The organism is Pseudomonas mandelii (genome assembly GCF_002251635.1).
GTDB classification, from domain to species: Bacteria; Pseudomonadota; Gammaproteobacteria; order Pseudomonadales; family Pseudomonadaceae; genus Aquipseudomonas; species Aquipseudomonas mandelii_B.
The window spans coordinates 1-52,750 of the sequence record NZ_NMOJ01000213.1; the positions used below are offsets into that span (position 1 = coordinate 1).

At 59.4% G+C, this 52,750-nt stretch carries 51 protein-coding genes and 1 riboswitch; of the genes, 39 read left to right on the forward strand and 12 right to left on the reverse strand.

Going from position 1 to position 52,750, the window contains the following annotated elements; translation table 11 throughout:
• Positions 1–1,007 precede the first annotated feature (1,007 nt).
• Positions 1,008–2,297 carry a citrate synthase gene (gltA, locus tag B7L09_RS26235; RefSeq protein WP_094471296.1) on the reverse strand — a complete coding sequence of 430 codons (1,290 nt, stop codon included), beginning with the start codon at positions 2,295–2,297 and terminating at the stop codon, positions 1,008–1,010.
• Between the two features lie 364 nt (positions 2,298–2,661).
• Between gltA and sdhC the strand changes: the two genes are divergently transcribed.
• The 10 genes from sdhC to brnQ all read left to right on the forward strand — a co-directional run bounded on the left by sdhC (position 2,662) and on the right by brnQ (position 15,816).
• Positions 2,662–3,036, forward strand: coding sequence for a succinate dehydrogenase, cytochrome b556 subunit (gene sdhC, locus B7L09_RS26240; protein WP_094471297.1), 375 nt, complete (start codon positions 2,662–2,664; stop codon positions 3,034–3,036).
• Positions 3,030–3,398, forward strand: a complete 369-nt coding sequence (gene sdhD / locus B7L09_RS26245; protein ID WP_094471298.1) for a succinate dehydrogenase, hydrophobic membrane anchor protein — start codon at positions 3,030–3,032, stop codon at positions 3,396–3,398. The genes sdhC and sdhD overlap by 7 nt, the downstream gene beginning before the upstream one ends.
• A gap of 3 nt (positions 3,399–3,401) precedes the next feature.
• Positions 3,402–5,174, forward strand: a complete 1,773-nt coding sequence (gene sdhA, locus B7L09_RS26250; protein WP_094471299.1) for a succinate dehydrogenase flavoprotein subunit — start codon at positions 3,402–3,404, stop codon at positions 5,172–5,174.
• A gap of 11 nt (positions 5,175–5,185) precedes the next feature.
• Positions 5,186–5,890 carry a succinate dehydrogenase iron-sulfur subunit gene (locus tag B7L09_RS26255; RefSeq protein WP_094471300.1) on the forward strand — a complete coding sequence of 235 codons (705 nt, stop codon included), beginning with the start codon at positions 5,186–5,188 and terminating at the stop codon, positions 5,888–5,890.
• 259 nt (positions 5,891–6,149) lie between these two features.
• Positions 6,150–8,981, forward strand: coding sequence for a 2-oxoglutarate dehydrogenase E1 component (locus B7L09_RS26260; RefSeq protein WP_094471301.1), 2,832 nt, complete (start codon positions 6,150–6,152; stop codon positions 8,979–8,981).
• 44 nt (positions 8,982–9,025) lie between these two features.
• The gene (odhB, locus tag B7L09_RS26265; RefSeq protein ID WP_094471302.1) at positions 9,026–10,246 is read left to right on the forward strand and encodes a 2-oxoglutarate dehydrogenase complex dihydrolipoyllysine-residue succinyltransferase; all 1,221 of its coding nucleotides are present in this window, start codon (positions 9,026–9,028) and stop codon (positions 10,244–10,246) included.
• A 111-nt stretch (positions 10,247–10,357) separates the two neighbouring features.
• Positions 10,358–11,794, forward strand: coding sequence for a dihydrolipoyl dehydrogenase (gene lpdA, locus B7L09_RS26270; protein WP_094471303.1), 1,437 nt, complete (start codon positions 10,358–10,360; stop codon positions 11,792–11,794).
• A 198-nt stretch (positions 11,795–11,992) separates the two neighbouring features.
• Positions 11,993–13,159 (forward strand): ADP-forming succinate--CoA ligase subunit beta, encoded by a 1,167-nt coding sequence (gene sucC / locus B7L09_RS26275; RefSeq protein ID WP_064451609.1) that lies wholly within the window; start codon positions 11,993–11,995, stop codon positions 13,157–13,159.
• Complete coding sequence (gene sucD / locus B7L09_RS26280; protein WP_003210566.1) at positions 13,159–14,040, forward strand: succinate--CoA ligase subunit alpha; 882 nt, start codon at positions 13,159–13,161, stop codon at positions 14,038–14,040. The genes sucC and sucD overlap by 1 nt, the downstream gene beginning before the upstream one ends.
• Positions 14,041–14,502: 462 nt before the next feature.
• Entirely contained in the window at positions 14,503–15,816 is a 1,314-nt protein-coding gene (gene brnQ, locus B7L09_RS26285; RefSeq protein ID WP_094471304.1) for a branched-chain amino acid transport system II carrier protein, read from the forward strand.
• Here the strand turns inward: brnQ and B7L09_RS26290 are convergent.
• Positions 15,813–17,180: an NHL repeat-containing protein gene (locus B7L09_RS26290; protein WP_094471305.1), complete on the reverse strand. Its 1,368-nt coding sequence runs from the start codon at positions 17,178–17,180 to the stop codon at positions 15,813–15,815. The genes brnQ and B7L09_RS26290 overlap by 4 nt on opposite strands.
• 268 nt (positions 17,181–17,448) lie before the next feature.
• Here B7L09_RS26290 and B7L09_RS26295 point away from each other — a divergent pair, with 268 nt between their 5' ends.
• Together B7L09_RS26295 and B7L09_RS26300 are read left to right on the forward strand one after the other, a co-directional pair.
• Positions 17,449–18,186, forward strand: coding sequence for a DUF599 domain-containing protein (locus tag B7L09_RS26295; RefSeq protein ID WP_094471306.1), 738 nt, complete (start codon positions 17,449–17,451; stop codon positions 18,184–18,186).
• Positions 18,186–18,587 carry an MAPEG family protein gene (locus B7L09_RS26300; RefSeq protein ID WP_094471307.1) on the forward strand — a complete coding sequence of 134 codons (402 nt, stop codon included), beginning with the start codon at positions 18,186–18,188 and terminating at the stop codon, positions 18,585–18,587. The genes B7L09_RS26295 and B7L09_RS26300 overlap by 1 nt, the downstream gene beginning before the upstream one ends.
• A gap of 67 nt (positions 18,588–18,654) precedes the next feature.
• Here B7L09_RS26300 and B7L09_RS26305 read toward each other — a convergent pair whose 3' ends face one another.
• Entirely contained in the window at positions 18,655–18,912 is a 258-nt protein-coding gene (locus B7L09_RS26305) for a hypothetical protein (RefSeq protein WP_094471308.1), read from the reverse strand.
• A 157-nt stretch (positions 18,913–19,069) separates the two neighbouring features.
• Between B7L09_RS26305 and B7L09_RS26310 the strand changes: the two genes are divergently transcribed.
• The 4 genes from B7L09_RS26310 (at position 19,070) to B7L09_RS26325 (ending at position 22,776) form a co-directional block, all read left to right on the forward strand.
• Complete coding sequence (locus B7L09_RS26310) at positions 19,070–19,546, forward strand: PaaI family thioesterase (RefSeq protein ID WP_094471309.1); 477 nt, start codon at positions 19,070–19,072, stop codon at positions 19,544–19,546.
• Positions 19,543–20,001 carry a PaaI family thioesterase gene (locus B7L09_RS26315; RefSeq protein WP_094471310.1) on the forward strand — a complete coding sequence of 153 codons (459 nt, stop codon included), beginning with the start codon at positions 19,543–19,545 and terminating at the stop codon, positions 19,999–20,001. Before B7L09_RS26310 ends, B7L09_RS26315 begins: the two co-directional genes overlap by 4 nt.
• A 75-nt stretch (positions 20,002–20,076) precedes the next feature.
• A complete protein-coding gene (htpG, locus tag B7L09_RS26320) occupies positions 20,077–21,981 on the forward strand; it encodes a molecular chaperone HtpG (RefSeq protein ID WP_094471341.1) in 1,905 nt (634 codons plus the stop codon).
• 66 nt (positions 21,982–22,047) lie between these two features.
• Positions 22,048–22,776 (forward strand): dienelactone hydrolase family protein, encoded by a 729-nt coding sequence (locus B7L09_RS26325; protein ID WP_094471311.1) that lies wholly within the window; start codon positions 22,048–22,050, stop codon positions 22,774–22,776.
• A gap of 133 nt (positions 22,777–22,909) precedes the next feature.
• On the opposite strand, the gene B7L09_RS26330 is transcribed toward B7L09_RS26325, so the two are convergent.
• Together B7L09_RS26330 and B7L09_RS26335 are read right to left on the reverse strand one after the other, a co-directional pair.
• Entirely contained in the window at positions 22,910–23,770 is an 861-nt protein-coding gene (locus B7L09_RS26330) for a pirin family protein (protein WP_094471312.1), read from the reverse strand.
• Between the two features lie 61 nt (positions 23,771–23,831).
• Positions 23,832–24,248: an OsmC family protein gene (locus tag B7L09_RS26335; protein WP_094471313.1), complete on the reverse strand. Its 417-nt coding sequence runs from the start codon at positions 24,246–24,248 to the stop codon at positions 23,832–23,834.
• A 142-nt stretch (positions 24,249–24,390) separates the two neighbouring features.
• Between B7L09_RS26335 and B7L09_RS26340 the strand changes: the two genes are divergently transcribed.
• From B7L09_RS26340 to B7L09_RS26350, 3 genes are all read left to right on the forward strand, one after another.
• Positions 24,391–25,401, forward strand: a complete 1,011-nt coding sequence (locus B7L09_RS26340; protein ID WP_438269354.1) for an amidohydrolase family protein — start codon at positions 24,391–24,393, stop codon at positions 25,399–25,401.
• A 147-nt stretch (positions 25,402–25,548) separates the two neighbouring features.
• Positions 25,549–26,925, forward strand: coding sequence for a pyridoxal-phosphate dependent enzyme (locus tag B7L09_RS26345; protein ID WP_094471315.1), 1,377 nt, complete (start codon positions 25,549–25,551; stop codon positions 26,923–26,925).
• On the forward strand, positions 26,922–28,100 hold the full coding sequence (locus tag B7L09_RS26350) for a trans-sulfuration enzyme family protein (protein ID WP_094471316.1): 1,179 nt from the start codon (positions 26,922–26,924) through the stop codon (positions 28,098–28,100). Before B7L09_RS26345 ends, B7L09_RS26350 begins: the two co-directional genes overlap by 4 nt.
• A gap of 63 nt (positions 28,101–28,163) precedes the next feature.
• Here B7L09_RS26350 and B7L09_RS26355 read toward each other — a convergent pair whose 3' ends face one another.
• Genes B7L09_RS26355 through purM form a run of 3 tightly spaced genes read right to left on the reverse strand, consistent with a single transcriptional unit; the run spans position 28,164 to position 30,594 of the window.
• Complete coding sequence (locus tag B7L09_RS26355) at positions 28,164–28,877, reverse strand: DUF3108 domain-containing protein (RefSeq protein ID WP_094471317.1); 714 nt, start codon at positions 28,875–28,877, stop codon at positions 28,164–28,166.
• Positions 28,878–28,885: 8 nt separating this feature from the next.
• Complete coding sequence (gene purN / locus B7L09_RS26360; protein WP_094471318.1) at positions 28,886–29,536, reverse strand: phosphoribosylglycinamide formyltransferase; 651 nt, start codon at positions 29,534–29,536, stop codon at positions 28,886–28,888.
• Positions 29,536–30,594 carry a phosphoribosylformylglycinamidine cyclo-ligase gene (gene purM / locus B7L09_RS26365; RefSeq protein ID WP_064453508.1) on the reverse strand — a complete coding sequence of 353 codons (1,059 nt, stop codon included), beginning with the start codon at positions 30,592–30,594 and terminating at the stop codon, positions 29,536–29,538. Before purM ends, purN begins: the two co-directional genes overlap by 1 nt.
• 383 nt (positions 30,595–30,977) lie before the next feature.
• Between purM and B7L09_RS26370 the strand changes: the two genes are divergently transcribed.
• The 6 genes from B7L09_RS26370 (at position 30,978) to B7L09_RS26395 (ending at position 36,354) form a co-directional block, all read left to right on the forward strand.
• Complete coding sequence (locus B7L09_RS26370) at positions 30,978–32,036, forward strand: DUF8605 domain-containing protein (protein WP_094471319.1); 1,059 nt, start codon at positions 30,978–30,980, stop codon at positions 32,034–32,036.
• Between the two features lie 38 nt (positions 32,037–32,074).
• A complete protein-coding gene (locus B7L09_RS26375) occupies positions 32,075–33,148 on the forward strand; it encodes an AI-2E family transporter (RefSeq protein WP_094471320.1) in 1,074 nt (357 codons plus the stop codon).
• A 230-nt stretch (positions 33,149–33,378) separates the two neighbouring features.
• Complete coding sequence (gene hda, locus B7L09_RS26380) at positions 33,379–34,083, forward strand: DnaA regulatory inactivator Hda (protein WP_094471321.1); 705 nt, start codon at positions 33,379–33,381, stop codon at positions 34,081–34,083.
• Between the two features lie 212 nt (positions 34,084–34,295).
• The gene (locus tag B7L09_RS26385; protein WP_094471322.1) at positions 34,296–34,922 is read left to right on the forward strand and encodes a C40 family peptidase; all 627 of its coding nucleotides are present in this window, start codon (positions 34,296–34,298) and stop codon (positions 34,920–34,922) included.
• A gap of 219 nt (positions 34,923–35,141) precedes the next feature.
• Positions 35,142–35,678 (forward strand): C40 family peptidase, encoded by a 537-nt coding sequence (locus B7L09_RS26390; protein ID WP_094471323.1) that lies wholly within the window; start codon positions 35,142–35,144, stop codon positions 35,676–35,678.
• Between the two features lie 22 nt (positions 35,679–35,700).
• A complete protein-coding gene (locus B7L09_RS26395; RefSeq protein ID WP_094471324.1) occupies positions 35,701–36,354 on the forward strand; it encodes an O-methyltransferase in 654 nt (217 codons plus the stop codon).
• A gap of 107 nt (positions 36,355–36,461) precedes the next feature.
• Here the strand turns inward: B7L09_RS26395 and B7L09_RS26400 are convergent, their stop codons facing one another.
• Positions 36,462–37,775 (reverse strand): PQQ-dependent sugar dehydrogenase, encoded by a 1,314-nt coding sequence (locus tag B7L09_RS26400; RefSeq protein ID WP_094471325.1) that lies wholly within the window; start codon positions 37,773–37,775, stop codon positions 36,462–36,464.
• 67 nt (positions 37,776–37,842) lie between these two features.
• Positions 37,843–38,427 carry a hypothetical protein gene (locus tag B7L09_RS26405; RefSeq protein ID WP_094471326.1) on the reverse strand — a complete coding sequence of 195 codons (585 nt, stop codon included), beginning with the start codon at positions 38,425–38,427 and terminating at the stop codon, positions 37,843–37,845.
• A 155-nt stretch (positions 38,428–38,582) separates the two neighbouring features.
• Positions 38,583–38,813, forward strand: a riboswitch (cobalamin riboswitch).
• Positions 38,814–38,894: 81 nt separating this feature from the next.
• On the opposite strand from B7L09_RS26405, the gene cobO reads away from it, so the two are divergent.
• The 14 genes from cobO to B7L09_RS26470 all read left to right on the forward strand — a co-directional run bounded on the left by cobO (position 38,895) and on the right by B7L09_RS26470 (position 50,503).
• A complete protein-coding gene (gene cobO, locus B7L09_RS26410; RefSeq protein ID WP_094471327.1) occupies positions 38,895–39,506 on the forward strand; it encodes a cob(I)yrinic acid a,c-diamide adenosyltransferase in 612 nt (203 codons plus the stop codon).
• 10 nt (positions 39,507–39,516) lie between these two features.
• Complete coding sequence (locus B7L09_RS26415) at positions 39,517–40,917, forward strand: cobyrinic acid a,c-diamide synthase CobB (RefSeq protein ID WP_094471328.1); 1,401 nt, start codon at positions 39,517–39,519, stop codon at positions 40,915–40,917.
• The gene (gene bluB / locus B7L09_RS26420; protein ID WP_094471329.1) at positions 40,914–41,564 is read left to right on the forward strand and encodes a 5,6-dimethylbenzimidazole synthase; all 651 of its coding nucleotides are present in this window, start codon (positions 40,914–40,916) and stop codon (positions 41,562–41,564) included. The genes B7L09_RS26415 and bluB overlap by 4 nt, the downstream gene beginning before the upstream one ends.
• Positions 41,561–42,469, forward strand: a complete 909-nt coding sequence (cbiB, locus tag B7L09_RS26425; RefSeq protein WP_094471330.1) for an adenosylcobinamide-phosphate synthase CbiB — start codon at positions 41,561–41,563, stop codon at positions 42,467–42,469. Before bluB ends, cbiB begins: the two co-directional genes overlap by 4 nt.
• Positions 42,462–43,454, forward strand: a complete 993-nt coding sequence (gene cobD / locus B7L09_RS26430) for a threonine-phosphate decarboxylase CobD (protein ID WP_094471331.1) — start codon at positions 42,462–42,464, stop codon at positions 43,452–43,454. The genes cbiB and cobD overlap by 8 nt, the downstream gene beginning before the upstream one ends.
• Positions 43,451–44,902: a cobyric acid synthase gene (locus tag B7L09_RS26435; protein ID WP_094471332.1), complete on the forward strand. Its 1,452-nt coding sequence runs from the start codon at positions 43,451–43,453 to the stop codon at positions 44,900–44,902. Before cobD ends, B7L09_RS26435 begins: the two co-directional genes overlap by 4 nt.
• A 127-nt stretch (positions 44,903–45,029) precedes the next feature.
• Complete coding sequence (cobU, locus tag B7L09_RS26440; RefSeq protein ID WP_094471342.1) at positions 45,030–45,551, forward strand: bifunctional adenosylcobinamide kinase/adenosylcobinamide-phosphate guanylyltransferase; 522 nt, start codon at positions 45,030–45,032, stop codon at positions 45,549–45,551.
• Positions 45,548–46,603, forward strand: a complete 1,056-nt coding sequence (gene cobT / locus B7L09_RS26445; RefSeq protein ID WP_094471333.1) for a nicotinate-nucleotide--dimethylbenzimidazole phosphoribosyltransferase — start codon at positions 45,548–45,550, stop codon at positions 46,601–46,603. Before cobU ends, cobT begins: the two co-directional genes overlap by 4 nt.
• A complete protein-coding gene (cobC, locus tag B7L09_RS26450; RefSeq protein WP_094471334.1) occupies positions 46,600–47,175 on the forward strand; it encodes an alpha-ribazole phosphatase family protein in 576 nt (191 codons plus the stop codon). The genes cobT and cobC overlap by 4 nt, the downstream gene beginning before the upstream one ends.
• Positions 47,176–47,177: 2 nt before the next feature.
• On the forward strand, positions 47,178–47,909 hold the full coding sequence (locus tag B7L09_RS26455; RefSeq protein WP_094471335.1) for an adenosylcobinamide-GDP ribazoletransferase: 732 nt from the start codon (positions 47,178–47,180) through the stop codon (positions 47,907–47,909).
• 202 nt (positions 47,910–48,111) lie between these two features.
• Positions 48,112–48,516: a MarR family winged helix-turn-helix transcriptional regulator gene (locus B7L09_RS26460; RefSeq protein WP_094471336.1), complete on the forward strand. Its 405-nt coding sequence runs from the start codon at positions 48,112–48,114 to the stop codon at positions 48,514–48,516.
• A gap of 52 nt (positions 48,517–48,568) precedes the next feature.
• Positions 48,569–49,777, forward strand: coding sequence for an MFS transporter (locus B7L09_RS26465; RefSeq protein WP_094471337.1), 1,209 nt, complete (start codon positions 48,569–48,571; stop codon positions 49,775–49,777).
• Positions 49,774–49,896 (forward strand): hypothetical protein, encoded by a 123-nt coding sequence (locus tag B7L09_RS32505; protein ID WP_255142658.1) that lies wholly within the window; start codon positions 49,774–49,776, stop codon positions 49,894–49,896. Before B7L09_RS26465 ends, B7L09_RS32505 begins: the two co-directional genes overlap by 4 nt.
• Before the next feature lie 55 nt (positions 49,897–49,951).
• Positions 49,952–50,503 carry a glutathione peroxidase gene (locus B7L09_RS26470; RefSeq protein ID WP_094471338.1) on the forward strand — a complete coding sequence of 184 codons (552 nt, stop codon included), beginning with the start codon at positions 49,952–49,954 and terminating at the stop codon, positions 50,501–50,503.
• Positions 50,504–50,592: 89 nt separating this feature from the next.
• Here the strand turns inward: B7L09_RS26470 and B7L09_RS26475 are convergent, their stop codons facing one another.
• Both B7L09_RS26475 and B7L09_RS26480 read right to left on the reverse strand, forming a co-directional pair.
• Entirely contained in the window at positions 50,593–51,864 is a 1,272-nt protein-coding gene (locus B7L09_RS26475; protein ID WP_094471339.1) for an OmpP1/FadL family transporter, read from the reverse strand.
• Between the two features lie 147 nt (positions 51,865–52,011).
• On the reverse strand, positions 52,012–52,494 hold the full coding sequence (locus tag B7L09_RS26480) for a hypothetical protein (protein ID WP_094471340.1): 483 nt from the start codon (positions 52,492–52,494) through the stop codon (positions 52,012–52,014).
• Positions 52,495–52,750: the final 256 nt, after the last annotated feature.

A 52,750-nucleotide genomic window follows, 5' to 3' on the forward strand; every position in this document is an offset into this window, starting at 1 on the left:
GGTGTACATATCCATTCCTGCGGTAACGGCGGCTGGCGGTTTCGCCCTTACGGCGAGTCCCTTTTGGCAAACGCCCGGAGTGCCGGCCCAGCCAAAAGGAACCAAAAGGTCTCGCCCCAAGCGTCCGGCCCCTCGCTAAGGCTCGGCGTACCTTCGCTCCGGTATCCATCCGGGGACACTGCCCTCCGGTCTGCTTCGCGACGACCTACATGCAGCGTGTTCGACTGCGTCGAACGGCGCTGCGCGCCACTCCCCGGATGAACACCTCCACTCAGCCTCCCGAAAGGGGCGGGTGGATCAAGATCAAGAGCTGCAGGCGAGCTAACGCTCGGCCTGATGAGTGGTGAAGAGCGAAGCGGTGTACTCCGAACCCTTGTAGGAGCTGGCTTGCCAGCGATGGCGGCCTGACAGCCGACCGATGACTTGCAGATGTACCCGAACCCTGTGGGAGCTGGCTTGCCAGCGATGGCGGCCTGACAGCCGNCGAGCTAACGCTCGGCCTGATGAGTGGTGAGAAGCGAAGCGTGTACGCCGAACTCTTGTAGGAGTGAGCCTGCTCGCGATGGCGGCCTGTCAGCCGACCTGATCTTTCGAATGTACGCAAGCTTCTCGATGGCTGCGATCCTTTTGGCTTTGGCTTTGGCTTTGGCTTTGGCTTTGGCTTTGGCTTTGGCTTTTGACGTTGATCTTGATCTTGATCTTGATCTNTCGCCCCTTCGGCAGNCCGTAGGCGATGCCCCCTGATGGACACCGTAGCGAGGGAACGCGGAGCCTCAGCGAGGCGCCGTACGCCGGGGCGAAGACTTTTTGGTTACTTTTGAGGCGTTTGTCAAAAGTGACTCGCTGTAAGAGCGAAACCATAAGTCGCCGTTACCGCAGAAACGGATATGTACGAGACTAAAAAACCCGTCGGCCCTAAGGCCGCTGAGACCGCACAAACAAAAACGGCCTCTATATAAATAGAGGCCGTTCCCGGTACAACTTAAGACGTTATCGCAAGACAGGTCTTATTTGCGGTCTTCCAGCTTGGTGATGTCACGCGACTCGTAGCCGGTGTACAGCTGGCGCGGGCGGCCAATCTTGTACGGGCTGGAGAGCATTTCTTTCCAGTGGGAGATCCAGCCTACAGTACGGGCCAGGGCGAAGATCACGGTGAACATGCTGGTTGGAATGCCGATCGCCTTGAGGATGATCCCCGAGTAGAAGTCGACGTTCGGGTACAGCGAGCGCTCGATGAAGTACGGGTCGGTCAGGGCGATCTCTTCCAGGCGCATGGCCAGTTCGAGTTGCNGNTCGTGCTTGATACCCAGTTCCTTCAGCACTTCGTCGCAAGTCTGCTTCATGACGGTAGCGCGTGGGTCGCGGTTTTTGTAAACCCGGTGACCGAAGCCCATCAGCTTGAACGGATCGTTCTTGTCCTTGGCCTTGGCGATGAACGTGTCGATGTTCGAGACATCGCCGATTTCATCCAGCATGGTCAACACGGCTTCGTTCGCACCGCCGTGGGCAGGGCCCCACAGTGCGGCGATACCGGCGGCGATACAGGCGAACGGGTTGGCACCCGAAGAGCCGGCCAGACGTACGGTAGAGGTGGAGGCGTTCTGCTCGTGGTCGGCGTGGAGGATGAAAATCCGGTCCATCGCCTTGGCCAGCACCGGGCTGATCGGTTTGATCTCGCACGGGGTGTTGAACATCATGTGCAGGAAGTTTTCCGCGTACGTCAGGTCGTTGCGCGGGTACATCATGGGCTGGCCCATGGAGTACTTGTAAACCATTGCGGCCAGGGTTGGCATCTTGGCAACCAGGCGGATCGCGGAGATTTCGCGATGCTGCGGGTTATTGATGTCCAGGGAGTCGTGATAGAAGGCCGACAGGGCGCCGACTACGCCGCACATGACGGCCATCGGGTGGGCGTCGCGACGGAAGCCGTTGAAGAAGGTCTTCAACTGCTCGTGAACCATGGTGTGGTTCTTCACGGTGCTGACGAACTGGGCTTTCTGCTCGGCTGTTGGCAATTCGCCGTTTAGCAGCAGGTAGCAGGTTTCCAGATAGTCCGACTTCTCAGCCAGTTGCTCGATCGGGTAGCCCCGGTGCAGCAGAATGCCATTGTCGCCGTCGATATAGGTGATCTTCGACTCGCAAGAGGCGGTCGACATGAAGCCTGGGTCGAAAGTGAAACGGCCCGTGGCCGTCAGGCCCCGTACGTCGATAACATCGGGACCAACGGTGCCGGTTAAAATGGGCAGCTCGACGGGGGCTGCGCCCTCGATGATCAACTGCGCTTTTTTGTCAGCCATGTGGCCTCCTATTTATGCTTCAAATCATCAGACAGACCCCCCACGCAGGGCCCGCACCACTATAGTGAGATAAATTCAGATGTCAATTTGCCTAAAGTCTTGCTCCAGAAGGCTTTAACCGTACTTTTTCGTCGAAATTGACTGCCATTTACGCCTTTTATCCCGCCAGCGCAATCAGCTATTAGGGTGAGGTGTGCGCGTTGTCATTAGTAGCCTAACTGTCTATACTCGGCCACCGACCGCCAAGGGCTTTTGGGCTTGCTTTCATTGGGGGTCGCACTCCCTGGGTGGTGCTTACCTGACCAGTGCACTCCCCAACAACTTTGCCCTGATTGTTAGGGGCTCTTCAGTGTGAAAAAAAGCCGTGAATAGCCAACGACCTGTAAACCTAGACCTAAGGACCATCAAACTCCCAGTCACTGCTTACACGTCCATTCTTCACCGAATCTCCGGAATCATCCTCTTTGTCAGCCTGGCCATCATGCTTTATGCATTGGACAAGTCGCTCGACTCGGAAGAAGGCTTCGGCCAGGTGAAAGCGTGTCTGACCAGTCCGCTAGCCAAGCTAGTGATTTGGGGCATCCTGTCCGCCTTGCTGTATCACCTGGTTGCCGGTGTGCGCCATTTGATCATGGACATGGGCATCGGCGAGTCGCTTGAAGGCGGCAAACTGGGCTCGAAAATCGTTATCGCCATTTCCGTGGTGCTGATCGTTCTGGCAGGAGTTTGGATATGGTAACCAGCGTTACGAACCTATCGCGTTCAGGCCTCTATGACTGGATGGCGCAGCGTGTGTCTGCGGTCGTTCTCGCGGCTTATTTCATTTTCCTGATCGGATACCTCGTCGCAAACCCGGGCATTGGCTACGCCCAATGGCANGAACTGTTCGCAAGCAACTGGATGCGTATTTTCAGTCTCCTGGCCCTCGTTGCCCTGGGCGCTCACGCCTGGGTCGGCATGTGGACCATCGCGACCGACTACCTGACGCCGATGGCGCTGGGCAAGTCCGCGACTGCAGTACGTTTCCTCTTCCAGGCAGTATGCGGCGTCGCGATGTTCGCTTACTTCGTCTGGGGTGTGCAGATTCTTTGGGGTATCTGAGTCATGGCTAACATTCCAACTATTTCCTTCGACGCCATCATCATTGGTGGCGGCGGTGCTGGCATGCGCGCAGCGCTGCAGCTGGCTCAGGGTGGTCACAAGACTGCCGTGATCACCAAGGTGTTCCCGACGCGTTCGCACACTGTTTCAGCCCAGGGTGGCATCACCTGCGCCATCGCCTCCGCCGATCCGAACGATGACTGGCGCTGGCACATGTACGATACCGTCAAGGGTTCCGACTACATCGGTGACCAGGACGCTATCGAATACATGTGTCAGGAAGGCCCGGCTGCCGTGTTCGAACTCGAGCACATGGGTTTGCCGTTCTCCCGTACCGAACAGGGCCGCATTTATCAGCGTCCGTTCGGCGGTCAGTCGAAAGACTTCGGTAAAGGTGGACAGGCTGCGCGTACATGCGCCGCTGCCGACCGTACCGGTCACGCACTGCTGCACACTTTGTACCAGGCCAACCTCAAGGCCGGCACCGTGTTCCTCAACGAATACTACGGTGTCGACCTGGTGAAGAACGAAGATGGTGCCTTTGTCGGCATGATTGCCATCTGCATCGAAACCGGTGAAACCACCTACATCCGCGCCAAGGCAACTGTTCTGGCGACTGGCGGTGCAGGTCGTATCTACGCTTCGACCACCAATGCCCTGATCAACACCGGTGACGGCGTCGGCATGGCACTGCGTGCGGGCGTGCCGGTACAAGACATCGAAATGTGGCAGTTCCACCCGACCGGTATCGCCGGCGCGGGCGTACTGGTTACCGAAGGTTGCCGTGGTGAAGGTGGTTACCTGATCAACAAGCACGGCGAGCGTTTCATGGAGCGTTATGCTCCGAACGCGAAAGACCTTGCCGGTCGTGACGTTGTTGCCCGTTCGATGGTTAAAGAAATCATCGCTGGCAATGGCTGTGGCCCGGATGGCGACCACGTAATGCTGAAACTCGATCACCTCGGTGAAGAAGTTCTGCACAGCCGTCTGCCAGGCATCATGGAACTGTCCAAGACCTTCGCCCACGTCGATCCAGCCGTNGCTCCGGTTCCGGTTGTTCCGACTTGCCACTATATGATGGGCGGTGTTCCGACCAACATTCATGGCCAGGCGATCACTCAGAACGCTGAAGGCGTGGACGAGATCATTCATGGCCTGTTCGCGGTAGGCGAAGTGGCATGCGTATCGGTTCACGGTGCCAACCGTCTGGGCGGCAACTCGCTGCTCGACCTGGTGGTGTTCGGCCGTGCGGCCGGTCTGTTCCTGGAGCAGACCCTGAAAGAAGGCGTTGATTACGCCCGTCCTCGCCAGTCCGACATCGACGCAGCCCTGGCTCGTCTCGATGGCCTGAACTCGCGTACCGAAGGCGAAGACGTCGCNACCCTGCGTCGCGAGCTGCAAAACTGCATGCAGAACTACTTCGGTGTATTCCGTACTGGCGAATACATGCAGAAGGGTATCGCCCAGCTGGCCGATCTGCGCAAGCGTATTGCCAACGTCAAGATCAACGATAAGAGCCAGGCGTTCAACACCGCTCGTATCGAAGCACTTGAGCTGCAAAACCTGTTGGAAGTGGCTGAAGCGACTGCGATCGCCGCCGAGGTTCGTAAAGAATCCCGTGGNGCTCACGCTCGTGAAGACTTTGAAGATCGCGACGACGAAAACTGGTTGTGCCACACCCTGTACTTCCCGGGTGACAAGCGCGTAACCAAGCGTGCCGTGAACTTCTCGCCGAAGACAGTTCCGACTTTTGAACCTAAGATTCGGACTTATTAAGGGTGGCTGCCATGTTGCAAGTCAGTGTTTACCGCTACAACCCTGATCAGGACGCTGCGCCGTTCATGCAGGAATTCCAGGTCGATACCGGTGGTAAAGACCTGATGGTGCTGGATGTATTGGCACTGATCAAAGAGCAGGACGAAGGTTTCTCCTATCGTCGCTCTTGCCGTGAAGGTGTGTGCGGTTCCGACGGCATGAACATCAACGGCAAAAACGGCCTGGCGTGCATTACGCCGCTGTCCGCCGTCGTCAAAGGCAACAAGCTGATCGTTCGTCCTCTGCCAGGTTTGCCGGTTATCCGTGACCTGGTCGTCGATATGAGCATCTTCTACAAGCAATACGAGAAAGTTAAGCCGTTCCTGCAGAACGACACGCCGGCTCCGGCCATCGAGCGTCTGCAGTCCCCTGAAGAGCGTGAAAAGCTCGACGGTCTGTACGAGTGCATCCTGTGCGCTTGCTGCTCGACCTCGTGCCCGTCCTTCTGGTGGAACCCGGACAAGTTCCTGGGTCCAGCCGCTCTGCTGCAAGCGTACCGCTTCCTGGCAGACAGCCGTGACACCAAGACGTCCGAGCGTCTGGCTTCGCTGGATGACCCGTTCAGCGTATTCCGCTGCCGCGGGATCATGAACTGCGTCAACGTATGTCCTAAAGGCCTGAACCCGACTAAGGCCATTGGTCACATCCGTAACATGCTGCTGCAAAGCGGCGTGTAACTGACGTTGTAACAGCAGGACCGTTGTGCCCGTAAATGCTACGGCGCAGGCTTCAACCGGCGCCGTAGTTTTAACTTGAGCAGCGACTTACAAAGCCGCGGCTCTTATTTTGAAGAAATGAGACAAGCAGGGGCATTCGGGTTGGTACCCGAACTATCAGCGTGATCCTAAGTGGCTTGTTTTGGTCGCTGCACTTGGCCTTTTGCAAGCAAACTCGGTGTTTCCGCCGGTGGTGTCCCCAAATCGAGGGTGACCAAGCATGCAAGAAAGCGTGATGCAGCGCATGTGGAACAGCGGCTATCTTTCAGGTGGTAACGCTGCCTATGTGGAAGAGCTTTATGAGCTCTACCTGCACGACCCTAACGCTGTGCCAGAAGAATGGCGCACCAAATTTCAGACGTTGTCTTCAGACGGCAACGCTGCCACCGATGTTTCGCACTCNACAATTCGCGATCATTTCGTCCTGCTGGCAAAGAACCAGCGCCGCGCTCAGCCGGTTTCCGCCGGGAGCGTGAGCAGCGAGCATGAGAAGAAGCAAGTTGAAGTATTGCGACTGATCCAGGCTTACCGGATGCGTGGCCACCAGGCGGCCCAGCTTGACCCGCTGGGGCTCTGGCAGCGTCCTGCACCTGCTGACCTGTCGATCAATCATTACGGCTTGACCAATGCCGATCTTGATACGACCTTCCGTGCCGGCGACCTGTTCATCGGCAAAGAGGAAGCGAGCCTACGCGAAATTCACGAAGCGTTGCAGCAGACATATTGCCGCACCATCGGCGCTGAGTTCACGCATATCACCGATTCCGAGCAACGCCACTGGTTCCAGCATCGNCTGGAAAGCGTGCGTGGTCGTCCGACGTACTCCGCCGACATCAAGAGCCACCTGCTCGAGCGCGTGACCGCAGCTGAAGGTCTCGAGAAATACCTGGGCACCAAATACCCGGGCACCAAGCGTTTTGGCCTGGAAGGCGGCGAGAGCCTCATTCCAATGCTCGACGAGCTGATCCAGCGTTCCGGTTCCTATGGCACCAAGGAAGTCGTGATCGGCATGGCTCACCGTGGTCGCCTGAACGTGTTGGTCAATACCTTCGGCAAGAACCCGCGCGAGCTGTTCGACGAGTTCGAAGGCAAGAAGAAGGTCGAACTGGGTTCCGGTGACGTTAAATACCACCAGGGCTTCTCGTCCAACGTGATGACCACCGGCGGTGAAGTTCACCTGGCCATGGCGTTCAACCCATCCCACCTGGAAATCGTTTCCCCAGTGGTCGAGGGTTCGGTCCGTGCTCGTCAGGATCGTCGTAACGATGCCACCGGTGAAAAGGTCCTGCCGATTTCCATCCACGGTGACGCGGCATTCGCCGGCCAAGGCGTGGTTCTGGAAACGTTCCAGATGTCGCAGACTCGCGGCTTTAAGACTGGCGGTACGGTTCACATCGTCATCAACAACCAGGTTGGCTTCACCATCAGCAACCCGCTGGACGCGCGCTCTACCGAGTACGCCACCGACGTTGCCAAGATGATCCAGGCGCCGATCCTCCATGTGAATGGTGATGATCCGGAAGCCGTGTTGTTCGTGACCCAGCTCGCTATCGACTACCGCATGCAGTTCAAGCGTGACGTGGTGATCGACCTGGTTTGCTACCGCCGTCGCGGTCACAACGAAGCGGATGAGCCTAGCGGCACCCAGCCGTTGATGTACCAGCAAATCGCCAAGCAGCGCACCACCCGTGAGCTGTACGCTGAAAGCCTGACCAAGGCCGGCGTGGTTGACGATGCGCGTGTTCAGGCGAAAGTCGATGAATACCGCAACGCGCTGGACAACGGTCTGCATGTCGTAAAAAGCCTGGTTAAAGAGCCGAACAAAGAGCTGTTCGTTGACTGGCGTCCGTACCTGGGCCACGCCTGGACTGCGCGTCACGACACCTCGTTCGATCTGAAAACCTTGCAGGAACTGTCTGCCAAGCTGCTGGAAATTCCAGAAGGCTTCGTTGTGCAGCGCCAGGTTGCGAAGATCTACGAAGACCGTCAGAAGATGCAAGCCGGCGGCCTGCCGATCAACTGGGGTTACGCCGAAACCATGGCGTACGCGACCCTGGCGTTCGAAGGTCACCCGATCCGCATGACCGGCCAGGATATCGGCCGTGGTACGTTCTCGCACCGTCACGCGGTATTGCACAACCAGAAAGACGCGGGCACCTACATTCCGCTGCAACACCTTTACGAAGGCCAGCCACGTTTCGACCTGTTCGATTCGTTCCTGTCCGAAGAAGCCGTACTGGCGTTCGAATACGGTTACTCCACCACCACGCCTCAGGCGCTGGTGATCTGGGAAGCCCAGTTCGGCGACTTCGCCAACGGTGCCCAAGTGGTTATTGACCAGTTCATCACCAGCGGTGAGCACAAGTGGGGCCGTCTGTGCGGTCTGACCATGCTGCTGCCACACGGTTATGAAGGTCAGGGTCCGGAGCACTCTTCGGCCCGTCTGGAGCGTTACCTGCAGCTGTGCGCCGAGCACAACATCCAGGTGTGCGTGCCGACTACCCCGGCCCAGATCTACCACTTGCTGCGTCGTCAGGTGATCCGCCCGCTGCGCAAGCCGCTGGTAGTGCTGACTCCGAAGTCGCTGTTGCGTCACAAATTGGCCATCTCGACCCTGGAAGATCTGGCCGAAGGTTCGTTCCAGACCGTGATCCCGGAAATCGATGCCCAAGACCCGAAAAAGGTCGAGCGCATTGTTCTGTGTAGCGGCAAGGTCTACTACGACCTGCTGGAAAAACGCCGTGCCGAAGGCCGCGAAGACATCGCCATCGTGCGTATCGAGCAGCTTTACCCGTTCCCTGAGGACGACCTGANCGAAGTCCTGGCTCCGTACACCAACCTCAAACATATCGTTTGGTGTCAGGAAGAGCCGATGAACCAGGGTGCCTGGTACTGCAGCCAACACCACATGCGCCGCATCGTAGGCAATCACAACAAGGCGCTCGTTCTCGAGTACGCCGGNCGTGATGCTTCTGCTGCACCTGCGTGTGGTTATGCGTCGATGCACGCCGAGCAGCAGGAAAAACTGCTGCAAGATGCTTTCACTGTTTAACGCCTTCGCGCTGACTGAAACCGAATTTTAAGGACCCACAGATAATGGCTATCGAAATCAAAGCCCCGTCATTCCCGGAATCGGTTGCCGATGGCACCGTTGCCACCTGGCACAAGAAACCAGGCGACGCTGTAAAGCGTGATGACCTGATCGTCGACATCGAAACCGACAAGGTTGTGCTGGAAGTGTTGGCTACCGCTGACGGCGTGCTGGGCGCTATCGTCAAGAACGAAGGCGACACCGTTCTGTCCGACGAAGTGCTGGGCTCCATCGAAGCGGGCGGCGCTGCTGCCGCTCCAGCTGCAGCCGCTGCTCCGGCTGCTGCACAAGCTGCTGCCCCAGCCGCTGAAGGCGAAGACGATCCTGTTGCTGCACCGGCTGCTCGCAAGCTGGCTGAAGAAAACGGTATCAACATCGCTTCCGTTNAAGGCACCGGCAAAGACGGCCGTGTGACCAAGGAAGACGTGGTTGCTGCCGTTGAAGCCAAGAAAAACGCTCCGGCCGCCGCACCTGCCAAGGCTGCTGCTCCAGCTGCCGCTGCGCCTGTGTTCGCTGCTGGCGACCGCACCGAGAAGCGCGTACCGATGACTCGTGTACGTGCCACCGTGGCCAAGCGTCTGGTTGAAGCACAGTCGAACATGGCGATGCTGACCACTTTCAACGAAGTCGACATGACTGAAGTCATGGCCCTGCGTTCGAAGTACAAGGACCTGTTCGAGAAGTCCCACAATGGCGTGCGCCTGGGCTTCATGTCGTTCTTCGTGAAAGCGGCCACCGAAGCGCTGAAACGCTTCCCGGCAGTCAACGCTTCCATCGACGGCAGCGACATCGTTTACCACGGTTATGCCGACGTCGGCGTTGCCGTGTCCAGCGACCGTGGCCTGGTCGTACCGGTTCTGCGTAACGCCGAGCTGATGAGCCTGGCTGAAATCGAAGGCGGCATCGCTGGCTTCGGCAAGAAAGCCCGTGACGGCAAGCTGACCATCGACGAGATGACCGGTGGTACCTTCACCATCACCAACGGTGGTACCTTCGGTTCGATGATGTCGACCCCGATCGTCAACCCGCCACAAGCTGCGATCCTGGGCATGCACAACATCATCCAGCGTCCGATGGCGATCAACGGTCAGGTCGTGATCCGTCCNATGATGTACCTGGCNCTGTCTTACGATCACCGCCTGATCGATGGTAAAGAAGCCGTGACTTTCCTGGTGACCATCAAGAACCTGCTGGAAGACCCGGCTCGTCTGCTGCTGGATATTTGATTGAGGCAGCTTCAAGTTGTGAGCTACAAGCTGCAAGTAAACGCAGTTTGGCTTGCAGCTTGAAGCTTGAAGCTAAGGGGTTGTCCGGTTTGATTCGAGAAGGAATGACACATGACTCAGAAATTCGACGTGGTAGTGATTGGCGCGGGCCCTGGCGGTTACGTGGCTGCCATTAAAGCAGCGCAACTGGGCCTCTCGACTGCTTGCATCGAAAAATACACCGACAAGGAAGGCAAACTGGCGCTGGGCGGTACTTGCCTGAACGTCGGTTGCATTCCTTCCAAGGCGCTGCTGGACAGCTCCTGGAAATTCCACGAAGCCCAAGACGGTTTCGCGATCCACGGCATCAACCACGCTGGCGTGACCATGGACGTGCCAGCAATGGTCGGCCGTAAAGCCAACATCGTTAAAGGCCTGACTTCCGGCGTTGCGACCTTGTTCAAGGCCAACGGTGTGACTTCCCTGCAAGGCCACGGCAAACTGCTGGCCGGCAAGAAAGTTGAAATCACCAAGCCAGACGGTTCGGTAGAAGTCATCGAAGCCGAAAACGTGATCCTGGCTCCAGGCTCGCGCCCAATCGACATTCCACCGGCTCCAGTTGACCAGAACGTGATCGTTGATTCGACCGGCGCCCTGGAATTCCAAGCGGTTCCCAAGCGTTTGGGCGTGATCGGCGCTGGCGTAATCGGTCTGGAACTGGGTTCGGTATGGTCGCGTCTGGGTTCGCAAGTGGTTGTCCTGGAAGCCCTGGACACGTTCCTGCTGGCTGCCGACACTGCGGTGTCCAAAGAAGCCTACAAAACCCTGACCAAACAAGGTCTGGACATCAAGCTGGGTGCTCGCGTGACCGGTTCCAAGGTNAACGGCAACGAAGTTGTCGTGAACTACACCGATGCCAACGGCGAACAGAACATCACCTTCGACAAGCTGATTGTTGCCGTTGGTCGCCGTCCAGTCACAGCTGACCTGTTGGCTTCCGACAGCGGNGTGAACATCGACGAGCGCGGTTTCATCCNCGTTGACGACCAGTGCGCCACCAGCGTACCGGGCGTGTACGCNATCGGTGACGTGGTTCGCGGCATGATGCTGGCGCACAAGGCTTCCGAAGAAGGCATCATGGTTGTCGAGCGCATCAAGGGCCACAAANCCCAAATCAACTACGACCTGATCCCATCGGTTATCTACACCCACCCGGAAATTGCATGGGTCGGCAAGAACGAACAGCAGTTGAAAGCTGAAGGCGTTGAAGTTAACGTCGGCACCTTCCCGTTTGCCGCTTCTGGCCGTGCCATGGCAGCCAACGACACCGGTGGTTTTGTCAAAGTCATCGCTGATGCCAAGACTGACCGCGTATTGGGCGTCCACGTGATTGGCCCGAGCGCTGCAGAACTGGTTCAGCAAGGCGCGATCGGTATGGAATTCGGCACCAGTGCCGAGGACCTGGGCATGATGGTCTTCTCCCATCCGACCCTGTCCGAAGCGTTGCACGAAGCAGCGTTGGCAGTGAATGGCGGCGCCATCCACATCGCCAACCGCAAGAAGCGCTAAGCGAGATAATAAGAAACCACGGCGGTTGCCCGTCGTGAGCCTTGCGCGCAAGACTCACCGCGGAATGTCCGCCGGACGCAGCCTTGCGTAGTCTCACCGGTTATCCGGAACACCTACGCAAGCAGCAGTCACAGGTGGTGCGGCACTTGAACAAGTGCAGCGCCGAATGCGCAGTACCTAACGAAGACGGTAAAAAGCATGAATCTTCACGAGTATCAGGGTAAGCAGCTGTTCGCTGAATACGGCCTGCCAGTATCCCAGGGCTACGCAGTAGACACCCCGGAAGCAGCAGCAGAAGCTTGCGACAAAATCGGTGGTACCGAGTGGGTTGTCAAAGCCCAGGTCCACGCTGGTGGTCGCGGTAAAGCGGGCGGCGTTAAGCTGGTTCGCAGCAAAGAAGACGCCAAGGCCTTCGCACAGCAGTGGCTGGGCAAGCGTCTGGTGACTTACCAGACTGATGCCAATGGCCAACCAGTCACCAAGATCCTGGTTGAATCGTGCACTGATATCGCTAAAGAGCTGTACCTGGGCGCTGTCGTTGACCGTTCGAGCCGTCGCATCGTGTTCATGGCTTCCACCGAAGGTGGCGTGGACATCGAGAAGATCGCTCACGACACTCCAGAAAAAATTCTGAAAGCCACTATCGATCCACTGGTTGGCGCTCAGCCATTCCAGGGTCGCGAACTGGCTTTCCAGCTGGGTCTGGAAGGCAAGCAAGTTGCCCAGTTCGCCAAGATCTTCGTAGGTCTGGCCAAACTGTTCCAGGATCACGATCTGGCCCTGCTGGAAGTGAACCCGCTGGTGATCAAGGCTGACGGCGATCTGCACTGCCTCGACGCCAAGATCAACATCGACGCCAACGCCATGTACCGTCAGCCTAAGCTGAAAACTTTCCACGATCCGTCGCAAGACGATCCGCGCGAAGCGCACGCTGCCAAGTTCGAACTGAACTACGTAGCCCTGGAAGGTAACATCGGTTGCATGGTCAACGGTGCTGGCCTGGCCATGGGTACCATGGACATCGTCAACCTGCATGGCGGCAAACCAGCCAACTTCCTCGACGTGGGCGGCGGTGCTACCAAAGAACGCGTTACCGAAGCCTTCAAGATCATCCTGTCCGACACTAACGTCGCTGCAGTATTGGTCAACATCTTCGGCGGCATCGTTCGTTGCGACATGATTGCCGAAGGCATCATCGGTGCAGTGAAAGAAGTCGGCGTTAAAATCCCGGTTGTTGTTCGCCTTGAAGGTAACAACGCTGAACTGGGCGCTAAAGTACTGGCAGAAAGCGGTTTGAACATCATCGCGGCTACCAGCCTGACCGACGCTGCTCAACAAGTTGTCAAAGCTGCGGAGGGCAAATAATGAGCGTCCTGATCAATAAAGACACCAAAGTTATCTGCCAGGGTATTACCGGTTCGCAAGGTAGTTTCCACACCCAGCAAGCCATCGAATACGGCACCAAGATGGTGGGTGGCGTTACTCCTGGTAAGGGCGGCACCGAGCACCTGGGTCTGCCAGTGTTCAACACCGTGAAAGACGCTGTAGCTGCCACTGGCGCCACCGCCAGCGTGATCTACGTTCCAGCTCCTTTCTGCAAAGACTCGATCCTGGAAGCGGCATTCGGCGGCATCAAGCTGATCGTTTGCATCACCGAAGGCATTCCTACCCTGGACATGCTGGACGCTAAAGTTAAGTGTGACGAGCTGGGCGTAGTCCTGATCGGCCCTAACTGCCCAGGCGTGATCACTCCAGGCGAATGCAAGATCGGCATCATGCCTGGTCACATTCACTTGCCAGGCAAAGTCGGTATCGTTTCCCGTTCCGGCACCCTGACCTACGAAGCTGTCAAGCAAACGACTGACGCCGGTTTCGGCCAGTCGACTTGCGTCGGCATCGGCGGTGACCCGATCCCAGGCTCGAACTTCATCGACATCCTGAAACTGTTCCAGGAAGACCCGAAGACCGAAGCGATCGTCATGATCGGTGAGATCGGCGGTTCGGCTGAAGAAGAAGCGGCTGCCTACATCAAGGCACACGTGACCAAGCCGGTTGTTTCCTACATCGCTGGTGTGACTGCCCCTGCTGGCAAGCGCATGGGCCATGCTGGCGCAATCATCTCCGGCGGCAAAGGCACAGCAGACGAGAAGTTTGCTGCCCTGGAAGACGCAGGCGTTAAAACCGTGCGTTCGCTGGCAGACATCGGCAAGGCTTTGTCCGAGCTGACCGGTTGGGCTGTCAAGTAAGCCTCGCGCTTAGCTGACGCTTCACCAAACAAAGGCCACCTTCGGGTGGCCTTTGTCGTTTCCGGGGTTTGAGAAATTCGCAGGCTTCTGTGGTGAGGGAGCAAGCTCCCTCGCCACAGGGTTTAGTTGTGAACATTTTGATATGTAAATTGTCCGGTACGTTTCCGGGGTTTGAGAAATTCGCAGGCTTCTGTGGTGAGGGAGCAAGCTCCCTCGCCACAGGGTTTAGTTGTGAACATTTTGATATGTAAACGCGACACGGAAATGTCGCGTATCGGATAGATCGCCCCTTAACAGTGCGTTTGTCGGGCAAATTCGTTAGGCTAGCGGCCATTTTTGCGTTTGCGTCCCACAAGGAAGCGTCGCGCTAAACGGGTCNGTCCNATCAGGACCGGCAGCAGTTCCCTCATCCACAGGGAATCCCTCTCTAAATTCCGATTCAGTAGTGTGGTATTTCCTTAAATGAAAGTGTTGAAAAGCCAGGATGTCCTGGCGTTAGGCTTTATGACCTTCGCCCTGTTCGTGGGCGCCGGCAACATCATCTTCCCGCCTATCGTTGGTTTGCAGTCCGGGCCTCACGTCTGGATGGCAGCGCTGGGCTTCCTGATCACCGCGGTCGGTCTGCCGGTGGTCACCGTGATCGCCCTGGCCAAGGTCGGCGGCGGTATGGACGCGTTGAGCAGCCCGATCGGCAAGATCGCCGGNGGCCTGCTCGCGGCGGCGGCGTATCTGGCGGTAGGGCCATTGTTCGCCACTCCGCGCACTGCGACCGTTTCGTTTGAAGTGGGCCTGGCGCCGCTGACCGGCGAAAGCCCATTGGCGCTGTTCCTCTACAGCTCGGTGTATTTCCTGCTGGTGTTCTTCATTTCGCTCTATCCGGGCCGTTTGCTGGATACCGTAGGACGTTTCCTCGCCCCCCTGAAGATCATCGCCCTGGCCGCACTCGGCATCGCCGCATTCGCGCTGCCGGCCGGTGACATCGGCGTGGCGACGCCTGAGTATGTCGCCGCACCGTTCTCCCAGGGCTTCATCAATGGTTACCTGACCATGGATACCCTCGGCGCGCTGGTATTCGGTATCGTCATCGTCAATGCCATCCGTTCTCGTGGCGTTGAATCGCCACAGCTGATCACCCGCTACGCGATCATCGCCGGGCTGATTGCCGGCGTGGGCCTGGCCCTGGTGTACATCAGCCTGTTCCGTCTGGGGTCGGGCAGCCATGAAGTGGCAGCCGGTGCAGCCAACGGCGCGGCGGTGTTGCACGCCTATGTTCAACACACCTTCGGTTCGTTGGGCAGCGGTTTCCTGGCGGTGCTGATCTCTCTGGCCTGTCTGGTGACAGCAGTCGGCCTGACCTGCGCTTGCGCNGAGTACTTCAGCAAAGTCCTGCCGCTGTCCTACAAGACGCTGGTAGTGATCCTCGCACTGTTCTCGCTGTTTGTGTCCAACCTGGGCCTGACCAAGCTGATTGCCTTCTCGATCCCGGTACTCACGGCGATCTACCCGCCGTGCATCGTGCTGGTGGCCCTGAGCTTCTGCAAAGATTTCTGGCTTGAGCAGGGCCGCATCGTCGGCCCGGTGATGTTGGTCTCGTTCATTTTCGGCATGATCGATGCGCTCAAGGGCGCAGGTCTGGCGGACTGGATGCCAACACAGTTGGCACACTTGCCGCTGAGCGAGCAAGGCCTGGCGTGGCTGGTGCCGGCGGTGATGACCTTGGTGGTTGCGGTGGTGTGCGACCGTCTGCTGGGCAAGCGCGAAGAAGCACTGGCTTAACCTGCTTCATGGTCCGCCACAAGCGGGCCAATCAAGCAGAAAACAGAAATGCCCCGTATCAATCGATACGGGGCATTTTTTATGCACGAGAGGCGGTGTCTTTTTTTGTCAGCTAACGTCGAAGCACTGCAATTACCCTGTGGGAGCGAGCCTGCTCGCTCCCACAGGGTTTGATCGGGTTGCACAACCACCGACTTCCAGAACTCGTAATCTTTTCCAAAGCGGGTATTCAGAAAGCCTTCGTCGCCGAACGTGATGTCGAGTTTTCCCGTAGCCTCATAACGGGCGATCAGCGTACTCTCCCTGCTTCTCGCGCCTGACAGGCCAACGACGACAATTCCATGTGCAGGGTCTCCGCCAATGTCGGACCATGCGTTGGCTGCGCTTGATGGCAACTCGGACACCACCGCTTTGCCACCGTTGAAAACAAGATTTGGCCAACCATTTCCATTAAACGCTGCAAGCACTCCCCGGCGGCCGTTGCCCCAAACATCGTTCGGGGTTCGGTCCAACGAGCCAGTCACGAACGTACTGCCATCTTCGCGCAGTAACAGGCCTGAAAATACTGTATCGGCTTCGTCGATGCGGATTCTCGTGATGCCGTTCGTCCCAAAGGAATTGTCTGGAGTTCCATCAGCTTTGAAGCGGGCGACGATACCTTCGTTCTGAGGGCTAGCGCCTACGGAGCCGGATCCGACGACAGTAATGGCGCCATCAGCGGACGCGCCGACTGCATGGATGACGAAATCGACATTGATGCTGCCGCTTCCGTTAAATGACAGATCAAGTTTGCCATCTGGGTCGTATCGAAAGATGCTCATCCAACCCGCCATTATGATCTCGCCATTTGGACCGATTGCAGTGTTGGAGGTTGGTTGAGTCATTGAAAGATGGGGTCTGGTTGAAACGGCCAGGTTACTCAAGTGGGTTGGGTAGGGATTCAGTACCAGACCTTCATCGCCAAACGTGTAATCAGGTTTGCCGTTTTCGAGAAAGCGCGCGAAAGCAAGATACTCAATATCGTCGCGGTGTGTACCAATGACCAGGATCTTCCCATCTTTGTAAAGTTGGGCGCCGTGTAGAGAGGCCCGAGATCCAACCTTAAACCCGCCCTTGAGTATTCCGTCATCCGCAAAATCAGGATCCCGGCTGCCATCTTCCAGCAGTTGTACAAGCTGGAAGTCTTGATGACCTTCCCAGTAGACGCCGCCTGCCAGAAGTAACTTCTCGTCGGGTCTTCTGGAAACAATTTGCAGTGGGTCACTTCCTGCAGAAAATTGATAGGCTACGCCAGCCTCCCCAAAAAACGGATCAAGCCATTGTTCATCAGGAGCCGCGGCTGATTTTTTTTGGGGGCTGAGCATAGGAATTCTCCAGGTGCCGATTGATAAAGTTCAAGAGGCTACGAGCGATACCTTGGAGGCTAACCGGTAAAAATAAGACTGAATAGCTGTCAAATATGACAGCTATTGATGATGTTCAATCGATAGAATTTAATGAAGTGCTTTTATGCACGAGAGGCGGTGTCTTTTTTTGTCAGCTAACGTCGAAGCACTGCAATTACCCTGTGGGAGCGAGCCTGCTCGCTCCCACAGGGTTTCGGTGTACCGATCTCACATCACAAGGACCTGCATGTCGTTCATCCACGCCAACATCATCCACATCCTCGCCGCCGTCTGGTTTGTCATCTGTTGGGGCGGCTACACCCGCTATGCCTCGTGGAAGGGCCGCGACACCGCGTGCCTGGCCAGCGTGCTGCATCTGTATCGTGAAGACTGGATGCGCCGCATGTTGCTGCGCGATAACCGTATCGCCGATGCCAGCGTGATCGGTAACCTGGAGCGCAATGCCTCGTTCTTCGCTTCCAGCACACTGATTATCCTGGCCGGTATTCTTACGGTGCTCGGCGCGTCCGAGCGGGCCGTGTCGCTGCTGGCGGATATTCCAATGGTGCAACAGGCCTCGCAGGGTATGTCCGAGATCAAGTTACTGTGTCTGGCGCTGGTGTTTGTCTATGCGTTCTTCACCTTCAGCTGGTGCATGCGCCAATACAACTTCGCCGCGGTGCTGGTGGGGTCGGCGCCGATGATTGGTGAACGGCATGTGTCGGAGCAGGAGCGCAACGCGTTCGCCCTGCGGGCAGCGCGGGTGATTTCCATGGCGGCCAACCAGTTCAACTTTGGCCTGCGTGCTTATTACTTTGGCATGACCATGCTGGCCTGGTTTGTCAGCCCATGGCTGTTCATGTTGATGAGTGCCGGCGTGGTGCTGGTGCTGTATCGCCGGGAGTTTCATTCCGACGTTCTCGATGTGATGGTCTATACCCCTACAGAGGCGCCATTGCCCGAAGCCAATAAAGAGGCCGCTTGATGAGTATTCCGTTCTGGTGCGTGTTTATCAGCGCCTTGCTGATCTACGTGGCCCGCATGCCCGTGGGCAAGGCCATGAAAGAGCAGGGCGGTTACAACAATCACCTGCCGCGTCAGCAACAAGCGCAACTCACAGGCTTCGGTGCCCGTGCGGTGGCAGCGCATCAAAACTGTTTCGAGGCCTTCATATTATTTGCGGTGGGAGTGTTGATGGCGCACACCACGCAAACGGCGGGATGGCTGATCGATACACTGGCAATCATCTTTGTGATTACCCGAATCATTTATCTACTGTGTTATTGGGCTGATCTTGCCTGGCAGCGCAGCCTGGTATGGATCATCGGACTAGTGTGTTCGTTGCTGCTGATGATTAGTCCGACTTTTAGAACTATTTTGCTCTAACGGGCCGAATGACAGACAAAAGAAAACCCGCACTTGGCGGGTTTTCTTTATCACGCTAAAAACTGTTTTAGTTTTTAGGTGCTTCTTTTGCGGCGGCTTCGTTCGCTTCTTTTGCNGCTTCNGCGTTCGANTCAGCCTGAGCTTTGGCAGCATCGGCGTTTTCTTTTGCAGCGTCGTTCACTTTATCCTGTGCTTTCGCCATGTCCTTCTGAGCTTGCTCAGCATGTTNGTTAGCATCTTGAGCTTTGTCCTCGGATTTTTTATCGCAAGCAGCGAGACCGAGGGAAGCGGTCAACATCAAGGCAATAGCTAAAGTCTTACGCATGGGGTGTATCTCCTTATGGAAAATATCTACTGGCCTTTCGAGCACAGCCCCTAGGGTTAAGTTCCTCAATTCGTTCAGATATATAAGATTATTCCCACGGGAACTTTTACGAATACGTCGAACACATTCTCCGAATACTAAGAAGAGTATTTCTCACATGACCGAAAACCCCGTTTTTGAGCGCGCGACGCGATTTCTATCGGCGCTCAGGCATTGCCAGGTACTGGGTTTGCGCGTTCACAGCGCCAGCAGCGAAGGGCTGACGGTCATCCTGCCGTACAGCCCTCAAATCGTCGGCAACCCGCAGACCGGAGTGATCCATGGCGGGGCTTTGACCTCGCTGATGGATACCGCATGCGGCATGTCGACCCTCTGCGTCCTGCCCGAATTTGAAGTCTGCCCGACCCTCGATTTGCGCATTGACTACATGCACGCCGCCGAGCCTCACAAGGATGTCTACGGCTTCGCCCAATGCTATCGGGTGACCACCGACGTGATCTTCACCCGCGGCTTCGCCTACCAGGATGATCCAGAACAGCCCATCGCCCATGTCGTCGGCACATTCATGCGCATGGGAAAAGCAGTCAAAGGCGCCAAGGGTTTTGGTGGTGCGATCGCCGGAGGTGTGAAATGACTGACACCTTCAAAGAACAACTTCAGCAGGCCCATGAGCAGGGAGACTACGCCTCGCTGCTGCACCTGCTGCCTTACGCCAAACTGATCGGCATCGAGTGTTCCCGTGTCGGAGATGAGTTGCTGTTCCGNCTGCCGGCCAACAAGGACAACATTGGTAACCCCATATTGCCGGCGCTACATGGTGGAGTGATCGCCGGGTTCATGGAGCTGTCCGCAGCGCTGCACTTGCTGATTTTCACCGGTTCGCCCGGTGTGCCGAAGATCATCGACTTCTCCCTCGACTACCTGCGAGCCGGGCAATTTCGCGATACGTGGGCCAAATGTCAGGTTTGCCGCCAGGGCCGACGCGTGGCAAACGTGGCGATTACCGCCTGGCAGACCACCGAAGCCGAGCCGATTGCCACGGCCCGCGGTCATTTCAAAATTGAAGAGCCCTTGAAATCCTGGTCTTAGCCCCCAACTTTGATGACAACCCGCCGCCAACCCTTAAGGGCGCGGCCACTGCCATCCAATTGGAGTTTGATGACCATGAGTGTGGAAACTCAAAAGGAAACCCTGGGCTTCCAGACCGAGGTGAAGCAACTGCTGCACCTCATGATCCATTCGCTGTATTCCAACAAGGAAATCTTCCTTCGCGAATTGATCTCGAACGCCTCTGACGCTGTCGACAAATTACGTTTCGAAGCCCTGTCCAAGCCTGAATTGCTGGAAGGTGGCGCCGAACTGAAAATCCGTGTGAGCTTCGACAAGGACGCCAAGACCGTCACCCTCGAAGACAACGGTATCGGCATGAGCCGTGAAGACGCGATCACCCATCTGGGTACCATCGCCAAATCCGGCACCGCAGATTTCATGAAGCATCTGTCTGGCGATCAGAAAAAAGACTCGCACCTGATCGGTCAGTTTGGTGTCGGTTTCTACTCGGCCTTCATCGTCGCCGACAAAGTTGACGTATTCAGCCGTCGTGCCGGTGCTGCTGCTTCCGAAGGCGTGCATTGGTCGTCCAAAGGCGAAGGTGACTTCGAAGTTGCCACCGTTGAGAAAGCCGAGCGCGGCACCCGTATCGTCCTGCACCTGAAATCCGGTGAAGACGAATTCGCCGATGGCTGGCGTCTGCGCAACATCATCAAGAAATACTCCGACCACATCGCGCTGCCGATCGAGTTGCCGAAAGAGCAAGCTGCTGCCGAAGGCGAAGAGCAGCCTGCCCAGGAATGGGAAGTGGTCAACCGTGCCAGCGCCTTGTGGACGCGTCCTCGNACCGAGATCAAAGACGAGGAATACCAGGAGTTTTACAAGCACATCGCTCACGACTACGAAAACCCGCTGAGCTGGAGCCACAACAAGGTCGAAGGCAAGCTGGAATACAGCTCGCTGCTCTACGTACCGGCCCGTGCTCCGTTCGACCTGTACCAGCGTGAAGCGCCAAAAGGCCTGAAGCTGTACGTGCAGCGCGTGTTCGTGATGGACCAGGCAGAGTCCTTCCTGCCGCTGTACCTGCGCTTTATCAAAGGCGTGGTCGACTCCAACGACCTGTCGCTGAACGTGTCGCGGGAAATCCTGCAGAAAGACCCGATCATCGACTCCATGAAGTCGGCGCTGACCAAGCGCGTGCTCGACATGCTGGAAAAACTGGCGAAGAACGAGCCTGAGCAATACAAGGGCTTCTGGAAAAACTTCGGTCAGGTCATGAAAGAAGGCCCGGCGGAAGATTTTGCCAACAAGGAAAAAATCGCCGGCCTGCTGCGTTTTGCGTCTACCCAAGGTGAAGACGGTGAGCAGGTTGTGTCGCTGGCCGAGTACCTGGCACGCGCCAAGGAAGGTCAGGACAAGATCTACTACCTGACCGGCGAAACCTACGCTCAGGTCAAGAACAGCCCGCACCTGGAAGTCTTCCGCAAGAAAGGCATCGAAGTGCTGCTGTTGACCGACCGTATCGATGAGTGGCTGATGAGCTACCTCAGCGAGTTCGACGGCAAGAGCTTCGTCGACGTGGCGCGCGGTGACCTGGACCTGGGCAACCTGGATTCGGAAGAAGACAAGAAAGCGGCGGAAGAAGTCGCCAAGTCCAAAGAGGGCCTGGTTGAGCGTCTGAAAACTGCGCTGGGCGATTCCGTCGCTGAAGTACGGGTTTCCCACCGTCTGACCGATTCCCCGGCGATTCTGGCCATCGGCGAGCAGGACCTGGGCATGCAGATGCGTCAGATCCTNGAAGCGAGCGGTCAGAAGGTTCCGGACTCCAAGCCGATCTTCGAATTCAACCCGGCTCACCCGCTGATCGAGAAACTCGACGGCGAGCAAAGCGAAGAGCGTTTTGGCGACTTGTCGCACATCCTCTTCGACCAGGCGGCCCTGGCCGCTGGCGACAGCTTGAAAGACCCGGCCGCCTACGTGCGCCGACTGAACAAGCTGTTGGTTGAACTGTCGGTTTAACACCGTTGTAGAAAAACCCGCTTCGGCGGGTTTTTTCGTTCTGGTGTCTTTTACTGGGAGTTAGTCATGAGCCAAATCACTGTTCGTTCCGTCGCTTATCAGATTGATGGCCAGGCGTATGAAGGCCGTCTGGCGTTCGATGCCGATCACAAAAGCCCGCGTCCCGGTCTGTTGATGGCGCCGAACTGGATGGGTGTCAGTGCCGGTGCCGAAGAGATCGCCAAGTCGGTGGCGGCCAAAGGTTATGTGGTGCTGATCGCCGACCTGTACGGCCAGGCGGTGCATCCGCAGAACGCCGACGAGGCGGGTGCTGCGATGATGCCGCTGAAGAACGACCGCGGGTTGCTGCGTCAGCGCATGCAAGCGGCGTTCGAACAGTTGCAAGGGCAGGGCGAGGCGGCGGTTGATACCTCGAAACTCGCGACCTTTGGTTTCTGCTTCGGCGGTTGCTGCTCCCTGGAGCTGGCGCGTACCGGCGCAGCGTTGAAGGCGGCGGTTTCGTTCCATGGCACCTTGGATACGCCGAACGTCAGCGATGCGAAAACCATTAAGGGCTCGGTGCTGGTGCTGCACGGCGCATCCGACCCGTTGGTGCCGAAAGAGCAATTGCCGGCGTTTGAAGAGGAAATGAATGCGGCGGGCGTGGATTGGCAACTGCTGAGCTACGGTGGCGCGGTGCATTCGTTCACTGACCCGCATGCCAATGTGCCGGGCAAGATGATGTACGACGCGAAGACGGCAAGGCGGGCGTTTACATTGATGCACAATCTGCTGGATGAAGTGTTTAGCGGCTGATAGCTGTTTCAGCCTTGGCACCGTCGTTGGCAGGGCTGGCCTCATCGCGGGCAAGCCTGCTCCCACAGNGAATTNTGTNCAAACTGTGGGGGCGGGCTTGCCCGCGATGGCGGAATGACTGACGCAGAAGAACTTAAGGCAGTTCAATCCGCTCAACTTCCCCCGGCACCGTCGGCCAGTCCCCGGCCGCCCAGCGTCGCCGCGCTTCATCGATCNCCGCCGGATCGCTCGCCACGAAATTCCAGTTGATTCGCCGCGGCCCGTCCAGCGGTGCGCCGCCAAACAGCACGGCATGACAATCGCTCTCGGCGAACAATGTCATTTCCTCTCCGGCAGGCAGCACCACCAACGCATGCGGCTCCAGCAGTTCGCCATCAAGCTGTGCTTCGCCACTCAGCACATACAGCGCCCGCTCTTCATGCTCGGTCGGGATCAGCAAGGTGGTTGCGGTTTGCAGGTTCAACTCCGCATACAACGTAGGAGAAAGCACCGGCACCGGCGAATCCAGGCAAAAGCCTGACCCGGCAATCATACGGATCTTCACGCCAAGGTTATCGCTGACCGGCAACGTCGCCGCCGGATGATGGCTGTAGTGGCCAGGCCCCTGTTCCTGTTCCTTGGGAGAGGCGAGCCAAACCTGCAAGCCGTGCATCGTGAAGCCGCTTTCCTTCAAGGCTTCAGGCGTGCGTTCAACGTGAGCAATCGCGCTGCCCGCCGTCATCCAGCTGACATCGCCGGCGTCGACCACCTGATCGGAGCCGAGGCTGTCCTTGTGCTGGATTTTTCCTTCAAACAAATAGGTGAGGGTGGACAGGCCAATGTGCGGGTGCTGACGGATGTTCATGCCTTTTCCCGCTGCATAACGGGTTTCGAGCATGTGGTCGAAGAACACAAAAGGCCCGACGCTGCGGCATTCGCGCGACGGCAACGGGCGCANAATCGGTTGGCCCTCCACATCTTCGGCGCGGGGGCGGATCACGAGTGGCGTGTTCATGGTGCATTCCAGGCTGAGCGGGCGACGCGTGGAGCATAACCCGCTTGTGCAGCCCTTGCCGCTATTGGCTGAAGGCACCTTCGGACAGATGGGTTTCGATGCTCACNTCGGNGCTGGTCATCAGTTTATGCACGGGGCAGCGATCAGCCACGCGGTGCAACTCGTCGCGCTGTTCATCGGTGAGCACGCCCTTGAGGGTCAGTTTGACGTGCAGGGCATATTTGCCTTTCTGCTCTTCGCTGTTGTCACGTTTGACTTCGACCGTGACGCCGGTCAGCGGGATGTCTTTTTTCTTTGCGTACATCTTCAATGTCAGGGCCTTGCAGGCACCCAGGGCAGCGTCGAAGTAGTCGTGTGGCTCAGGGGCCGTGCCTTCGCCGCCGGACGTGGTCGGTACATCGGCAAAGAGTTCATGGTCATCGATCTGTACGCTGTGGCGAAAACCTTCGGCGGAAACGGTATTGACGGTAACGGTCATGGGGAGCCTCCCAGGCTAAAAAGTCATTCGATCAAAATGGACCTCGAAGTTATAGAGCATTCCTGATGATGCGCGTTCCACTTTCTTACCGGCTGAACCGTCTCGAGTGTGCGGAGGTCTACGTTTCTCCTGCCCCCGGAGAATGCCCGTGCCCTTGTTTCGTTTGAGCCTTGCCTGTTTGTTGGCGCTATCCAGTGCTCACGCCACTGCACGTGAATACGCTTACAGCGACGCGCACCTGCATTACGTGGACTTTTTCCAGGAAACCGCAGGCATGGACACGCTGCTTAAGGCCATGGCGGATAATCGCATCGAGCATGTGATGATTTCTGGCATTCCTGTGGCCAAGAAATGGCACGAAGACGAACCCAAGCGCCCGCGTTACTACGCGGGTGACGATGCCGATGCCTATTGGTACAGCGCCACCGACGTGATCGTCGCTGCAGCGGTGAACACATTGACGCCCGAGCAGCGCCAGCGTTTTCACCCGTTCCTGTCCGGCTTCAACCCCAACGACAAAAACTCCGCAGCGCATATCCAGCGCATGCTCGATCTCAATCCGGGGCTGTGGCAGGGGATCGGCGAAGTGTTTACCCGCCATGACGACCTGACCGCGCTGACCTCCGGCGATACGCCACGGGCCAACAACGAGGCGATGACACGGATCTATCACCTCGCCGCCGAAAACGATTTGCCGGTGATGCTGCACTCCAACATCACCTCCAAGCGTGAGAAGAATCCGTTGTACCTATCGGAAGTCGAGGAGCCGCTGCGTAATCATCCGCATACGCGATTCATTTGGGCCCACGCAGGCACCAGCGCCGAGGTCCATCGGCATCAAACCCAACTGGATTTTCTGTTGCCGACTCTGACCCGAATGCTCGAAGCCTACCCCAATCTGTACATCGACCTGTCCTGGAGCATGCTGACGCCTTACCTGCTGGATGAGCGGGGCACGCCTTCAGAAGCCTGGCTGAAACTGGTGGAGCGCTTCCCGGATCGCTTCATGCTCGGCTCTGATGTGGTGGGACGTTTCAACAAGCTGGGTAAGGAAATGCGCAGCTTCGATCCGTTTCTCGACGCCTTGCCCAAGCAGGTTGCGAGAAAAGTCGCGCGGGATAATTTTCTGTCGATTCTGCCGCGCAACCGTTAAGGCGGCGACGCTACCGGTTGGCTGCGCACGGTTGCGGATAGCGCATTCCCTGCCTATGTTCCTTGCGAGGCATTACTGGTGACTGGCGCGCAATAAAGCCGCAGGTTGCTGTCCATCCAGTGCGGATTCTCGCAGCGAGGTAACGACATGCCAAACGACTCCCGCCCTGCCGTGCTTGAACTGATCGGCAATACGCCACTGGTGCGCGTCAGCCGTTTTGATACCGGCCTGTGCACGCTGTTTCTCAAACTCGAATCGCAAAACCCCGGCGGCTCGATCAAGGACCGTATCGGCCTGGCCATGATCGACGCCGCCGAGCGTGATGGTCGCCTGCAACCCGGCGGCACCATCATTGAAGCCACCGCCGGCAACACCGGCCTGGGCCTGGCCCTGGTCGGCCGTGCCAAAGGTTATCGAGTGGTGCTGGTGGTGCCAGACAAAATGTCCACTGAGAAGGTCTTGCACCTCAAGGCCATGGGCGCCGAAGTGCATATCACCCGCTCCGACGTCGGCAAGGGCCATCCCGAGTATTACCAGGATGTCGCCGCGCGCCTGGCCAAGGACATTCCCGATTCATTCTTCGCCGACCAGTTCAACAACCCGGCCAACCCCCTCGCCCACGAGTGCAGCACCGCGCCGGAGATCTGGGCACAGACCCAGCACGATCTGGACGCCATCGTCGTCGGCGTCGGTTCGGCTGGCACGCTGACCGGGCTGACGCGCTTCTTTCAACGTGTGCAACCGAACCTCGAAATGGTGCTCGCCGATCCGGTCGGTTCGGTGATGGCCGAGTACAGCCGCAGCGGCATCCTCGGNAAGGCGGGGTCGTGGGCGGTGGAAGGCATCGGCGAAGACTTCATTCCGTCGATTGCCGACCTCTCCAGTGTGCGCCACGCCTATTCGATCAGCGACGAGGAAAGCTTCGATCATGCCCGCCAACTGCTGCGCGCCGAAGGCATTCTCGGCGGTTCCTCGACCGGCACTTTGCTGGCGGCGGCGCTGCGTTACTGTCGCGAGCAGACCGAGCCGAAACGAGTGGTCAGCTTCGTCTGCGACACCGGCACCCGCTACCTGTCGAAGGTCTACAACGACCAATGGATGAAGGACGCGGGCCTGCTGCAATACAAACACTACGGCGACTTGCGCGACCTGATTGCGCGCCGTTTCGAAGACGGCCGAGTCATCAGCGTCAGCCCCGACGACACCTTGCTCACCGCCTTCCAGCGCATGCGCCTGGCGGATGTCTCGCAACTGCCGGTGCTGGCGGACGGAAAGCGGCTGGTCGGCGTGATCGACGAGTCCGATATTCTGCTGGGCGTGCACGAAGACGCTTCGCACTTGCGCATGCCCGTGGCCAGCGCCATGACTGACAAGTTGCAAACCCTGCCGGCAAACGCCAGTCTGGCCGAACTGCAGGCGGAGCTCGATCGTGGGCTGGTGGCGATCATCGCCGACGCTTCGGGCTTCCATGGCCTGATTACGCGAGTCGACCTGCTCAATCACTTACGGAGATCGCTTACATGAGTCAGCACGATGAATCCGGCGCGCCCCGCGCCTTCGGCACCCGTGTGATCCATGCCGGACAGACACCGGATCCTTCCACCGGGGCGCTGATGCCGCCGATCTACGCCAACTCCACGTATTTGCAGCAGAGCCCCGGCGTACACAAGGGTTTCGACTATGGGCGCTCGCACAACCCGACGCGCTTTGCGCTGGAGCGTTGCGTGGCGGACCTTGAGGGCGGAACCCGGGCGTTCGCCTTCGCCTCCGGGCTGGCGGCGATTTCCACGGTGCTCGAATTACTCGATGCCGGTGCGCATGTGGTCTCCGGCAACGACCTGTACGGTGGCACCTTCCGCCTGTTCGACAAAGTCCGTCAGCGCAGTGCCGGGCATCGCTTCAGCTACGTCGACCTGACCGACCTGTCCGCCTTCGAAGCGGCGTTGCAGGACGACACGCGGATGGTCTGTGTCGAGACGCCGAGCAATCCTCTGCTGCGCCTTTCTGATCTTGCCGCCATTGCACGCATCTGCCGCGAGCGCGGCATCCTCTGTGTGGCTGACAACACGTTCGCCAGCCCGTGGATTCAACGGCCGCTGGAGTTGGGTGTCGACATCGTGGTGCACTCCACCACCAAATACCTCAACGGCCACTCCGACGTGATCGGCGGCATCGCCATCGTCGGGCAGAACGCCGAACTGGCCGAGCGCCTGGGCTTTTTGCAGAACGCGGTGGGCGCCATCGCCGGGCCGTTTGACGCGTTCCTCACCCTGCGCGGCGTGAANACCCTGGCGCTGCGCATGGAGCGCCATTGCAGCAACGCCCTGGACCTNGCGCAATGGCTGGAGCGTCAGCCGCAGGTGGCACGCGTTTACTATCCGGGCTTGCCGTCGCACCCGCAGCACGAATTGGCACGACAGCAGATGCGTGGATTCGGCGGGATGATTTCCCTCGACCTGAACAGCGACCTGGCCGGCGCCAGACGCTTCCTCGAGAANGTCAAGATCTTCGCCCTGGCCGAGAGCCTGGGCGGTGTGGAAAGCCTGATCGAGCACCCGGCAATCATGACGCATGCCACCATCCCCGCAGACACCCGCGCGCAACTCGGGATCGGCGATGCACTGGTGCGTTTGTCCGTGGGGGTCGAGGACGTCGAGGACCTGCGCGCCGACCTGGCCCAGGCGCTGTCGCGGATTTGACGTTCAGCAGGCATAAAAAATCCGGAATCCTTGTCGGATTCCGGATTTTTGTGTCGAGCGGGATCAGCTGCCTTTGACAGCCTTGCCGTTGACCTTACCGTCGAGGAGCATGATGTTGTACTCCTTGCCGTCGGTTTCGACCTGTTGCAGGCGAACAAGCAGGTCGCCCCAGTCCTTGGCAAACCACATCTGGGTGATGCGCTTGCTCTGCGACGGGTCGCGCACGCGCTCAACCTTGATCGCGTCAATGGNNCCGGCCTTGGTGTCGACTTTTTCCGAGCCCAGCACGCGGAAGTCATACGTATCGACTTCGCCATCATCGACGACCTGATAGCTCATGCTTTTCTTGCCAGCGGCTACGTCATGCTGCAAGGCCAGTTGATAGGTGGATTTGTCGACCATGCCGCGATTGAGCGGGATCTTGACCGCCTCACCGCGATCGGTGCCGGTGACCATCTTGTTGGTCCAGTCGAAGTCCAGGTCGGCTTTCTTGGCTTTACCCAGACCACCGCGTTCGAAGTGGTAGGACTGGGGCAGTAACGTGTCCTTGTCCAGGGTCAGGGTGCTTTCTTCAGTCAGGCTGGCGATCATCATCGAGGCCTTGAAACTGAGCTTCCAGACGCCGTTGGCACCCTGGGTCAGGCTGCGTTCAGCCGTGCCACTCATGGGCAACTGTTTCCAGTCGGCGGTGTAGCTGGCGGAGAACGGGTGAAGGTCTGCTGCTTGCACGGCGGGCAAGGCGAACAGCGCAAAAGCGAAGAGCAAGGCGCGACGCATAAAATCTCCTAGGTTCGAATCAAGTGGCCGCTGGCCGCGAGTAACTTTCCATCCAGTAAAGCACCTTGTTCACCGAGCGATAAACGGCCTTCGGCAAACCAGCGTACAGCCATCGGGTAGATCAGGTGCTCCTGAGCATGGACCCGCTGCGCCAGACTCTGCGGCGAATCGTGCAACTCTACCGGTATTACTGCCTGTACGACCAGTGGTCCGCCATCAAGTTCCTCGGTGACGAAGTGTACGGAGCAGCCATGTTCCGTGTCGCCGGCTTCCAGCGCGCGCTGATGAGTGTGTAACCCTTTGTATTTGGGTAGCAGCGAGGGGTGGATATTGAGGAGGCGCCCTTCGTAGTGCCGCACGAAGTCAGCGCTGAGGATGCGCATGAAACCGGCGAGGACCACGAGTTTGGGGTTGAAGGCGTCGATCAGTTCGATCAAGGCGCTGTCGAAGGCCTCACGGCCTTCGAAAGCCTTGTGATCCAGAGAGCGGGTTTCGATACCAGCGTCCCGGGCGCGTTGCAGGCCGTATGCGTCGCCGCGGTTGGAAATCACCGCAGCGATGCGCACCGGGCTGTCGCCGGTGCGCGTGCTGTCGATCAAGGCCTGCAAGTTACTGCCGGTGCCGGAAAGCAGCACCACGACATCACAGGTTGCAGGCATCAGTGCGCCTTAAGGTTCTTCAGTTCAACCTGGGCCGCGCCTTCCGGAGCGGTGGCGATCTGGCCGATGACCCAAGGCTGCTCGCCTGCTTCACGCAGAACGTCCAGCGCCGTTTCAACGTGCTCTTGGGCCACGCAGATGACCATGCCCACGCCGCAGTTCAGCACGCGGTGCATTTCGGTTTCGTTGACGTTGCCTTTCTCTTGCAGCCAGTCGAATACCGCAGGACGCTGCCAGCTGGCCACGTCGACAATCGCCTGGGCGCCTTTTGGCAGTACGCGCGGGATGTTGTCCAGCAGGCCGCCACCGGTGATGTGGGCCATGGCTTTAACGGCACCGGTTTCCTTGATCAGCTTGAGCAGCGGCTTCACGTAGATACGGGTTGGGGCCATCAGCAGGTCGGTCAGCGGCTTGCCGTCGAGCTGGGTGTTCTCGATGTCGGCACCGGACACTTCGATGATCTTGCGGATCAGCGAGTAGCCGTTGGAGTGCGGGCCGGAGGACGGCAGAGCCAGCAGGGCGTCGCCGGCAGCGACTTTGGAGCCGTCGATGATCTCGGCTTTTTCGACAACACCAACGCAGAAGCCGGCCAGGTCGTAGTCTTCGCCTTCGTACATGCCTGGCATTTCAGCGGTTTCGCCGCCCACCAGCGAGCAACCCGACAGTTCGCAGCCAGCGCCGATACCCGTCACCACTTGTGCCGCGGTGTCCACGTTCAGCTTGCCGGTGGCGTAGTAGTCGAGGAAGAACAGCGGCTCTGCGCCACACACCACCAGGTCGTTGACGCACATGGCAACCAGGTCGATGCCGATGGTGTCGTGCTTGTTCAGGTTCAGTGCCAGGCGCAGCTTGGTGCCCACACCGTCAGTGCCGGAGACCAATACGGGCTGCTTGTAGCCGGCCGGGATTTCGCAGAGGGCGCCAAAACCGCCCAGGCCGCCCATGACTTCGGGGCGCGCAGTGCGCTTGGCGACGCTCTTGATGCGTTCGACCAATGCTTCACCGGCGTCGATGTCTACACCGGCGTCCTTGTAGCTCAGGGAGGGTTGCTTGCTCATGATCCAGGCCTTTAGGGGGGATTCAGGGGTAACGACCGAGTCCAGTGGGACCGCCGAAATAAACGAAGGCGAGCGCCTTGCACGAATTTCAGGGTGCCCGGCTGTTGCCGGTCTGCGAAGGCGCGCGATTTTATCAGGCTTGAAGGGCAGCGGCCATCCTCACGCCGACGGCAGGGGCATATCGGCTGAAAAAAACCGGTATTGTCCGTGTTGGTCGCCGCCTCGATGGCTGTATAAGGTATCGCGATTAACCGTCTATCGTTAGGACAGTGCGAAAACTTAGTCAGATCGTGGTGAATGTTTTGCGCAGGGATGTGGTCACAGCCTTGCTCGATCATCTTCATGCGGTCTGTTCCAGCCGCTCTCGTCGTCAGGAATCTTCCATGCGTTTTTTTTCCAGATTTTTCTTTGTAGGCTGCTTGTCGTTGGTCAGCCTGGCGAGTCATGCCGAAACCCTCAATGGCCTTTATCAAGTGCTNGAGCCTGTTAGCAGTCAATCGACTGAGGAGCGCGATCAGGCGACCCAGCGCGCGCTGGACACCTTGGTGCTGCGCCTGACCGGCGATCCCAAGGCTGTGCAAAGTCCGGGGTTGGCGGCGCTGCGCAAAGATCCGCAACAAATCATCAGTCAATACGGTTTCGACGCTGGCCCGCCGGAAGTGCTGAAAGTCGATTTCGACCCGGCCAGTACCGAACAAGCCTTGCGCCGCGCCGGGTTGTCTTTGTGGGGGGCGAATCGGCCGTCGATCTTGAGTTGGTGGTTGAACGACTCCGCCGAGGGATCGAGCCTGGTGGGCGATGGTCAGGCCAGCGCCGCGCCGTTGCGTCGCGCGGCACAACACCGTGGTCTGCCGTTGCGTCTGCCATTGGCGGACCTGAGTGAGCAACTGGTCGCTACGGCGCCGAACCTTGAAGGCACGGATGCCACGCCGCTGCGCGCAGCATCGGACCGTTACAACGCTGACGCCTTGCTCGCGGTGCATGCCCGTGAAGAGGGCGGCCAGTGGCAGGCCAAGTGGAATTTCTGGTTGGGCGACAAGAAAGAGGCGGGCAGCGTACAAGGGGCGGATCAGGCTGCTGTGGCCGATGCGGTGATGCTGGCTGTCAGTGAGCGTCTGGCACCGCGGTTTGTCGTCAAGCCGGGGGCGTCGGGCGAACAATTGCTGGAAGTGCAGGGCATGAACCTGGAGCGCTACGCCGCCCTTGGGCGCTTGCTGGAGCCTTTTGGTGCGCGCCTGCAAACGGTCGACGGCGAGCGCATTCTTTATCGGGTCAATGGCAGCGCCGAGCAGTTACGCTCGCAACTGTCCCTGGCGAAGTTGCAGGAGGTTCCGGCCGGTGAGGCGCCTGCACCGGCAGCGCCTGCGCAGCCAGCCGAGGGTGCGGCGCCGGTCGTTGCGCCAACACCGGCGCCGGTGCCGCAGCTGAGATTCCGTTGGTAACGTTTTCTTTCTTTATATAGATGCATATGGAGTGGTACATGGCCGATACGCGGCGTTGGTTCTGGTTGGGTGGGGTGGTTCTGCTCTGCGTGTTTGTCTGGTTGTTGCATCCGATCCTGACGCCCTTTCTGGTCGCGTTGCTGCTGGCGTATCTGTTCGATCCGCTGGTGGATCGGCTGGAAAAGGCCGGCTTGTCACGTACCTGGGGCGTGGTGGCGGTGTTTGCGTTGTTCACCTTGATCATCACCGCGTTGGTACTGGTGCTGGTGCCGATGTTGGCCAAGCAACTGTTTCGCCTGTATGAACTGGCGCCGCAGATGCTCGACTGGTTGCAGCACACGGCGATGCCGTGGGCTCAGGCCAAGCTGGGGCTGGCGGATGGTTTCTGGAAGTTCGACAAGGTCAAGGCGGCGATCAGTGAGCATATGGGCCAGACCACCGACATCGTCGGGGTGGTGCTGAGTCAGGCGACGGCGTCCGGGCTGGCGCTGATTGGCTGGCTGGCAAATCTGGTGCTGATCCCTGTCGTGAGTTTCTACCTGCTGCGGGACTGGGACATCATGATGGCCAAGATCCGCAGCCTGCTGCCACGCAACAGCGAAGAGCGCATCGTGTCTCTGGCGGAGGAGTGCCATGAGGTGCTCGGCGCATTCGTGCGAGGCCAGTTGCTGGTGATGCTGGCCCTGGGGATTATCTATGCCGCNGGCTTGATGCTGGTGGGGCTGGAACTGGGGCTATTGATCGGTCTGATCGCAGGTCTGGCGGCCATTGTGCCGTACATGGGGTTTGTCATCGGGATCGGCGCGGCGTTGATCGCCGGCCTGTTCCAGTTTGGCGGCGATCTGTATCCGATGCTGGGTATTGTTGCGGTGTTCATGGTCGGCCAGGCCCTGGAAGGCATGGTGTTGACGCCGCTGCTGGTGGGTGACCGGATCGGTCTGCACCCGGTCGCGGTGATCTTCGCCATTCTGGCGGGGGGCGAACTGTTCGGCTTTACCGGCGTGTTACTGGCGTTGCCGGTGGCGGCGGTGATCATGGTGCTGGTGCGCCATGTGCAAGATTTGTATAAGGACTCTGATATCTACAGCGGTGTCGACGAACCGCAGCTATAAGAGTCGTTGAAGTCCTGTGGCGGGCGGCCTGGTTGCATGCCAGGTCGGCCCGTATCCCCCGCACTGCTGTCACATGCGCCGCCAAAGAAACTGTCATCAAACCAGGGCGTTAACGCAAACCTTTGATTTTGCTTGTGGTCTGTCGCATTGTGCGACCGGCGTCACGGGTATAAACTTTGCAAACTTTACACAGAGGCCACTAACGGTTCGTTTGGAGCCGTTCAGTCAGCATGAAACCGATTCAGCTGCCCTTGGGTGTGCGTCTGCGTGACGACGCCACCTTTATCAATTACTACCCAGGCGCCAATGCCGCTGCACTCGGCTATGTCGAGCGGCTCTGCGAAGCCGACGCCGGGTGGACTGAAAGCCTGATTTATCTCTGGGGCAAGGACGGGGTAGGGCGCACGCACTTGTTGCAGGCAGCCTGCCTGCGCTTCGAACAACTGGGGGAGCCGGCGGTGTATCTGCCGCTGGCCGAGCTGCTGGACCGTGGCATCGGGATCTTCGACCACCTTGAGCAGTACGAACTGGTCTGCCTGGACGATCTGCAGGCGATTGCCGGCAAGGCGGATTGGGAAGAGGCGCTGTTCCATCTGTTCAATCGTCTGCGCGACAGCGGTCGGCGTCTGCTGATTGCTGCATCAACCTCGCCACGGGAATTGCCGGTGAAACTGGCTGACCTGAAATCGCGCCTGACCCTGGCACTGATCTTCCAGATGCGTCCGCTCTCCGACGAAGACAAATTACGCGCCCTGCAATTACGTGCATCCCGTCGCGGCCTGCACCTGACCGATGAAGTCGGGCACTTTATTCTCACGCGCGGCACCCGCAGCATGAGCGCGTTGTTCGATTTGCTGGAACGTCTCGATCAGGCCTCCCTTCAAGCTCAGCGCAAGCTGACGATCCCGTTCCTCAAAGAAACTCTAGGCTGGTAAAACCTAAGCCTGGCGGGGGTTTTGACATGTTTCAGGCGCCAGAAAATCCGCTTTCCTACAGGGTTGCAGGCTGCGCGAGTGTCTAAATGGGGCTTAAGCGCTTAGATGTAATCGCGAAACCGGGAAGTCACATAAAGTTCGATTGAATTTGCAAATGAGGATGATAGCGGGCATAGTCTCGACTTCTTTACACATCAGCCACGGTCGTGCCCATGCTAAATCGCTTCGCACCCCTCGTGCCTCTCGCACTCGTCACCCTGTTGTTCGGTTGCGCTGCCCACTCCCCAGTGACTCAGCAAGAGCAACAACAGCAGGTCAAGAATTCAGTTACAGCGCAGTCTTCTTCCGTTCTTTTCCAGGAAGAGCTGGCCACCGATAAGGAACTGGCAGACTTCTCCGGCAGCAAGCCTTACCAGCTTCCAGTTCTGGCCGACAGCATCCTTGAACGCGGCATGTCCCTGATTGGTACCCGTTACCGTTTCGGCGGTACCTCTGAAGCCGGTTTCGACTGCAGTGGCTTCATCGGCTACCTGTTTCGCGAAGAAGCCGGCATGAACCTGCCTCGCTCCACTCGCGAAATGATCAACGTCGACGCTCCGCTGGTTGCTCGCAGCGCGCTGAAGCCGGGTGATCTGCTGTTCTTCGCCACCAATGGTCGTCGCGGTCGTGTCAGTCACGCCGGGATCTACCTGGGTGACAATCAGTTCATCCACTCCAGCAGCCGAAAAAGCGGTGGTGTCCGGGTCGATAGCCTGGGCGACAGCTACTGGAGCAAGACCTTCATCGAAGCCAAGCGCGCTCTCGCGATGGCCCCGACCGTGGTCACTGCACGCAAATAAGGCTTAATCTGTCGCCACGTTGGTGGTGACAACTGCCTCTTCGCAATGAAGTAGGCGGACAGTTTGTAAGGCGAACTTAAAGTCTTACTTGAAGTTTGGCGTATAGCCGCTAGAATCCAGATCTATTATTGATGGCAAACCGCCTGCGTCCTGCGCAGGCGGTTTTCTTTTCTGTCTTCCCGGCAGAAAAAGCCGCAGCCAGATCAGGATGTTCTGCTTATGACGATGTCGGCCCGCCTCGCAATCATGTTCTTCGCAGCGCTGCTCAGCGCCTGCGCCAGTCGCACACCGCCACCTGCGCCGGTGGTTCGCGCGCCCATTGTTTTCGGTAACCCGCAACCCTTTTCCCCCGAGGCAGAAGACGTGCTGTTCCGTGCGCTGGGTCTGGTGGGCACGCCGTATCGTTGGGGTGGCAACACGCCGGATTCGGGCTTCGATTGCAGCGGCCTGATCGGTTACGTCTACCGTGACGTCACCGGTATTTCCCTGCCGCGAACCACCCGCGAAATGATCAGCATGCAGGCGGCCAGCGTCGGCAAGGAAGGCTTGCAAACCGGTGACTTGATCTTCTTTGCCACCAATGGCGGCTCCCAGGTCAGCCATGCCGGTATCTACGTCGGCGAAGGCCGCTTCGTTCATGCGCCGGCCACTGGCGGCACGGTGAAGCTGGACAGCCTGTCCAAGGCTTACTGGCAGAAGGCTTATCTGAGCGCCAAGCGCGTTCTGCAGCCTGAACACCTGGCGCGTAACCCGTAGCGTCCTGTCCGAAGAGGTTGTCATGACCGCTCGCACTCTCAATCTCGACGATGCCCTGTATCAATACCTGCTCGACGTTTCCCTGAGGGAAACGCCGCTGCTCAAGCGCTTGCGCGATGAAACCCAGGCGATGCCCATGGCGCGCTGGCAGGTAGCGCCGGAGCAGGGGCAGTTCCTCGCGTTACTGGTCAAACTCATTGGCGCCAAGCGCTTGCTGGAAGTCGGCACTTTTACTGGTTACAGCGCTTTGTGCATGGCCGCTGCGTTGCCAGAGGGCGGTTCGCTGATCTGCTGTGATATCCCTGGCGACTACAACGCTATCGCACGCCGTTATTGGCAGGAAGCGGGGCTGGCCGAGCGCATTGACCTGCGTCTGGCGCCCGCGCAGGAAACGCTCGCCATGCTGGATCAGCCGGGGCAATTCGACCTGATCTTCATTGATGCCGACAAGTCCAACTATCCGCACTATCTGGAGCATGCCCTGCGTCTGCTGCGGGTCGGCGGGCTGGCGGTGTTCGATAACACGCTGTGGAGTGGGCGAGTGCTTGAGGAGAATCCCGAGAGCGCAGACACCCGAGCCATCCAGGCGCTCAATCGCGCCTTGAAGGATGACGCGCGTGTGGATCTGTCGTTGTTGCCGTTGGGTGATGGGCTCACGCTTTGTCGTAAACGCTAAACGCGAAGCCCTTGTGGGAGCGAGCCTGCTCGCGATAGCGGTGCGTCAGGCAACATCATTGCTAGCTATGCTNCCCACATTTGGTTTTGCGCTGTTTTTGAGGCCGGCTACTTAGCCGCCGACACCCGCCACACCTTATTTCCCACGTCATCCGCGACCAGCAAGTCGCCCTGCTGATCAATCACCACGCCCACCGGCCGGCCCATGGCTTTCTCATCGTCATTGAGGAACCCTGTCAGTACATCAACCGGCTGCCCGGTCGGCTTGCCTCCCGCGAACGGGACGAAAATCACCTTGTAGCCACTGTGCGGCTTGCGGTTCCACGAGCCATGCTGGCCGATGAAGGCGCCTTCCTTGAATTGCGCGGGAAGTGTGTTGCCCTCGGCAAACGACAGGCCCAGCGATGCGGTATGCGGGCCGACCGCATAATCCGGCGCAATGGCCTTGGCCACCAGATCAGGGTTTTGCGGTGAGACGCGTACGTCCACATGCTGGCCGTAGTAGCTGAAGGGCCAGCCGTAAAATGCGCCATCCTTGACCGAGGTAATGTAGTCGGGCACCAGGTCGCTGCCGATCTCGTCGCGCTCGTTAACCGCCGTCCACAGCTNGCCGGTCTGAGGTTCCCAGGCCAGGCCGTTTGGATTACGAATCCCCGAAGCGAAGATCCGGTGATTGCCGGTGGCGCGATCCACTTCCCAGATCGCCGCGCGACCTTCTTCTGCCTTCAGGCCGTTCTCGCCCACGTTGCTGTTGGAGCCGACACTCACGTACAGCTTGCGACCGTCCTTGCTGGCCANNACGTTTTTGGTCCAGTGGTGATTCAGCGTGCCACCCGGCAGGTCGACCACCTTGATCGGCTGCGACTTGATCGCGGTGTCGCCATTTTCATAGTGAAAGCGCAGCAAGCGGTCGGTGTCGGCGACGTACAGGTCGTTGCCGACCAGGGTCATGCCGAACGGTGAATTGAGATTCTCCAGGAACACCGTGCGGGTCTCGGCGACGCCGTCGTGGTCGGCATCGCGCAGCANCGTGATGCGATTCGGGCTTGGCACGCCTGCGCCTGCGCGGCCCATGACCTTCTCCATCACCCAGCCGCGAATACCCTTGCCATCATCAGGTTTCGGTGGCGCGTTGGTTTCGGCCGCCAGCACATCGCCGTTGGGCAGCACGTAGAGCCAGCGCGGGTGATCGAGCCCTTCGGCAAATGCCGCCACTTGAGTGCCCGCCGCAGCGGTGGGTTTCGCGCCATCCGGCCAGCCGATCGCCGGGGCGATGTTCACCGTCGGGATCAGGGTCTTGTTCGGTTCGGGCAGCTTGGGTGACGGGCCGGTGCCGTCGGAGACTTGCAGGCTGGAGGTTTCGCCACAGGCGGCGAGCCCTCCGGCGAGCACGATGACGAGAACGAGCTGGGGCTTGCGCATGCTGGTCTTCCCTATGAGTGCATTGTCTTAATCATAGAGAAGCTTAAGCACGCGATGGTTCAACCGGTCAGCCGCGGGCTTCCTTGAGCAGCACAGCGATGCCGGGGTGATAGTTGCCGGCTTCGTTGCGCAACTTGCGGTAGGCGTATGGGAAATACCAGGCCACGGCGCAGCTGTGTTCCTTTTGCAGGTCGTCGACCATGTCCTGGAGTTCTTCCGGCGTCGCGCTCTGCTGGGCCTTTTGAGGCGCAACGAACAGGCAGCCGAGTTTCAGGTCGCTGGAATAGCTGATGCGTTTGGCGTCGCTGGTGATGTCCTGCAGCGCCTGGGTCAGGTTCAGGTTATTAACCCGCGGCCAGCGTTGCGTGGTCTGGAGGTAGGCGCGCTCTTCAGTGGAGGCGATAAACAGGTCGGCGCGGCTGTTGCGTTCGCCTTCTTCGTTCTGTTTACGGGTCGGCGTTTGTTGCAGCGTGACCATTTCCGCCATCCACGCTGCGGCGGAGAGCAGGCCAAGGTTGGCTTTCTCGTCGTACCAATATGGCGTGTCGTTATCGCCGCGCACGGCGTTGTAGCGGTCGATACAGTCAAACCAGCGTTCCAGCACCGGTCGCAGGAATTCCAGCCTCGGATTGCTGATGATCATGCCTTGCATGTTGCTCACCCTTGTAATTGTGTTGTTGGGTTTGTGGCGCTTTGATATCACTGCTGACAGTGTGGTGCAAGATGGGCGTCAGGTAATTGATGGGCGGCAGTATATCGAGCGCTCGCGCTTTGTCTTCAATTGACGCTCCACCCCCAACCCTCTAACCTTCGCGGCTTGTTTCAGGTGCTCTGTGGCGATGGCCGACAGAGTGAAACAGGGAAGCCGGTGAGTGACTATCGCCAAGCGACGAAACGTCACGATCCCGGCGCTGCCCCCGCAACGGTAAATGAGTGAACACTGCGTCTTGAGCCACTGTGTCGACTGACATGGGAAGGCGCGCAGTCCGGCGCGAGCCGCTCATGAGCCCGGAGACCGGCCTGATTCATCCAACGGCATCACGGTGGGCGATGCCAGGCTTCTTGCCGTCTATTCTTGTGCCTGCCCGCCGTTNTCCAGCCCCAACGGAGAGCTGCCCCATGACTGATTCCCCCGACCGCGACGAACGCCACCTGGCGCGCATGCTGCGCAAAAAAGCCGTNATCGACGAACGCATCGCCAACTCGCCGAATGAGTGCGGCCTGCTGCTGGTGCTGACTGGCAACGGCAAAGGCAAGAGCAGTTCGGCATTTGGCATGCTGGCCCGTGCCATGGGCCACGGCATGCAGTGCGGCGTGGTGCAGTTCATCAAGGGGCGCCACAGCACGGGCGAAGAATTGTTCTTCCGCCGTTTCCCAGAGCAAGTGCGCTTCCACGTGATGGGCGAAGGCTTTACCTGGGAAACCCAGGACCGCCAGCGCGACATCGCCGCCGCTGAAGCGGCCTGGGCGGTTTCCCGCGAATTGTTGCAAGACCCGTCCATTGGCCTGGTGGTGCTGGACGAACTGAACATCGCCCTCAAGCACGGNTACCTCGACCTCGATCAGGTACTCAGTGATTTGCAGGCGCGTCCGCCGATGCAACACGTGGTGGTCACCGGTCGCGGCGCCAAACCAGAGATGATCGAACTGGCCGACACGGTCACCGAAATGGGCGTGATCAAGCACGCGTTCCAGGCCGGGATCAAAGCGCAAAAAGGCGTCGAGTTGTGAGCTGCACTTTATGAATAGCCATCGTCAATGCCCAGCGGTATTGATTGCCGCGCCGGCCTCCGGTCAGGGCAAGACCACCGTCACCGCCGCGCTGGCCCGTTTGCACCGCAATCAGGGGCGCAAGGTCCGCGTGTTCAAATGCGGCCCGGACTTTCTCGACCCGATGATTCTCGAGCGNGCCAGCGGTGCGCCTGTGTATCAGTTGGACATGTGGATGGTCGGCGAGCAGGAAAGTCGCCGCTTGCTGTGGGAAGCGGCGGGCGAGGCGGACCTGATCCTGATCGAAGGCGTGATGGGCCTGTTCGACGGCACGCCCTCCAGTGCCGACCTGGCGCGGCACTTCGGTGTGCCGGTGCTCGGTGTGATCGACGGCACCGCCATGGCCCAGACCTTCGGCGCCCTGGCCTTGGGGCTGGCGCGCTATCAGCCGGACTTGCCGTTCGCTGGCGTGTTGGCCAACCGCGTGGGCACGCTGCGTCATGCGCAATTGCTCGAAGGCAGCCTGACTGAAGGCTTGCGCTGGTATGGCGCCTTGTCGCGGGAAACCGGGATCGAATTGCCGAGTCGGCATCTCGGTCTGGTCCAGGCCAGCGAGTTGAACGATCTCGACCTGCGCCTCGATGCGGCGGCCGAATCGCTGGCCAGCAGTTGCGATGTGGCGCTGCCGCCCGCCGTGGAATTCGCCGGACCCGACGTGATCGCCGCCGAGCCTTTGCTTAAAGGCATCCGAATTGCCGTGGCCCGTGATGAAGCGTTCGCCTTCACCTACGGCGCGAGCCTGGATTTGCTGCGGGCCATGGGCGCCGAATTGCTGTTCTTCTCGCCGATCCGCGATGTTGATTTGCCGGAAGCTGACAGCCTTTATCTGCCGGGCGGTTATCCGGAACTGCACCATGTGGCGCTGTCGCAGAACACCCCGATGCTCGACGCGATCCGCGCCCATCATGCTGCCGGCAAGCCGTTGCTGGCCGAGTGTGGCGGGATGTTGTACCTGCTCGATTCATTGACCGATGTCGAAGGCACTCGCGCTGAACTGGTGGGCTTGCTCAAAGGTGATGCGGTGATGCAAAAGCGTCTGGCCGCGTTGGCGTTGCAAGCGGTTGAGTTGCCGGAAGGTTCGCTGCGTGGGCACACCTATCACCATTCGTTGACCAGCACCGAACTTGAGCCGATTGCTCGTGGGCTGAGTCCGAATGGCGGGCGTGGNGCCGAAGCGGTGTACCGCCAGGGGCGGATGACGGCTTCCTACGTGCATTTTTATTTCCCGTCGAATCCTTCGGCGGTTGCCGCACTGTTTGCGCCCAACTGTGAGGACGCCTTCGCGAGCAAGCCCGCTCCCACAGTTGAAGATGTGTTGTCTGAAAAAACGCGGTCCACTGTGGGAGCGGGCTTGCTCGCGAAGAGGCCATGACCGACAACGCATTCAGCAAGGCCGAACGCGAAGCGGTGTACCGGGCCATTGCCGAACGTCGCGACATGCGCCACTTCAGCGGCGGCACGGTCGAGCCGTCGTTGTTACGACGCCTGCTCGAAGCCGCCCATCAGGCCCCCAGCGTCGGCCTGATGCAGCCCTGGCGCTTCATCCGCATCAGCGACCGGGCCCTGCGCGGCAAGATCCAGCAGCTGGTGGAAGAAGAACGCATCCGCACCGCCGAGGCGTTGGGCGAGCGTTCCGATGAGTTCATGAAACTCAAGGTCGAAGGCATCCATGACTGCGCCGAAGTGTTGGTGGCAGCGCTGATGGATGATCGCGAGCGCCACATTTTTGGCCGTCGCACCTTGCCGGAAATGGACATGGCATCGTTGTCCTGTGCGATCCAGAATCTCTGGCTGGCCTCCCGAGCCGAAGGTCTGGGCATGGGCTGGGTGTCGCTGTTCGAGCCGCAAGCGCTGGCGGACCTGTTGGGTTTGCCGCCCGGGGCCAAGCCGTTGGCGGTTCTTTGCCTCGGCCCGGTCAAGGAATTCTATCCGGCGCCGATGCTGGTACTCGAAGGGTGGGCGCAGGCGCGTCCGCTCAGTGAGTTGCTGTATGAAAATTATTGGGGAGTGAGTCAATGAGTGTGGCGTTATTGAGTGTCGCTGCGGTGGCGCTGGATGCGCTGCTGGGCGAGCCCAGGCGCTGGCATCCGCTGGTGGCATTCGGCAATTTCGCCGGGCGCATCGAGCAACGTTTCAATACCGGAGGCCGTGGCTGGCGCAGCCATGGCGTCACCGCGTGGGTGATCGCGGTCGTGCCGCTGACCTTGCTCGCCACGGCGTTTTCCTGGGCGCCTTATGTCGGCTGGATTGTCGAAATTCTCGCGCTCTATTGCGCCCTCGGCATGCGTAGCCTCGGTGAGCACGTCGAGCCGGTGGCCAAGGCTTTGCGCAGTGATGATCTGGACGAAGCCCGCAAGCGCGTGGGTTATTTGGTCAGCCGTCAGACCGCCGAACTGGATAAAACCGAAGTGGCCCGCGCCGCCACTGAATCAGTCCTGGAGAACGGCAGCGACGCGGTATTCGCCGCGCTGTTCTGGTTTGTGGTCGCCGGTGTGCCGGGCGTGGTGCTGTATCGCTTGAGTAACACCCTCGACGCCATGTGGGGCTATCGCAACGAACGCTTTGAGCGTTTCGGCTGGGCGGCTGCCAAGATCGACGATGTACTCAACTACATCCCTGCGCGNCTGGTGGCGTTGACCTACGCGCTGCTGGGCAAAACCCGACTGGCGTTGAAATGCTGGCGCACCCAGGGCCCAACCTGGGACAGCCCCAACGCCGGGCCCGTCATGGCGGCCGGCGCCGGTGCGCTCGGCGTCGAGTTGGGCGGGGCGGCGATCTATCACGGTGAACTGCATCAGCGTCCGCAACTGGGCGAAGGCGTGCCGGCGGATGCCGATTCCATCGACCGAGGCTGGCAACTGGTGCAGCGCGGCGTATGGTTATGGCTGCTGATCCTCTGCGCGGGAGCTGAATTCTATGCTTGAGCACGGTGGTCGCTTGCGCAAGGCAGCGCTCGAATACGGCATTGCTGAAGCTGACTGGCTGGACCTGTCCAGCGGCCTCGCGCCGTGGCCATTCCCGATCCCGGACATTCCGTCGCGCGCCTGGGCTCGCTTGCCGGAAACCGATGACGGTCTGGAGCAGGCCGCTTGCGATTTTTACGGCACCGGACAGGTGCTGCCGGTGGCCGGTTCGCAAATGGCCATCCAGTTGCTGCCGCGTTTGCGTCGGGCCGGTAAGGTCGGCGTGCTGTCGCCGTGTTACGCCGAACACGCGCACGCATGGCGCAGCAATGGTTACGTGGTGCGCGAAGTGCAGGAGCAGGAAGTCGACTTCTTTCTCGATGGCCTCGACGTGTTGGTGGTGGTCAACCCGAACAACCCGACAGGCTTGAGCCTGAGCCCGAGTCGCCTGCTCGACTGGCACGCCCGACTGGCCTCGCGCGGCGGCTGGCTGGTGGTGGACGAAGCGTTCATGGACAACACGCCGGCGTTGAGCCTCGCACCGTTTGCCCATCAGGTCGGCCTGATCGTGCTGCGTTCCTTCGGCAAGTTTTTTGGCCTGGCCGGTGTGCGATTGGGCTTTGTGCTGGCCGAGCGCAAGTTGCTCAAGTTGCTCGCCGAGCAGGTGGGCCCGTGGGCGGTCAGCGGGCCGACACGCGTGTTGGGCCAAGCCTGTCTGCTGGACACCGAAGGCCACGCAAGGCAGCGCGCGCGCAGCGAAGAGGCCAGCAAACGCCTGGCGCTTTTGCTTGGGCAGTATGGTTTGCAGCCGCAGGGTGGTTGCGCCTTTTTTCAATGGCTGATGACCGAGCATGCCGAAGCGCTTCATGAATTCATGGCTCGGCGCGGCATCTTGCTGCGGTTGTTCAGCCACAACAGCAGCGTGCGTTTCGGCTTGCCGGCGGATGAAGCCGATTGGCGGCGTCTTGAGCAAGCGCTTCAAGCCTTCGTAAAGGACAACCAATGACAACGTTGATGGTGCAGGGCACCACTTCCGACGCCGGTAAAAGCACGCTGGTGACGGCGTTGTGTCGCTGGGTCACGCGTCAGGGTGTGCGCGTCGTGCCGTTCAAGCCACAGAACATGGCCCTCAACAGTGCCGTGACTGCCGAGGGCGGTGAGATCGGCCGAGCCCAGGCGGTGCAAGCCCAGGCGGCCAATCTCGCGCCTCACACCGATATGAATCCGGTGCTGCTCAAACCCAACAGTGACACCGGCTCGCAGGTGATCATCCATGGTCGAGCNGTCACGACCATGAACGCGGTCGCCTATCACGACTACAAAGCCATCGCCATGCAAGCCGTGCTGGCTTCCCATGAACGATTGAGCGCGGCGTATCCGGTGGTCATGGTCGAAGGCGCAGGCTCGCCGGCCGAGATCAATCTGCGTGCCGGCGACATTGCCAACATGGGCTTCGCCGAAGCGGTGGATTGCCCGGTGCTGTTGATTGCCGATATCAATCGTGGAGGCGTGTTTGCCCACCTGGTCGGCACGCTGGAGTTGCTTTCGCCCACGGAGCAAGCGCGGGTCAAGGGCTTCATCATCAACCGTTTTCGCGGCGATATCGCCTTGTTGCAACCCGGCCTGGATTGGCTGGAAGCCCGCACCGGCAAACCGGTGGTGGGCGTGTTGCCCTACGTGATGGACCTGCACCTGGAGGCCGAGGACGGCATCGATCAGCGCCAGACCGACAAGGCTGAGCGCGTGCTCAAAGTGCTGGTGCCGGTGCTGCCGCGCATCAGCAACCACACCGATTTCGATCCGCTGCGCCTGCATCCGCAAGTCGACCTGCAATTCATCGGCCCCGGCCAGGCGATACCTGCGGCCGACCTGATCATTCTTCCCGGCTCCAAAAGCGTGCGCAGCGACCTCGTGTACCTGCGGGCCAATGGCTGGGACGCGGCCATCAATCGGCACTTGCGCTACGGCGGCAAGGTGCTGGGGATTTGCGGCGGGTTGCAGATGCTCGGTGAGCAAGTGCACGATCCGCTGGGCCTCGAAGGCGCGCCGGGTTCCAGTGCCGGCCTGGGTTTGCTGGCGTTCAAAACACAGCTCGAAGAAGAGAAGCAATTGCGCAATGTGCGCGGTCGCCTGGCGCTGGAGGATGCGCAGGTCAGTGGCTATGAAATCCATGCCGGGGTGACCACCGGGCCAGCGCTGGAAAACGCCGCGGTGCAGCTGGACGATGGTCGCTGCGATGGCGCGCAAAGTGTTGACGGGCAGATTTTCGGCACTTACCTGCATGGCCTGTTTGAATCCCCGGCGGCGTGCAGTGCGCTGCTACGCTGGGCGGGTTTGCAGGAGGTGCAGGAAGTGGATTACCACGGGTTGCGCGAGCGGGATATCGAGCGGTTGGCGGATTTGGTGGAGAAGCATTTGGATACCTCGCTGCTGCGTGGGCTCTGTGGGATTTGAGGTGGCTGTACTGGCCTCATCGCGAGCAAGCNCGCTCCAAAAATCTGTGAACAGCCTCGATACCTGTGGGAGCGAGCTTGCTCGCGATGAGGCCTGTTGCCACACCGCCAATTAGAAGGTTATGACCATGCTGCAACTGATCCTCGGCGGCGCCCGCTCCGGCAAAAGCCGACTGGCTGAAAAACTTGCGTTAGACAGTCAACTCCAAGTGACTTACATCGCCACCAGCCAACCGCTGGACGGTGAAATGAACGAACGGGTCGCCCATCATCGGGCCCGTCGTCCGGTCGAATGGGCGTTGATCGAAGAGCCCATCGAACTCGCCCGCGTAGTGCGCGAAAGCGCCCACGCCGAGCGTTGTCTGCTGGTGGATTGCCTGACCCTGTGGATGACCAATCTGCTAATGCTCGACGATGCCGAACGTCTGAACGCAGAACGCGAAGCCTTGCTGGACTGCCTGGCGTCATTGCCGGGTGAAATCATTTTTGTCAGCAACGAGACCGGTTTGGGTGTCGTGCCGCTGGGCGAATTGACTCGCCGCTATGTGGATGAAGCCGGTTGGCTGCATCAAGCCTTGGCCGAGCGGTGTCAGCGTGTTGTCCTGACGGTTGCCGGCCTGCCCCTGACTTTGAAAGGAACTGCGTTATGACTCAATCCTGGTGGCTGAACCCGTGCAAGCCGATCGACGCGCAAGCCGTCGAGCAGGCGCAGGCACGTCAACAGCAGCTGACCAAGCCCGCCGGCTCACTCGGCCGACTGGAATCGGTGGCCGTGCAATTGGCGGGGCTGCAAGGGCAGGTCAAACCGAGTCTCGATCAGCTGTGGATTGCCATTTTTGCCGGCGATCATGGTGTGGTTGCAGAAGGCGTATCGGCGTTCCCTCAGGAAGTCACCGGGCAGATGCTGCACAACTTCGTCAGCGGTGGTGCGGCGATCAGTGTGTTGGCGCGACAGCTGGACGCGCAGCTGGAAGTGGTCGACCTTGGCACCGTGACGCCGTCGTTGAACCTGCCGGGCGTGCGTCATCTCAACATCGGCGCGGGCACCGCCAATTTCGTCGAAGGCCCGGCCATGACGGCTGCCCAGGGCGAACTCGCCTTGCAGGCCGGTCGCGACAGTGTGCAACGTGCGGTCGCCAATGGTGCGCAGTTGTTTATCGGTGGCGAGATGGGTATCGGCAACACCACGGCGGCCAGCGCCTTGGCCTGTGCCTTGCTCGATTGCCCGGTGGTGCATCTGGCCGGGCCGGGCACCGGTTTGAACGCGGCGGGGGTCAGCCACAAAGCCCTGGTCATCGAACGTGCCCTGGCATTACACGGCGCTCAGCGCGGTGATGCGATGCAAACCCTGTTCAACCTTGGCGGTTTTGAGATCGCGGCGCTGGTCGGTGCGTATTTGGCCTGCGCCCAGGAAGGTGTTGCGGTGCTGGTGGACGGCTTTATCTGCAGCGTCGCCGCGTTGGTGGCGGTGCGCTTGAACCCTGACTGCCGTGAGTGGCTGCTGTTCGGCCATCGCGGTGCCGAGCCGGGTCATCGTCATGTGCTGGAAACCCTCAATGCCGAGCCGCTGTTGGATCTGGAGCTGCGTCTGGGCGAGGGCAGTGGCGCTGCGTTGGCCGTGCCGTTGCTGCGTCTGGCCTGCGATCTTCACGGGCAGATGGCAACCTTCGCCGAAGCGGCCGTGGCAGATCGCCCGGCATGACGTTGCACCTGGACCTGCTGCGTCACGGCGAAACCGAACTGGGCGGCGGCCTGCGCGGCAGCCTGGACGATGCGTTAACCGCCAAGGGCTGGGAGCAGATGCGCGCCGCCGTGGCGGAGCAGGGGCCGTGGGATCGCTTGATCAGCTCGCCGCTGCAACGTTGCGCGCGGTTTGCGGATGAACTCGGCGAACAGTTGGGGCTGCCCGTACACCTCGACAAGGATTTGCAAGAACTGCACTTCGGCGCCTGGGAAGGGCAGAGCGCGGCGGCGCTGATGGAGACTGACGCCGAGGGGTTGGGCCTGTTCTGGGCCGATCCGTATACCTTTACGCCGCCGGAAGGTGAGCCGGTCGAGGATTTCTCAACGCGGGTGCTGGCGGCGGTAGCGCGTCTGCACGCGGCGTATGCGGGTGAACGGATCTTGCTGATCAGCCATGGCGGCGTCATGCGTTTGTTGCTGGCTCAGGCACGTGGCTTGCCTCGTGAGCAGTTGTTGAATGTCGAGGTCGGCCATGGCTCGCTGTTTTCATTGAGCGTCGAGTCAGGCGTCCTCCTTAAGGAAGCGATCTGACCATGTTGCCCTTCTGGATCGCCCTGCAATTTCTCAGCAGTTTGCCGATTCGTCTGCCNGGCATGCCCGCACCTCAGGAACTGGGTCGGTCGCTGTTGTTTTATCCGCTGGTCGGGCTGCTGTTCGGCGCGCTGTTATGGGCACTGAACTGGCTGCTACTGGGCACGCCTTCGTTGCTTCACGCCGCGTTGCTGCTGACCGCTTGGGTATTGCTCAGCGGCGCGTTGCACCTGGACGGTCTGGCCGATAGCGCCGATGCATGGCTCGGTGGTTTTGGTGACCGCGAGCGTACGCTGACCATCATGAAAGACCCGCGCAGCGGACCGATCGCGGTGGTGACGCTGGTGTTGGTGTTGCTGCTCAAATTTGCCGCGTTGCTGGCGCTGATCGAGCAGCAGCACAGCGTTGTGCTGATCATTGTTCCGCTGATTGGCCGCAGCGCGATGCTGGGATTGTTCCTGACCACGCCATATGTGCGTGCCGGCGGGTTGGGGCAGGCGCTGGCGGATCATTTGCCGCGTTCGGCGGGTCAGCAGGTGTTGGCGGTCAGTGCGTTGGTTTGCGTGTTGATCGCTGGAGTCGGCGGTCTCTGGGCGCTGGTGCTGGCGGGAGGGATGTTCATTTGGTTGCGGCAAGTGATGCTGCGGCGATTGGGTGGGACAACGGGGGATACGGCCGGGGCGTTGCTGGAGTTGCTGGAGATGGTGGTGTTGGTGGGGTTGGCGTTGGTCTGATGGTTTGTGGGCAGGATGTGCCGGCCTCATCGCGAGCAAGCTCGCTCCCACATTGATGGCGTCGAACATAAATTCAACATCCACTGAAGATCCACTGTGGGAGCGAGCTTGCTCGCGATTGCGGTTGGCCAAACACCTCGAAATTCATGAATGAACCCTTCTGTAACTTGATTTAACACACTCGCGGGTATATACACGCACCATGCTCGACTCTCAATGTTTATGCACCAACCTGCGACGCGCCGCCCGTGGCGTCAGCAGGCATTACGACGGCGCTCTCGACGGCTTCGGGATCAACGTCGCCCAGTATTCCTTGCTGTGCAACTTGCAGCGCCTCGACCAACCGAGCATTTCCAGCCTGGCCGAAGCCATGGGGCTGGATCGCAGCACCCTGGGGCGCAATCTTCGGGTGCTGGAAGGTGAGGGCCTGGTGGCGCTGGTCGAGGGCGAGGACATGCGTAACCGCATTGTCCGCCTGACCGAGGCGGGTGCCGATCGCCTCGCAGCGGCCTTGCCCGCCTGGGAAGCGGCGCAGCAGCGGTTGATTGATCGTCTGGGCGCCGAAAAACGCGAAACCTTGTTGCGACTGCTGGACGAACTGGCGTGATGCCGGTTTTTCCGATCTTAAGCGGGTATATACCCGCTACCGGAGAATAAGAATGACCTCGATGTGGCGTACGTGCGGTTGGGTGTTGGTGGGGAGTGCGCTGATCCTGGCATTGTCTTTGGGCGTGCGACACGGCTTCGGGCTGTTCCTGGCACCGATGAGTACCGAATTCGGCTGGGGGCGTGAGACGTTCGCTTTTGCCATCGCCCTGCAGAACCTGATCTGGGGCCTGGCACAGCCGTTTACCGGCGCGCTGGCCGACCGCTTTGGCGCGGCGAAAGTGGTGTTGGTCGGCGGTGTTCTGTACGCCTTGGGCCTGGTGTGCATGGGCTTGTCCGACTCGGCGGTGACCTTGTCCCTGAGTGCGGGCCTGTTGATCGGCATCGGCCTGTCGGGCACTTCGTTCTCGGTGATCCTTGGCGTGGTCGGTCGCGCCGTGCCGCCGGAGAAACGCAGCATGGGCATGGGCATCGCNAGCGCTGCAGGTTCCTTCGGTCAGTTCGCCATGGTGCCGGGCACCTTGGGGTTGATCGGCTGGCTGGGTTGGTCCGCGGCATTGCTGGTCCTGGGCCTTCTGGTGGCGCTGATTATCCCGCTGGTGAGCATGCTCAAGGACAAGCCGCTGCCAGTGCTCGGCCATGAACAAACCCTCTCTGAAGCGCTGCATGAAGCTTGCTCTCATTCGGGGTTCTGGCTGCTGGCGTTCGGCTTTTTCGTCTGCGGTTTTCAGGTGGTGTTTATCGGTGTGCACCTGCCGGCGTATCTGGTGGATCAGCACCTTCCGGCCACAGTGGGCACTACGGTGCTGGCGCTGATCGGGCTGTTCAATATTTTCGGCACGTACACCGCAGGATGGCTCGGCGGGCGCATGTCCAAGCCGCGCTTGCTGACCGGCCTGTACCTGTTGCGCGCGGTGGTGATCGTGTTGTTTCTGTGGGCGCCGGTCACTGAAGTCACGGCTTACCTGTTCGGCATGGCCATGGGCTTCCTCTGGCTGTCGACGGTGCCGTTGACCAACGGCACAGTGGCGACCTTGTTTGGTGTGCGAAACCTGTCCATGCTCGGTGGGATTGTTTTCCTCTTTCACCAGCTCGGTTCGTTCCTCGGCGGCTGGTTGGGCGGGGTGGTGTATGACAAAACCGGGAGCTATGACTTGATCTGGCAAGTGGCAATCCTCTTGAGCCTGTTGGCCGCCGCCCTGAACTGGCCGGTGCGTGAGCAGCCGGTGGCGCGCCTGCAAACCCGGTTGAGTGCGATATGAACCGTCTGTGGCCGCGGATAGCGGTGGTCGCTGTCGGCGCCTTGCTGCTGGCCCTGGCCTGGTGGGGCTGGCATCAGGGCGGATTGGCGCTGATGCAGTTGGGTATGGGCGCTTGCTAGGAACAGGCGAGGGCGAGTAACTTCGTTTGTGACCATTAATCAAGGATGCACCGACATGCTGATGCGCTGGATTGCAGTCCCCGCGTTGCTGATGGCGTTTACCGGATTGGCACAAGCGGCCGAGTGCCCGGAGCTGTTGCAGGGCTCGTTGCCCAAGCTGCGCGCCAAGGAAACCATCGACCTGTGCCAGCGGTTTGAGGGTAAACCGCTGGTGGTGGTCAATACGGCAAGCTTCTGTGGCTTTGCCCCACAGTTCAAAAGCCTTGAGGCGCTGAATCAGCGTTACAAGGATCAGGGGCTGGAGGTGATCGGCGTTCCGTCCAATGACTTCAAGCAGGAGTCAAAGGACGGCGCTGAGACCGCCAAGGTCTGCTACGTGAACTATGGCGTGACGTTCACCATGACTGAGCCGCAGAAAGTCCGTGGCGATGACGCGACTCACCTGTTCAAAATCCTCGCCAAACAGACCAGCGCGCCGAAGTGGAATTTCTATAAGTACGTGGTCGATCGCAAGGGTATGGTGATTGCCAATTTCTCCAGCCTGACCAAGCCCGACGATCCCGAGTTCATCGCTGCGGTGGAAAAAGCCCTGGCCTCGCAACCCTGATTGACGCCCATGAAAAAGCCCCGCCTCTGTGCAAGAGAGCGGGGCTTTTGTGATTCAGCTGGCGAGCGTTTCAGGCGCGCCGTGAATCATCAGAAGCGGTAGGTTGCACCAACACCGAAACCGTTCGCATAGTTTTCATACTTGGCGCTGTAGTTCTGGCCACGGTCGTTGCTGTTGTTGACCTTGACCGACTCTTCGCGCAGGTACGAGTACGCTACGTCGATGGTCAGGTCGTCGGTCGGGCTCCAGCCAGCGCCCACGCTGAAAATCTTGCGATCGCCAGTCGGGATGCGTGGGGAGCGGTCGGCGTTGTTGGTCGGTGCCTGGTCAATGGACAGGCCGGTACGCAGCACCCATTGCTTGTTCAGCTGGTAGGACGCGCCGATGGCGTGAGCCCAGGTGTCGTGCCAGTTCTGTTCTTCGGTGATGGTGCCGAACTGACCGTTCAGGATGGCCGGAACCCCCTTGTTATCGACGGTGATTTCTTTCAGGCGGCTCCAGCGAGTCCAGGTGCTGCCTGCGTACAGCGTCCACTGGTCGTCCAGCTGGTGAGTGACCGAGAAATCCACCGATTCAGGCGTGGTCAGGTCCAGCGAGGCGTCGTACTTCTGGCTTGGATTCTGGCCCACAGCGGCGAGCACGTTGTAGTTGACCTTGGTGTCACCCTCGAGCTTGTACTTCACTTTCGAGTGGTAGGTCAGGCCGACACGAGTGCTGTCGGTGGCTTGCACCAGGACGCCGATGTTGTAGCCCAGTGCGGTGTCATCACCCTTGATCTTGACCTTGCCGTCCGGTGCGGCCTGGGTAATCGACAGGTTCGATTCCAGGGTGCCGTCGATACGGTTGATGGTCGGGCCGAAACCGATGGAGACCTTGTCGTTGAAGGCGTAGCTGACAGTCGGTTGCAGGGTGACGATCTTGACTTCGCTCTTGCTGCCGAAGTAACGGCCGGCGAAGCCGTTCTCGTAATCGGTCACCAGGCCGAACGGAGCGTACACACCGATACCGAATGCCCAGTGGTCGTCGATTGGCTTGACGTAGTAGCCCATCGGTACGCCCATGAAAGGGACCATGTCACCTTTGTTGGTACCGCCATTTGGACGAGAGCTGGCGTCACTGATGTCAGTGTGCGCGTCGATGAATGCAACACCGCCGGTCACTTGTTCGCGCTTGATGCGAGACATGCCGGCAGGGTTGCCAGCAATGGTGGATGCGTCGTCGGCAGCAGAAGATCGCCCGGCAAAACCTGTCCCCATCCCGCTGATGCTTTGTTCGTTGAGGGCAAAGCCACTTGCGAAGATCTGGGTGGATGCCATGGCAACGGCGAGGCTAATGGTGGTTTTGAGCATTACTTTTTTCATTATTAGAACTCCGTGGTGATCACCGCTGCGGAAAGTATCAACAATTTTAAGTTAGCGCTATAGGCTGTATGGCTTGAGTTAGAGCGGTTTTGTAGGACAATCCGACCAGATTCGCGACCCGTTGCAGGATCTTTGGAAACCGGCGGGTCAGCAAGCGACCTGATTCAGGGGTGAAACACAGGTTTGCCAAGCGTAGGTGAAATCGCGCAGACGTCCTTGAGGCTGAAAAGTCTGGCGCCAGATTCGGGCCATTCCCAACAAGTCATCCGCGGCGGGGAGGGGAGTGTTCTGTTCTTCTACCAGCAGCCAGGCGATGGCAGTGGCGTAACGCAGGTTGACGGTCAATTCCAGGTGGGGTGCACTCAGAAATGCATGCTGGCTGGCGAGGCCGCGCACCAGGCTCGCGCGCTCCGGGTCCAATGCCAGGTAGTGATCCCAGAGCGCCTGGTGGCGCGGTTCGGCAATTCGGTACAGGCCGTGTCCACGGCGGTCATGCAGGGCGGAACCAAGGGCCGATTGGCTGGCGGCAATCCCCAGCAGCAGGGATTCGGCGGTNGNGNNATGGCGGCCGAGGTAAATCAATGTCGGACGGATCACATAACGGCACAGTTCGCTGGCAGCGATACCCATAAAGCCCTCGAAACATGAAATGGGCGGCGAAACCTGAAGGGAGCGTTGGCAGCAGGTGAATCGACTCAGGCTCGTCGCAAGCGGATCATGCCGCTTGAGTTGAAGTGTAGTGTCATATTCACGCTGTAAAGGCCTGTTTTTAAAATATTTCTGGCTGCGAGTTATAACCGTTATATCGGTTAGTAATTAGTGGAAGGCTGCGCAATGAGAAATATCGGGCAATAAAAAGCCCCGCTTTTTGAGCAGGGCTTTTGNG

Coding starts and splice junctions, on each gene's coding strand:
- B7L09_RS26255 (WP_094471300.1), top strand. CDS start 5,186: ATGTTGCAAGTCAGTGTTTACCGCTACAACCCTGATCAGGACGCTGCG.
- sucC (WP_064451609.1), top strand. CDS start 11,993: ATGAATCTTCACGAGTATCAGGGTAAGCAGCTGTTCGCTGAATACGGC.
- sucD (WP_003210566.1), top strand. CDS start 13,159: ATGAGCGTCCTGATCAATAAAGACACCAAAGTTATCTGCCAGGGTATT.
- B7L09_RS26290 (WP_094471305.1), bottom strand. CDS start 17,180: ATGCTCAGCCCCCAAAAAAAATCAGCCGCGGCTCCTGATGAACAATGG.
- B7L09_RS26295 (WP_094471306.1), top strand. CDS start 17,449: ATGTCGTTCATCCACGCCAACATCATCCACATCCTCGCCGCCGTCTGG.
- B7L09_RS26300 (WP_094471307.1), top strand. CDS start 18,186: ATGAGTATTCCGTTCTGGTGCGTGTTTATCAGCGCCTTGCTGATCTAC.
- B7L09_RS26310 (WP_094471309.1), top strand. CDS start 19,070: ATGACCGAAAACCCCGTTTTTGAGCGCGCGACGCGATTTCTATCGGCG.
- B7L09_RS26325 (WP_094471311.1), top strand. CDS start 22,048: ATGAGCCAAATCACTGTTCGTTCCGTCGCTTATCAGATTGATGGCCAG.
- B7L09_RS26340 (WP_438269354.1), top strand. CDS start 24,391: ATGCCCGTGCCCTTGTTTCGTTTGAGCCTTGCCTGTTTGTTGGCGCTA.
- purN (WP_094471318.1), bottom strand. CDS start 29,536: ATGCCTGCAACCTGTGATGTCGTGGTGCTGCTTTCCGGCACCGGCAGT.
- purM (WP_064453508.1), bottom strand. CDS start 30,594: ATGAGCAAGCAACCCTCCCTGAGCTACAAGGACGCCGGTGTAGACATC.
- hda (WP_094471321.1), top strand. CDS start 33,379: ATGAAACCGATTCAGCTGCCCTTGGGTGTGCGTCTGCGTGACGACGCC.
- B7L09_RS26385 (WP_094471322.1), top strand. CDS start 34,296: ATGCTAAATCGCTTCGCACCCCTCGTGCCTCTCGCACTCGTCACCCTG.
- B7L09_RS26390 (WP_094471323.1), top strand. CDS start 35,142: ATGACGATGTCGGCCCGCCTCGCAATCATGTTCTTCGCAGCGCTGCTC.
- B7L09_RS26395 (WP_094471324.1), top strand. CDS start 35,701: ATGACCGCTCGCACTCTCAATCTCGACGATGCCCTGTATCAATACCTG.
- B7L09_RS26405 (WP_094471326.1), bottom strand. CDS start 38,427: ATGCAAGGCATGATCATCAGCAATCCGAGGCTGGAATTCCTGCGACCG.
- bluB (WP_094471329.1), top strand. CDS start 40,914: ATGACCGACAACGCATTCAGCAAGGCCGAACGCGAAGCGGTGTACCGG.
- cobD (WP_094471331.1), top strand. CDS start 42,462: ATGCTTGAGCACGGTGGTCGCTTGCGCAAGGCAGCGCTCGAATACGGC.
- cobU (WP_094471342.1), top strand. CDS start 45,030: ATGCTGCAACTGATCCTCGGCGGCGCCCGCTCCGGCAAAAGCCGACTG.
- cobT (WP_094471333.1), top strand. CDS start 45,548: ATGACTCAATCCTGGTGGCTGAACCCGTGCAAGCCGATCGACGCGCAA.
- cobC (WP_094471334.1), top strand. CDS start 46,600: ATGACGTTGCACCTGGACCTGCTGCGTCACGGCGAAACCGAACTGGGC.
- B7L09_RS26460 (WP_094471336.1), top strand. CDS start 48,112: ATGCTCGACTCTCAATGTTTATGCACCAACCTGCGACGCGCCGCCCGT.
- B7L09_RS32505 (WP_255142658.1), top strand. CDS start 49,774: ATGAACCGTCTGTGGCCGCGGATAGCGGTGGTCGCTGTCGGCGCCTTG.
- B7L09_RS26470 (WP_094471338.1), top strand. CDS start 49,952: ATGCTGATGCGCTGGATTGCAGTCCCCGCGTTGCTGATGGCGTTTACC.
- B7L09_RS26475 (WP_094471339.1), bottom strand. CDS start 51,864: ATGAAAAAAGTAATGCTCAAAACCACCATTAGCCTCGCCGTTGCCATG.